The organism is Saliphagus infecundisoli, assembly GCF_020177375.1.
In the GTDB taxonomy this organism is placed as follows: Archaea; Halobacteriota; Halobacteria; order Halobacteriales; family Natrialbaceae; genus Saliphagus; species Saliphagus infecundisoli.
The window spans coordinates 57672-106735 of record NZ_JAIWHV010000009.1 but is presented as its reverse complement, the minus strand read 5'-3'; the positions used below and the strand labels follow the sequence as shown (position 1 = coordinate 106735).

46 protein-coding genes and 1 pseudogene (1 of these 47 only partly in view) are annotated in these 49064 nt (G+C 66.0%); 16 read left to right on the top strand and 31 right to left on the bottom strand.

What is annotated here, in order from left to right; all coding sequences use genetic code 11:
* Positions 1-126: 126 nt before the first annotated feature.
* Together LCF40_RS23695 and LCF40_RS12805 are read right to left on the bottom strand one after the other, a co-directional pair.
* Positions 127-741 (bottom strand): annotated as a pseudogene (locus LCF40_RS23695) (IS110 family transposase); the annotation flags it as partial.
* 219 nt (positions 742-960) lie between these two features.
* Positions 961-2460: a flippase gene (locus tag LCF40_RS12805; protein WP_224828732.1), complete on the bottom strand. Its 1500-nt coding sequence runs from the start codon at positions 2458-2460 to the stop codon at positions 961-963.
* Between the two features lie 412 nt (positions 2461-2872).
* Here LCF40_RS12805 and LCF40_RS23435 point away from each other — a divergent pair, with 412 nt between their 5' ends.
* Positions 2873-4390: an O-antigen ligase family protein gene (locus LCF40_RS23435; protein ID WP_224828731.1), complete on the top strand. Its 1518-nt coding sequence runs from the start codon at positions 2873-2875 to the stop codon at positions 4388-4390.
* A gap of 339 nt (positions 4391-4729) precedes the next feature.
* Here the strand turns inward: LCF40_RS23435 and LCF40_RS12795 are convergent, their stop codons facing one another.
* The 5 genes from LCF40_RS12795 to LCF40_RS12770 form a co-directional block, all read right to left on the bottom strand.
* Positions 4730-5713, bottom strand: a complete 984-nt coding sequence (locus tag LCF40_RS12795) for an alkaline phosphatase family protein (protein ID WP_224828730.1) — start codon at positions 5711-5713, stop codon at positions 4730-4732.
* A 733-nt stretch (positions 5714-6446) separates the two neighbouring features.
* Positions 6447-7556, bottom strand: a complete 1110-nt coding sequence (locus LCF40_RS12785; RefSeq protein WP_224828729.1) for a glycosyltransferase family 4 protein — start codon at positions 7554-7556, stop codon at positions 6447-6449.
* Complete coding sequence (locus LCF40_RS12780; RefSeq protein ID WP_224828728.1) at positions 7557-8516, bottom strand: NAD-dependent epimerase/dehydratase family protein; 960 nt, start codon at positions 8514-8516, stop codon at positions 7557-7559. It abuts the gene before it with no gap.
* Positions 8513-9994: a sugar transferase gene (locus tag LCF40_RS12775; RefSeq protein ID WP_224828727.1), complete on the bottom strand. Its 1482-nt coding sequence runs from the start codon at positions 9992-9994 to the stop codon at positions 8513-8515. Before LCF40_RS12775 ends, LCF40_RS12780 begins: the two co-directional genes overlap by 4 nt.
* Positions 9995-10152: 158 nt before the next feature.
* The gene (locus LCF40_RS12770; RefSeq protein ID WP_224828726.1) at positions 10153-10977 is read right to left on the bottom strand and encodes an undecaprenyl-diphosphate phosphatase; all 825 of its coding nucleotides are present in this window, start codon (positions 10975-10977) and stop codon (positions 10153-10155) included.
* A gap of 118 nt (positions 10978-11095) precedes the next feature.
* On the opposite strand from LCF40_RS12770, the gene LCF40_RS12765 reads away from it, so the two are divergent.
* The 4 genes from LCF40_RS12765 (at position 11096) to LCF40_RS12750 (ending at position 14649) form a co-directional block, all read left to right on the top strand.
* Complete coding sequence (locus tag LCF40_RS12765; protein ID WP_224828725.1) at positions 11096-12520, top strand: O-antigen ligase family protein; 1425 nt, start codon at positions 11096-11098, stop codon at positions 12518-12520.
* A gap of 47 nt (positions 12521-12567) precedes the next feature.
* The gene (locus LCF40_RS12760) at positions 12568-12771 is read left to right on the top strand and encodes a DUF1450 domain-containing protein (protein WP_224828724.1); all 204 of its coding nucleotides are present in this window, start codon (positions 12568-12570) and stop codon (positions 12769-12771) included.
* Entirely contained in the window at positions 12768-14300 is a 1533-nt protein-coding gene (locus LCF40_RS12755; RefSeq protein ID WP_224828723.1) for a sulfatase family protein, read from the top strand. The genes LCF40_RS12760 and LCF40_RS12755 overlap by 4 nt, the downstream gene beginning before the upstream one ends.
* Before the next feature lie 163 nt (positions 14301-14463).
* Complete coding sequence (locus LCF40_RS12750; protein WP_224828722.1) at positions 14464-14649, top strand: hypothetical protein; 186 nt, start codon at positions 14464-14466, stop codon at positions 14647-14649.
* Between the two features lie 372 nt (positions 14650-15021).
* On the opposite strand, the gene LCF40_RS12745 is transcribed toward LCF40_RS12750, so the two are convergent.
* A complete protein-coding gene (locus LCF40_RS12745; protein WP_224828721.1) occupies positions 15022-16782 on the bottom strand; it encodes a transposase in 1761 nt (586 codons plus the stop codon).
* 108 nt (positions 16783-16890) lie between these two features.
* Between LCF40_RS12745 and LCF40_RS12740 the strand changes: the two genes are divergently transcribed.
* Together LCF40_RS12740 and LCF40_RS12735 are read left to right on the top strand one after the other, a co-directional pair.
* On the top strand, positions 16891-17238 hold the full coding sequence (locus LCF40_RS12740; protein ID WP_224828720.1) for a DUF7964 domain-containing protein: 348 nt from the start codon (positions 16891-16893) through the stop codon (positions 17236-17238).
* Between the two features lie 741 nt (positions 17239-17979).
* Entirely contained in the window at positions 17980-18870 is an 891-nt protein-coding gene (locus LCF40_RS12735; RefSeq protein WP_224828719.1) for a universal stress protein, read from the top strand.
* A 215-nt stretch (positions 18871-19085) separates the two neighbouring features.
* Here LCF40_RS12735 and LCF40_RS12730 read toward each other — a convergent pair whose 3' ends face one another.
* Complete coding sequence (locus LCF40_RS12730) at positions 19086-19535, bottom strand: universal stress protein (protein ID WP_224828718.1); 450 nt, start codon at positions 19533-19535, stop codon at positions 19086-19088.
* A 422-nt stretch (positions 19536-19957) separates the two neighbouring features.
* Between LCF40_RS12730 and LCF40_RS12725 the strand changes: the two genes are divergently transcribed.
* Positions 19958-21208: an ABC transporter substrate-binding protein gene (locus LCF40_RS12725; RefSeq protein ID WP_224828717.1), complete on the top strand. Its 1251-nt coding sequence runs from the start codon at positions 19958-19960 to the stop codon at positions 21206-21208.
* Between the two features lies 1 nt (position 21209).
* Complete coding sequence (locus tag LCF40_RS12720) at positions 21210-21500, top strand: hypothetical protein (RefSeq protein ID WP_224828716.1); 291 nt, start codon at positions 21210-21212, stop codon at positions 21498-21500.
* A gap of 137 nt (positions 21501-21637) precedes the next feature.
* Here LCF40_RS12720 and LCF40_RS12715 read toward each other — a convergent pair whose 3' ends face one another.
* The 4 genes from LCF40_RS12715 to LCF40_RS12700 form a co-directional block, all read right to left on the bottom strand.
* The gene (locus tag LCF40_RS12715) at positions 21638-22603 is read right to left on the bottom strand and encodes a carbohydrate ABC transporter permease (RefSeq protein ID WP_224828715.1); all 966 of its coding nucleotides are present in this window, start codon (positions 22601-22603) and stop codon (positions 21638-21640) included.
* Positions 22604-22606: 3 nt separating this feature from the next.
* On the bottom strand, positions 22607-23560 hold the full coding sequence (locus LCF40_RS12710; protein ID WP_224828714.1) for a carbohydrate ABC transporter permease: 954 nt from the start codon (positions 23558-23560) through the stop codon (positions 22607-22609).
* A complete protein-coding gene (locus LCF40_RS12705) occupies positions 23557-24618 on the bottom strand; it encodes an ABC transporter ATP-binding protein (RefSeq protein WP_224828736.1) in 1062 nt (353 codons plus the stop codon). Before LCF40_RS12705 ends, LCF40_RS12710 begins: the two co-directional genes overlap by 4 nt.
* 86 nt (positions 24619-24704) lie before the next feature.
* Positions 24705-25505, bottom strand: coding sequence for an ABC transporter permease (locus LCF40_RS12700; protein WP_224828713.1), 801 nt, complete (start codon positions 25503-25505; stop codon positions 24705-24707).
* 189 nt (positions 25506-25694) lie between these two features.
* Here LCF40_RS12700 and LCF40_RS12695 point away from each other — a divergent pair, with 189 nt between their 5' ends.
* A complete protein-coding gene (locus LCF40_RS12695) occupies positions 25695-26804 on the top strand; it encodes a COG1361 S-layer family protein (RefSeq protein ID WP_224828712.1) in 1110 nt (369 codons plus the stop codon).
* 15 nt (positions 26805-26819) lie between these two features.
* Here LCF40_RS12695 and LCF40_RS12690 read toward each other — a convergent pair whose 3' ends face one another.
* A complete protein-coding gene (locus LCF40_RS12690) occupies positions 26820-27716 on the bottom strand; it encodes an ABC transporter ATP-binding protein (RefSeq protein WP_224828711.1) in 897 nt (298 codons plus the stop codon).
* A 127-nt stretch (positions 27717-27843) separates the two neighbouring features.
* On the opposite strand from LCF40_RS12690, the gene LCF40_RS12685 reads away from it, so the two are divergent.
* Both LCF40_RS12685 and LCF40_RS12680 read left to right on the top strand, forming a co-directional pair.
* On the top strand, positions 27844-28047 hold the full coding sequence (locus tag LCF40_RS12685; RefSeq protein WP_224828710.1) for a dodecin family protein: 204 nt from the start codon (positions 27844-27846) through the stop codon (positions 28045-28047).
* A gap of 142 nt (positions 28048-28189) precedes the next feature.
* Entirely contained in the window at positions 28190-28630 is a 441-nt protein-coding gene (locus LCF40_RS12680; RefSeq protein WP_224828709.1) for a pyridoxamine 5'-phosphate oxidase family protein, read from the top strand.
* A gap of 17 nt (positions 28631-28647) precedes the next feature.
* Here the strand turns inward: LCF40_RS12680 and LCF40_RS12675 are convergent, their stop codons facing one another.
* The 3 genes from LCF40_RS12675 to LCF40_RS12665 all read right to left on the bottom strand — a co-directional run bounded on the left by LCF40_RS12675 (position 28648) and on the right by LCF40_RS12665 (position 32680).
* Positions 28648-29100: a DUF2267 domain-containing protein gene (locus tag LCF40_RS12675; protein WP_224828735.1), complete on the bottom strand. Its 453-nt coding sequence runs from the start codon at positions 29098-29100 to the stop codon at positions 28648-28650.
* Positions 29101-29249: 149 nt separating this feature from the next.
* Entirely contained in the window at positions 29250-31964 is a 2715-nt protein-coding gene (locus LCF40_RS12670) for a heavy metal translocating P-type ATPase (protein WP_224828708.1), read from the bottom strand.
* A gap of 113 nt (positions 31965-32077) precedes the next feature.
* Positions 32078-32680, bottom strand: coding sequence for an AsnC family transcriptional regulator (locus tag LCF40_RS12665; RefSeq protein WP_224828707.1), 603 nt, complete (start codon positions 32678-32680; stop codon positions 32078-32080).
* 211 nt (positions 32681-32891) lie between these two features.
* Here LCF40_RS12665 and LCF40_RS12660 point away from each other — a divergent pair, with 211 nt between their 5' ends.
* Positions 32892-33497, top strand: a complete 606-nt coding sequence (locus LCF40_RS12660) for a metal-dependent hydrolase (RefSeq protein WP_224828706.1) — start codon at positions 32892-32894, stop codon at positions 33495-33497.
* A gap of 125 nt (positions 33498-33622) precedes the next feature.
* Here LCF40_RS12660 and LCF40_RS12655 read toward each other — a convergent pair whose 3' ends face one another.
* The 14 genes from LCF40_RS12655 to LCF40_RS12590 form a co-directional block, all read right to left on the bottom strand.
* Positions 33623-34978 (bottom strand): sulfatase family protein, encoded by a 1356-nt coding sequence (locus LCF40_RS12655; protein WP_224828705.1) that lies wholly within the window; start codon positions 34976-34978, stop codon positions 33623-33625.
* A gap of 29 nt (positions 34979-35007) precedes the next feature.
* A complete protein-coding gene (locus tag LCF40_RS12650) occupies positions 35008-36033 on the bottom strand; it encodes a DUF7544 domain-containing protein (protein WP_224828704.1) in 1026 nt (341 codons plus the stop codon).
* Positions 36034-36157: 124 nt separating this feature from the next.
* Positions 36158-36973 carry a potassium channel family protein gene (locus LCF40_RS12645; RefSeq protein WP_198667836.1) on the bottom strand — a complete coding sequence of 272 codons (816 nt, stop codon included), beginning with the start codon at positions 36971-36973 and terminating at the stop codon, positions 36158-36160.
* A 79-nt stretch (positions 36974-37052) separates the two neighbouring features.
* Positions 37053-37274, bottom strand: a complete 222-nt coding sequence (locus tag LCF40_RS12640) for a hypothetical protein (protein WP_224828703.1) — start codon at positions 37272-37274, stop codon at positions 37053-37055.
* 89 nt (positions 37275-37363) lie between these two features.
* Positions 37364-37588 (bottom strand): cation transporter, encoded by a 225-nt coding sequence (locus tag LCF40_RS12635; protein ID WP_114576245.1) that lies wholly within the window; start codon positions 37586-37588, stop codon positions 37364-37366.
* Complete coding sequence (locus LCF40_RS12630) at positions 37585-38370, bottom strand: DUF2182 domain-containing protein (protein ID WP_114576244.1); 786 nt, start codon at positions 38368-38370, stop codon at positions 37585-37587. Before LCF40_RS12630 ends, LCF40_RS12635 begins: the two co-directional genes overlap by 4 nt.
* A gap of 48 nt (positions 38371-38418) precedes the next feature.
* Positions 38419-39552, bottom strand: a complete 1134-nt coding sequence (locus tag LCF40_RS12625) for a WD40/YVTN/BNR-like repeat-containing protein (protein ID WP_224828702.1) — start codon at positions 39550-39552, stop codon at positions 38419-38421.
* Positions 39549-40787, bottom strand: a complete 1239-nt coding sequence (locus tag LCF40_RS12620) for a Glu/Leu/Phe/Val family dehydrogenase (RefSeq protein WP_224828701.1) — start codon at positions 40785-40787, stop codon at positions 39549-39551. Before LCF40_RS12620 ends, LCF40_RS12625 begins: the two co-directional genes overlap by 4 nt.
* Positions 40788-40866: 79 nt before the next feature.
* Positions 40867-41226 carry a PadR family transcriptional regulator gene (locus tag LCF40_RS12615; RefSeq protein WP_114576242.1) on the bottom strand — a complete coding sequence of 120 codons (360 nt, stop codon included), beginning with the start codon at positions 41224-41226 and terminating at the stop codon, positions 40867-40869.
* Positions 41227-41309: 83 nt separating this feature from the next.
* The gene (locus LCF40_RS12610; protein ID WP_114576241.1) at positions 41310-41630 is read right to left on the bottom strand and encodes a hypothetical protein; all 321 of its coding nucleotides are present in this window, start codon (positions 41628-41630) and stop codon (positions 41310-41312) included.
* 168 nt (positions 41631-41798) lie between these two features.
* A complete protein-coding gene (locus LCF40_RS12605) occupies positions 41799-43331 on the bottom strand; it encodes a cytochrome c oxidase subunit I (protein ID WP_224828700.1) in 1533 nt (510 codons plus the stop codon).
* Positions 43328-44647, bottom strand: a complete 1320-nt coding sequence (locus LCF40_RS12600; RefSeq protein WP_224828699.1) for a transporter — start codon at positions 44645-44647, stop codon at positions 43328-43330. Before LCF40_RS12600 ends, LCF40_RS12605 begins: the two co-directional genes overlap by 4 nt.
* Before the next feature lie 16 nt (positions 44648-44663).
* Positions 44664-46106 carry a permease gene (locus LCF40_RS12595; RefSeq protein ID WP_114576239.1) on the bottom strand — a complete coding sequence of 481 codons (1443 nt, stop codon included), beginning with the start codon at positions 46104-46106 and terminating at the stop codon, positions 44664-44666.
* A 176-nt stretch (positions 46107-46282) separates the two neighbouring features.
* Positions 46283-46726, bottom strand: coding sequence for a hypothetical protein (locus LCF40_RS12590; RefSeq protein WP_114576238.1), 444 nt, complete (start codon positions 46724-46726; stop codon positions 46283-46285).
* A 190-nt stretch (positions 46727-46916) separates the two neighbouring features.
* Between LCF40_RS12590 and LCF40_RS12585 the strand changes: the two genes are divergently transcribed.
* The 3 genes in view from LCF40_RS12585 to LCF40_RS12575 are tightly spaced (at most 6 nt apart) and all read left to right on the top strand, a layout consistent with a single transcriptional unit that may run on beyond the window.
* Positions 46917-47459: a hypothetical protein gene (locus tag LCF40_RS12585; protein ID WP_224828698.1), complete on the top strand. Its 543-nt coding sequence runs from the start codon at positions 46917-46919 to the stop codon at positions 47457-47459.
* 6 nt (positions 47460-47465) lie between these two features.
* A complete protein-coding gene (locus LCF40_RS12580; RefSeq protein WP_224828697.1) occupies positions 47466-48500 on the top strand; it encodes a TIGR00341 family protein in 1035 nt (344 codons plus the stop codon).
* Positions 48497-49064, top strand: partial view of a DUF7972 family membrane protein gene (locus tag LCF40_RS12575; RefSeq protein ID WP_224828696.1) — the 5' portion only. 731 nt of this gene lie beyond the right edge of the window; the window shows 568 of its 1299 coding nt (coding positions 1-568); its start codon is at positions 48497-48499; its stop codon lies beyond the right edge, outside the window. The genes LCF40_RS12580 and LCF40_RS12575 overlap by 4 nt, the downstream gene beginning before the upstream one ends.

Genomic DNA, 49064 nt, shown 5'->3' with positions numbered 1-49064 from the left:
CTTCTGGGCCGCATTAATCGCCTGATCTAACTCTCCGTTCGACAGATGCTCAACGAGTTCAAACCGACGTGATCCGCTCATGACGGAGATACGCTGTCTGTGTATTCATCCGTTGCGCTGATCACTCTGGGCTGCTGGCGATTCCAGAACCTCCTGTTCGATCTTTTCTTCAATCGCTTCGATCTGTTCGTCGTAGGCATCGATCACCGAGAGGTGCGCTTCGATGATCATCCGATCGGCATCACTGAGCGAGAGTTCCGCGCGGAACTCTCGCCCAGTTGGGCCGAACAGCTCGCTGTCGTAGGTGTTGTCCGTACGCGTGAGGACTGCTCTGACGCGGTTTTTCTCAGCAGTCCGTGATTCGACTAACTATTTTCGCGTCCGGACGAGATCCCGCAATGTGCGGATCTCGTCCGGTGGGACATAGCTCTCAGCGAGCATGTCTGCTCGGAGCATCTGAGCAAGTCGTTTAGCGTCGACGCGATCGGTCTTGACCGTCGCGTCGGCGATAATACGATTCTTTGATGGATTCACCAGAGTAACGTCGAGATGCTCGTCGAGCATCTCGTAGATTGGGCGATAATTTCCCGACGCCTCGATTGCGGCTTCACTCCCAGCGTATTGCTCGGCGAGTTCGTCAAGTCTGTCGTTTGGCAGGCGAATCTCGTCTTGCAGGTTGCCGTCGCCGTTGACGACGGCAACCTGCGAGTATCGTTTATGGGTGTCAATGCCGAGGTACATGAAACGCCTCCGTTGGGGCTGATCGCGCGTGAATCGGAAAGGCACCTATACGTGCTCTGTGGCACAGTGTTCTTCTTCCTTTCACGGGCTAGGACCGGTCATTCTAGCGTGCTTGTTGCACTTCATCTCACTCGGTCTCTGCCAACCCCTGTTATCCAGATTCACGCGGCAGGGGCTTCAAACCAGGATTTTCATAGAGTCATTCTATGACATGCTATATCAGTTAATTCGTGAAGCAATATCTGCGAAGAACTCGCGATCTTCGGGTTCAATCCCAATCGCAATGAGGATGAGAGCAAATGTTATCGTGCCAGTGATGCCACCAACAATCAACAGCACAAGGCCCGAGAGCGGCGAAAGAACTTCCCATCCTACCAGAACAACTCCACAAGCAAGCCCAGCAGCTATAGGTTTGAAAAAGTTCAGTGAGTAAGGGAACAACCCTTCCATGTACCAAATTGTCACGACACGGATAGCGCTTATCAAGATTAGCACGGTGCTAGTGGCAAACGCCGCACCGATAAGACCGAATCGAATGATAAGAAGGTAGTTGAGCACAGCGTTTGCTACACCGACGCCCCACCTATCGATCATCATGAAATACTGATGGTCAGTCATCATCAACGTGTAACTGGTAGGGCCAGTCGCGGCGCTCACAAACTGTCCGACGACGTACAGAGACAGTACCAATCCTCCTGCGTCGAATCCCTCACCGAAGATCGCGAGCACTTCGTCCGAATACACGAACAGCCCGACCGCCGGAAGGAGCGACATCGTGAACGACCACCGAGTCACCTGCGTGAACAACGCTTCGAGATCTGCGGATTCGTTATTGCCGTACATTCGGGCGGCAATCGGGGGGTATATCGTGTTGAATCCGGTGACTGGGATGGTGAGTAATTGCGTCAGTACCCTCGAAAGGTTATAAATGCCAACTGCGCTTCCGGAAAGGAAAAACCCGACCATCAGGACATCGACTTTGTTCTGGAACAATCGACCGCTATCACTCAGAGTGACCGGGATCGAGAAATTGTAGAACTCGCGTACTCCTGGTTGGGAACCTGTGAGTCCCGGGCGGAACTCTGTCTGAGTAACGAACAGTCCAACCGCGAAGAGGAATGTGAGAATCCACGCGACCACCGCCGCTGCGACGACGCCGACAAGCGTGGCACCAATGAGCACGACGATTCCGACGGTGATAAGCCGGAACACCTGACGGCTGATGCTTTCGGAGAGGATCTGATAACCCGGAAGTTCCAGACTCCGGAAGACACTCGCAATACACCCGGTCAACGTCATGAACGGAAGGCTGAACGCGAACAGTCGCAAAACGTCCGTAAGCAGCCGCTCTTCTAACGTCAGCCTCGTCAGCAGCGGGGCGGAGAAGAACAGTATTCCCCCAACGACAATGCTACCGACAAACGAGGTGAGGGTGGCCAGGCCGATGACGCGGTTCCGGGATGTGCGGTCGTCGTAGTCCGGAACGAATCGAACTATCGACTGGTCCGTTCCGAGGTTGGTGATGGTTCCCGCTATCGAAATCAGTGTTTTTCCGAATGAGAAGATGCCGTAAAGACTCGCCCCGAGACTACTCGTCAATAAAAACGTAGTGATGAATCCAAGGACCCGAGTAGTGCCCAGCCCAAGGACCTGCGCCCCTGCACCACGCGCGACCGACCGAAGTGCCGCGGGCACTCCCGACTCGGATTCATCAGCCATTCGACTCGGATTCGTCCCGATTCCCGTATGAGTGTTTCCATCCGAACGGAATTTTATGGTATTGTCACCCACACCCAACACAAATGTACTAATTCATCATTGATCTGGATCCGACAGACGTTCCAAATGCAGATCGGGAATTCTACGAAACGTGGAGCAGCAGTCATAGGGACGGAGACGAGTCAGTGCACCGTCGGTCGCAATACGGCGCTGCGGCCGAACGGTAACTCGTCGTCTCCGACCCTATCAGACCAGCGCCGAGTACTGTCTTACTTCCTATACTTCCTACTGCAACCACTTCCACAGTTATCAAGCACTCGACAACGAATCACCGGTTAAACACGCTAAGTCAGATAGTGCAATTTAACAATGCCTCCGGTATAGATATTACACGGAAAGGCTAATACAGCGTGTGAATCAGTTCGTGGCTGATCCGGTCGGGTGGGTGACGGCACACCTCAATAGCGGGGGGCTCTCTCGAAGCCCGTGGGAGATCCCGGCCTTATCGGCTGCATTGCTGGTCGCGTTCGTTTGGGTCGTCCCGCTGCTCGCCGTTGGTGCCGGCTTGCCTCCTGTCCCCCTCGCGTTCGCTGTCGTCGCTGCCTATCTCGTCGCTATTGTCGCACTCGACCGTCCGATTGGGGGTGTCTTTGCTGGGGTGATCGCAATGTCCACCTGTGCGCTCTCGCTTCCGCTCCTCTATGCTGAGACGGCACGTGCAAACCTCCGACTCCAACTGGCCGATCCGTTTGCCGCGGTCGTCGTCCTCCTCGTAAGTTACTGGGTCTACCGTGATCGCCTTCCGAATCCAGGTGGCCGCCTCGTCGTCGCTCTCATGTGCGTTTGGGTAGCGTGGACTGGCCTGGCGGCGGTGTTCGGTGCTGGCCCATCCTCACGGACGGCTGCCCTGTTTGCGGTCAACCAAGCCCGCTGGATTCTCTATTTCGGCGTGGGCTTGCTCCTTGCGACGCTCATCCCACTTCGAGTTGGGGTCGTCTCGGTCGCGATTGCAGCCGTGATCCACGCCCCGGTCGCAATCGTCCAGTCGGTCATCGTCGGCCCTGAGGGACTTGGCTCGTTCGACACGGCAACAAAATTCGACATCGAGGACACCCCTACTGTGGATCTCTTGGGGTGGACGTTCGAGAGTGGTTATCCGATCGCTGGCTGGACCGATAACCGGGTGGCGTTCGTCCTTATTGGATTCCTTGCGCTCGTCACAGCCTATTATTACCTCATTCGAGGCGAGTTGTGGCAGCGTGTCCTCGCGGCCATCGCAATCCCCGTTGTGACCACTCCGATGATCCTCACTTGGAGCGACACGGTGTTCATCGCGATCCCTTTCCTTACGATCGCCTCGGGCATCGCGCTCGCATGGAGACGAGTCCCGATCAACGCGCGGACAACTGCCCGATACCGGCGGGCCGCTCTTGGAACCGTCGTCGCCACCGGGATCATGACGTTCGGGGCAACTTTGATCCTGGGTGTCCGGACTATTATCGACCCTATCCCAGTGTCGGCGGACAATCTCGAGACACGGTTAGACTCCTACCAGGCAGCCATCAATCTCGGAAAAGAATATCCGATATTCGGGGTCGGCGGCGCAAACTACGAACTCATTGCTCCCTCACTCGATACGATCACACACGCCGATGCAGTCCATAACACTGCATACGAGTTTCTGTCGGCTACCGGCTTCGTCGGCTTGGCCCTGTTCATGGCCCTAATCCTATCAGTCGTCCATCACTGTGAGCGGGCATTGAGCGGTCCGGAGAGTCGCCCGTTCGTGATGTTGGTCGCACTGTGGGCAGCCATCGGGTTCGGGGCGCTCTCGATGCTCAACCTGATGTGGCCGTCATACGTCGGCAATGCGGTGTTCTGGCTTCTGATGGGGATGGTCGTCTCCGTCGGGAACGCCGGCAGCCGATAACGCGGTTTCCCTCGACTTTTGAGACACTTGCTTTCAGACTTCCCGCTGTGATGTTGTCGTTTGCTGCGGGTCAGAACTTATCGACCTCGGTCCAACCATCCGGGTGCATCGTCAGGGCGTCGATGTGCGTCCGGTGGGCCACGCTCTCGTGGCCTCCTCGATTCGCTTCACCGGAAGTTACCTCAGCAGACCGTTCGCGGGCCGATGTCGCTCTCGTTGGTGATCCTGGATGGATTGAATCAGGGAATCGTGGCGGTTGTCCGGCGGCTCGTTTCCGATCGATGCGACCCAGAGTAGTCCTCCCGAAACTATTCTCCCACGACGGATACGGTCACGCGCTTATTCAGCATACCCGAGTGCCCGCAGTGTTTCATCAACATCGCGCTCAGAGGTATGCTCCGGGTCAAACTTCGGGGTGTAATCACCAGTATCGATTGCTGACGTTTTCGCCCATGGAACGTTCCGAATCTGAGGATGGAGGCTTCCTGCCGGGTGCCCATACACGCCATATTCGCCGAATGACTCGCCGTGATCTGCCGAGATCACGACCTCGCCATCGATATTATCCAAGAGGAGAGCTATCTCATCAAGCACGTATCGGAGATCGTCAAGGTATGCTTCAAGGACCCGCTTACGGTCGCCGCCTGATTCGAGATAGTCGAAGGGCTCTCGCTCGTAGTCGTATAGTTCCCGGTTCTCTTCGATCGCATTCGCCACATAGGGACTATGTGGTTGCGAATAGTGGAGAATTAGCCGTTCAAAATCGAACTCCCGCCCGACCGCAATCGCACGGTCAGTCACAAAACGAGGTGGGGCATGTCCCTCGTCATGACCCAACTGGCTTTCGTCGTCCCCGTGTTCATACCGCCAGATGTGCTCGAGTCGACCGAGGTCAGCCGCTCTAGCGAAGTTCCAATCACCCTGCTCGAAATACGCAGGTGGGGCCGGACCAATGAACCTCTCGGGGTCGCCACCACATTCGAGGATGAAATCGGCGTAGCCATTACAGGCGAGATACGCAGTGTTCTGTAGCTCGTCCGCCCACGCTTGATCGAAGGTTGCACCGATCCACTCGGACGATGTCGCGCCAACCGACCGTAGCCGTCCTATGTTGTCGAGAAAATCGTATTCGGGAGCGACCTGCCGAAGTGCATCGACTCGACAGGTGTCGAGCAGCACAAGCACGTCCCACTCTCGCTCGAGGACGTGTGTACCGAGATACCCGCGCGAGGAAGCCCAAATACCGAGTCGATTCGTGACGAACTCGGCGGCTCGGTGTGGGTTTCTAATCCCTTTCTTGACTCGGTCGGCGTGTTTGACCATATGTTATCCTGATCTATAGTAGGGTTAAATAATTCGCTCACTCCTCTCATTAGATCGTACCATCAATTCTGCTAGAGAACCGGGAGTGACCAATGATGAGGAGGAATCGGCACAGATCTTCTCACCCCATCGCGTGAGCGATGCTTCGAGCGTTTCCGTCTTGGCGAATCGAGCGAGACGGAGACGTGTGTCCATTGCGGAGATGACGCCGCCGGTCAACCGAGGAACGACCACACGGACGCCAGCAGTACTAATGGGAGGAGTGGGCGAAAATATTTCAACGAGCTCACGGACACGACCTTCGGTCAGCATCGCTTCGGACTCGAAAAGTATGCTATATCGTCACGGAGATGTGGACTGAACCGACCACTCAGATCGCTTGGGATCTTGACTGCAATCACGAAGCCGTCCTTAATTTCACCCATACAATCCAAGGCGTAAGCGATTATATCGCCGAGTACAGCAACGGTAGCGCCATTCTCTGTACCGACGATTACACAGTTTACAACGACATCGAGGGGGTGGAGGGATGGACGACCTTTCGGCCGTCACCCGTTCCGGCACGTCCGTGATCGGGGTTGTCCACACAGATCCGTGTGAGAGAACCGCCACAGCTTCCTTCGCCAGTGATTGGCGAAGTTTGGAGGCGTCTCAAAACATCACTTTCAAAAACACCTCGGCTTGCTTGCACTGGAACTCAAATCACTGGCGACTGGGTCGAAAACCTGCTGCGTTACGATGTGTCGGGATGAGCGGCCTTAGTTAAGCGTTCCAGTACCCGCGTCGTCTCCTCGACCGTCTGCTGCCAACCGAATTCGTCGTGCAATGATGGGTTTGGCGACTCGTTCAACGTATTGAGTAGCTGATCCCCGAACACCGCCACCTCACCCTCGGAGGCATATGCCACCGAATCACCGAACGCTGACCGGATCTGGGGAAGATCCGAGCTCACGACCTGCACCCCGGCCGAGAGTGCCTCCATGATCGTTCGAGGGACGCCCTCCATTTGACTCGGCAACACCAGCGCGTCCACACCACGATACACTGCCGGCATATCCTCGTAGGGAACCTGTCCCAGAAAGGTGACGGCATCGGCGATACCCAGATCGGCGGCTCGAGCCTCGATTTCCTCCCGCTTGGGCCCCTCTCCGCAGACGTACAACCGCGCGTCGGGATACTCCTCGCGAACCACCGCGAACGTCTCGAGGGCGACTAACGGCCGTTTTCCCTCGACTAACCGACCGACGAACAGGACGGACGGGTCGTCACCCGCAACCGATCCGTGCTCGCGCCCCTCGGAGGTGAACCGTTCGGTGTCGATCCCGTTCGGAACGACCGAGATCCGACTCGACACGCCGAGGTCCCGCACGCGCTCGCGATCCGTTTCGGTATAACAGAAGACGACATCGGCCCGATTGAACGTCCACCGGCCGACCGTCCGGAGATAGACGTCGAATATCGGTTTCGACACGTTCTGACTGTAGAGCCCGTGGTTCGTGATGGCCAGAGGCGGCCCGCCGACTCGCCGGCGAAGCGCCGCCAGGTTCGTCGAGAAGTAGAGGTGCGAGTGGGCATGCATCACGTCGAACTCCGCGACCGACGCGAGATACTTGGCGACGCCGAGACTGATATCGTTGCCCAGCGCCGAAACGGTCGGATCGTATCGCAACACGGTGTACCCCTCGCGCTCTTCTCTGGCCGGTAACTCCGGATCGTTTCGAACCGTTATCACGGTGACGTCGTGGCCCATCTCCGCCTGGTCGCGGCTCATCGCGTGGGCGTGATACGCCCCCCCGCCATTGACGTCGGGATACAGTTTCTGTGCGACCCGCAGGATTCGCATCTACCGGTCCTCCGGGAGGGGCGTCTCCGACCGCGAGTCGACCACCCGTTCGAGGCCGTTCGCAAGCGGGACGGTCGGCTCGTATCCGAGCTGTGACTCGAGCGCGGAGATGTCGGCACGACTCCGGTCGATATCCCCGGAACGGGCGTCGGTGTGGACGATCTCCGACTCCGAGTCGGCAGCGTCGCGAACGATCTCCGCCAGCTCGAGGATCGAAACGCTCTCGCCGGTTCCGACGTTGAAGACGCCGGACGCCTCCGAACCCGCCGCCAAGACGTTCGCTCGAACGATGTCGTCGATGTGAACGAAGTCGCGGGTCTGGGCGCCGTCCCCCTCGACCGTGATGGGCGCTCCGTTCATCGCCTGTTCGACGAACGTACTGATGACGGCGCTGTAGTCGCCGCCGAGCTGTCCCGGACCGTAGACGTTGAAATAGCGAAGGGAGACGGTAGACAGGTCGTACAGCTCGCCATAGAGCCGGACGTACTGCTCGGCCGCGAGCTTCGAGAGTCCGTACGGCGAGAGCGGATCGGTGGACGAGTCCTCGGCGATCGGCACCGAAGCGGGATGTCCGTAGACGGCCGCGCTCGAGGCGAACACGACGCGCGCCGATTCCCGGCGTGCGTGCTCGAGGACCTTGACCGTCCCGTTGAGGTTGATGTCGTGGGTCGGTTCGGGGCGGCGCATGGACTCGTCGACGTCGACCAACGCCGCTTGATGGAAGACGATGTCGACGCCGTCGGTCGCCCGTTCGAGATCGTCGTCGTTTCTGATATCGCCCTCGAAGAAGGTGGCTTCGTCAGGAACGTTCGATCGGGACCCGCCCGAGAGATCGTCGAGAACGCGAACGTCGTTGTCCGGGACGAGAGCGTCGACGATGTTGCTCCCGATGAACCCGGCACCGCCAGTTACGAGGATTCGGTTCCCGGAAACGGGAACATAATCGTCTTCGATACTCATTCATCGGAACCGTATCGAACGAGGTCGGATAATACTTTCCAGATTTGCCGGAGAACGATCTGCATATCGAACCAGAACGACTGACGGCGGACGTAGTCGAGGTCGTATCGAAGTTTCTTTGCGGGTTCGTGGCCGGTCACGTCGTTGATCTGAGCGAGGCCGGTCAGACCGGGCTTTACGAACCAGCGCTTGCTCCAGTCGATCCCTTCACGCTGGATCCGCGTGTCGAATTCGGGGCGCTCCGGCCGGGGGCCGACGACGCTCATGTCGCCGGCGAGGATCGACCACAGCTGGGGAATTTCGTCCAGATGGGTTTGCCGAAGGATCCGTCCGACCCGCGTGACGCGAGGGTCTACGTCGCCGGCGTCCTCCTCGCTGATCTTCGCGCCGGTTTCGTCCTCGACGTTCTCGATCATGCTCCGGAACTTGTAGACGGGGAACGACTCGCCGAACACGGCGGTCCGTTCCTGACGGTACAGTACCGACCCACCGTCCTCAAGCTTGATCGCGGCCGATATCACAGCGATCATCGGAACGAGCATGGTGAGAGTCGAGACAGCGAACAGGACGTCGAACGCCCGCTTCCAGACGTGATCCAACGGATCCCACGGCTCGATGTCGACGTTGACGAGGTCGCCGGCACCGCCCTCCGAGATCAGAACGCTGTCGGCGTACGATCGGTGCACCTTCGCGTTGACGCCGTGTTCGTGGAGCACCTCGAGCGCGCCGAAGAACTCCGCACGATCGGCCTCGCTGAAGGCGAGAACGACCGTGTCGATGTTACAGTCGACGATGACGTCCTCGAGCCGGGAGAGCCCACCCAGCCGGTTGATCGTCTCGATCCGTTCCCTGCCGTGGCTTCCAACCCGCTCGATCCCCTGCCAGTCGCCGACCGTGCCGCCACCGTCGGCGACGGCGACGGCTTCCGCCGGGTCGTCTTTCGGGACGCTACTGACGACGGTCGGGCAGAGATAGCCAATGACGGAGGCGTCGACGTCGGGCGCGATCCGCCGGATCTGTTCTATATCGTCGCCGACGATCAGGGTCCGACCGTCTTCCCTGCCGGTTCCGTGGCGGATCCAGACGAACCAGAGGGGAAGTACGACGAAGAGGAGGGCAACGGCCATCGTGAGCGTCGCCCGCGGAATCCGGTAGGTCCAGTTGTAGTAACCGAGCGTCGCAAGAGCGAACCCGCCGACGAGGAGGCGCTTGTGGGTGAGAAAGACCGTATCGAGGATACGCTGGGGACGAGGCTTGTACAGGGGCAGGAGGCTGCCGCCGATCACTCCGATTGAAAGAACGATCGCGAGGGCGAGTGCCCCTCCGCTGACGACCTCGGGTTCCAGTCTGTTGAAGACGGGGACGTAGGTCGTGAATACCGACTGCGAGACCGGGTGGTTGGCGACGAGGACCGCGGCCGCGACTAGGGCTACCACCCCGCCTGCCCCGACGACGCGGTATCGCCACCCGGTTAGCATAGCTTAACAGGACACCTCGGCTACCATAAACGCTTTGAAAATACGGATCCCGACGTGGAATAATGGACAGAGCGGTTGACGTATTCACTCCGAAATCCTCCGACGTCGGGAGTGAAACCGGAAGACGGGAACGGGAGGATCGCGGTATCAGGTGTCCCCTACACCAGCGTCGCGAGCCCGCCGCCGACGATCGCCAGCCCGCCGAGGCCATAACAGATCGCCCAGAACGGGACCCGTTCGACGATCCGGAGCAAGGCGTCGATCGCGGCGTAGCCGACGACGACGCTCGCGACCAGCGCACCGGCGGCCGCGGTCGGCCCGACCGCCGGAAGCCCCCCGGCGTCAACCGCGGTGAGGACGCCCGCACCGATCCCGGCGGGAATCGACAGCAGGAAGGACAGCCGGAACGCCGAGGGGCCGTCGTACCCCCGGAAGAGCAGGCCGCTGGTCGTCGTCCCCGACCGGGACACTCCGGGCAGGATCGAGAACCCCTGGAGCGCCCCGACGAAGACGGCGTCGAGCAGCGTCGGCAGCTCCCGGTCACCGAGCCCGACCGCCGAGGAGGTCTGCTGGAGGATGCCGGTGATCACGAGCAAGACGCCGATGACGGCGACGAACGCCCCGCCGGTCAGCTCGCTGGCGACGTCCATCAGCAGGACGTAGATCGGGATCCCGACGAGCCCGGTCATCGCCGTCGCGACGACGACGAACGTCGTCTCGGCGTTGTTTCCCTCGAAGGCCTCGCGGGGCCGCCAGCCGGGGGCGTCGGCGATCGCCCGCCCGATGTCCTCGCGGTAGTAGACCGCCGCCGACAGCGTCGTTCCCAGCTGCAAGAACAGGGAGAGCTGCACCGCGACCTCGGGCGACTCGCCGGCCAGCGAGAGGAAGATCGAGAGGTTCCCCTGGCTCGAGACGGGCAACCACTCAAGGAGCCCCTGGAGGGCGCCGGCGAGGACCGTGATCAGGAGTTCGCGCCACGACATTCGTTCGGGAAACGACGACGGAACCGCATAAGTGGGACGATACACCGTTCGGACCGGACTCCAACGGGTCGTCCGCATCGGGACAGATATTTAGTGGTCACCCGTAATTGGTAGAGTCGTGAGTACCGTCGAGCGGGAACCGGCGACGCTTTTCGTTCACGACTGGAGTGCCGACAACGTCGTCAACGGCGTCGTCTACGGGCTGTTTGGCATCCACCTGGTGTTGGTCTTTCTCGCACACACGACGGGATCGGTGCTGGCCTGGCAACTGGCCGCCTCCGCGATCCTGCTCGGCGCGGTGCTGGGCTGTCGGCTCGCCGCGGGGACCTACGAGGAGATCGAACAGCTCCAAACGGCCTTTCTCGGGGTACTCGGCTTCACGTTCGTCGTCCTCGGGGTGCTCTACCAGAGCTCCTCGCCGGGCCTCGGGCTCGGGCCGAACCGTCCGTTCGCGGTCACGATCGTCTTTGTCCTCTCCCTTTCGTTCCTGCTGGTCGTCACCGACGCCAGGCGATACACCCTCATCCAGTGGGGAGCGGTCGCCTGTTTCGCCGTTCTCACCGGGGTCTATCTCGCCAACTCCCTCGCGTTCGTTCCCTCGAGCACGCAGTCGCGGTGGCCGCTGTGGGCCGCGATCGTGATGGGGAGCAACCTGTTGGTGATCCCCCGGCTCGTCCCCGAGGAGGTCTTCCTCTGGTTTCTCCCCCGGCTGGCGGCGGTGACGGTCCTGCTCGGGCTGTTCACGTACGTCATCGGCGACTACGCGCTGTGGATCTTCGAGGTCCGCCAGTACTCCTCCGGGCCGACGCCCCAAATCCCGGGCTTCGATCCCGGCGTGACGACGCTACAGTCGGCCTTCCCGAACCCGAACTCCTTCGGGATGGTGACGTTCGCCGGCGTCGTCGCCGCGTTCGTCGAGTTCCATCGCTCGGTCGTCGCGCGCCGGCCGCTCGGCGCGAGCGTCGCCGCCGTCCTGATGGGGCTCTGTGGGCTCGGTCTCTTCCTCTCGAACGCACGCGCGGCGATGCTCGCGGCGGCCGTCGCCGTCGGGATCTACGCCGTCTACGCCGTCGGCGGCCGGCTCACCGTCCCCGTGACGGTCGTCGCCAGCGTCCTCGGAGTCGCCGGCCTGCTCGCGGGGATGTACGTCGGCGTCATCGACATCTCGGCGACCAACCGCTTCGAGCTCTGGTCGGCAAGCCTCGGGGCGATCCGTGACGGTCCCCTGCTCTTTGGCTACGGGAACGGCTCTACGGCCGAGGTGATCGATGCCTACCACACGGAGGATTCCTTCTCCCCGCACAACTCCTACCTCCGAGTGTTCATCCAGGCGGGGTTCGTCGGCGGCCTCGCCTACGCCGGCCTCGTCGTCGGCACCATCGTCGCCGGCATGGTCGACTACCGCGAGGTCGACGTCGCGATGCTCGCGTTCGCGGTCGGCTGGGCCACCCACCAGATGTTCGAGTCCTACACCATGTTTCAGTGGGGGATCGGCTCCGTTCTCGCGGCACTCGTCGTCGGCTATCTCCTCCTCAGGGAGTGATCGGGAAGGGGCCCGGCTTTATGGCCGGTCGTCCCGTCACGCCGGGCGTGATCGAATACTGCCTGAGCAACGTCGGCGAGGAGTCCCGGCAGCGGCTCCGTGCCCGCGAGGACGCCGTCGAGGCGCCCTGTCTCGAGCACTGCGGGATCTGTCGCCGGGAACCGTTCCGCGTCGTCGACGGCGACCTGCTCCGTGGCGACGGCCTCGAGGGACAGGCCGGGACCGCTGGAACGGACGAGAGGTCGAAATGAACGTCCTCCAGATCTCTATCGACAGCCTCCGGCGGGACTTCCTCTCGGCGTACAGCGCGGTTCCGACGGTCGTCGACTACGAGGTCGAGACCGACAACCTGGATCGGTTCGCCGAACGCGCGGCCGTCTTCGACACCCACTACGCCGGGAGCCTCCCCTGTATGCCCGCGCGTCGGGAGTGGACCGCCGGGGTCCAGGAGTTCCTCTGGCGTCCGTGGGGCCCCATCGAACCGTTCGACGAGACGCTCCCATGCCTCGCGCGGGACGCGGGCGCGGTCACACAGTTCATCACCGACCACTTCCACTACTTCCAGCACGGCAGCCACGGCTACTACGAGGACTACAACGGCTTCGAGTTCGTCCGCGGCCACGAGTACGACGCCTGGAAAACGGTCCCGAGAGAGCCCGACGAGCGCCTGCTCAACCAGACTACCGATCCGACGACCGATCCCGCCGACGGCGTCGGCTTTCTCAACCGCGCCCAGTACGCCCGGAATGTCGACGCCCTCGACGAGCGGGCGGAAGCGGACTTTTTCGCCCCGCGAGTGTTCTCGGCGACCGCCGACTGGCTCCGGGACGCGGGCGACTGGGACCAGTGGTTCTGTTACGTCGATAGCTTCGACGTCCACGAGCCGTTTCACCTCCCCGAACCGTACGCCTCGATGTACACCGACGAGGACCCGCGGGACCCAGAGCTCCCGAACTGGCCCTACTACGGCCGGATCGACGCCGGCCAGAGCGAGCTTTCGGATCGGGAACTCGAGTTCGTCCGCTCGCAGTTCGCCGGGAAGGTGACGATGGTCGATCGCTGGTTCGGGGAGGTCCTCGAGGCCATCGAGGGGACCGGCGGCTGGGAGGACACCGCCGTGATCGTCACCGCGGACCACGGCTTCCTGCTCGGCGAGCACGGCTGGATCGCGAAAAACGAGATGCCCGTCTACGACGCGCTGGCGAACACGCCCCTGATGATCCACCACCCCGACGCGGAGCGCTCGGGCGACCGGATCGACCAGCTCACGAGCGCGGTCGACCTCTATGCGACCGTCCTGGACTTTCTCGACGTTCCCGTCCCCGAAGGGACTCACAGCCGGAGTCTCGAGCCGGTACTGGCGGACGCGGAGAACGATCACCGCGAGTGGGCACTGTACGGCTACTGGGGGAGTTCGGTCAACGTCACCGACGGCCGCTACACCTACATGCGCCCGTGTGACCCCGAGGAGCCGACCGACTGCTACTCGACGACGATGATGAACCCCAACTCCTGGTTTACCCCTACCGAACCGAAGACCGACGCCGAGAGCGGTACCTTCCTCCCCTACACGGAGTCGCCGGTCTGGAAGTTCCCCGGCCGGTCGTACGCCCAGCACGACGACGACCGGCTCTACGACACCGAGGCCGACCCTCGCCAGGAGACGAACCTCGCCGGCGAGAGCGGGGAGGAAGACCGAATGCGCGAACTGCTCGTCGACGCCCTGGCGGACCTCGACGCACCCGAGGGCCAGTTCGACCGCCTCGGGCTCGAGCCCTGACCCGACCGGAACCGAACCTCGGGGGTGTAACCCGGCACACACATGCGACGGAGTATAGCCGCCGGGTCACCGAAGGCGTGTATGGGGCAACGCTCGACGACCGCGGGGCGGAATGGTTGAGACGCCGGCCAGCGACGGGCCGCGCGTTCTGATGCGGTGGTCAGTGGGAGAGGGAGACGGTGACGGCCATACCGCTCGTCGGATCAGAGCGCTGCCACACGACGGGACGGAGGGTGCCTGGAAGACGGTCCTCGAGACCCGTCTCCACACGGACCTCTGGATCGAGAACGCCACGATCGGCTACGCGGACTCCCTAGAGGAGATCGGGCCGGTCGAACCGCCCTGTTGACCGTTCGAGCGGCCGGGTAAGAACGGGGGAGACAGAGGCACCACAAGAGCCGCGAGCGACGGATTCCGTGGAGACGCCGACCCGACGATTTCACTTCGTACGTTCTCCGGCCCAAGCAATCGGTTCGACGTTCTCGAGGGAGACTTCCCGGTTCTCGACGTAGTTCGGGCGAAACACGTCTCTGGGATGTAAAGCGTCTACAAACGAATCGTGGTAGAATCAGATGAAATCTGAGGCGAATTCTGTCGGATCTATGCGGCAGTCTGTGAGTCGGAGAGCAAGATGTGCTGAGTGCCGCACAACACCTGGTTTTAGAGGAAGAACGCGAGTCCTGCGGCTTGCCGCAGGCGAGCGACGATGGACGCTCTCATCTCAGCCACCTTGTCGGAGTGATTGACCGACCGCCCGGACGAACGTCCTGGCGGTCACGACCGGCGGCGACCTAATCTTACGGTCTGTCCCGAGCTTCACCAAATAATCGGTGAGTCGCCAGAGATTATACAACAATGCTGCGAACGTGAAGCTGAACAACCGAACACGGTAGTCCTTCGAGGACGTCTTGGGCAGAAACGCCTTCACTGACTTGTACTGGTTCTCAATGTCCCAGCGCCGGCTGTAGCTGTTGGCAACGTGCTTGATCTCGTCGAGAGCGACGTGATCACGATTGGTCACGAACACCGCATAGGCCCCTTCAGCCACCTCGTCAGTCGCTGGAACGTACAGGAACTCCGCTGTGTGGTGGAGTTCGCCATCGATGGCGAACGGAACATCATGCTTGACAGCGGCGTCAACTCCTTCTTTGCTCTTGATTTTCCCGATCGACTCGTAGTCTTCTTCATACTTCGGCACTGGCGTCATGTACACAAGCCCACGGTCGTGGATCGTCGCGTACACTTCGTTGCTGTAGAATCCCCGGTCCAGGAGCACTTCGTCGAGATTGACGTACTGCTGGGCTCTGTCCAGCAGTACGTCAACTATGTCCGCCTTCGAATCAGCCGGAGCATCTTCCGGTTCCCACCCAGAGCGTTCCTTGACCGGCTCGATACCCAGGATGATCGGGACGTCGTTCCCGACGATCGTGATCGTCGCGAACGTATATCCGTACTTGATTTCGCCGTCATCTTTGTACCCGCTCACCATGGGAGGATACTCTGCTTTCGGGATTTTCTCGTCCTTGTCGATCCACGGCCAGACGTGGTAGGGAACGTGTGTGAAATCGACGGCCGCCACGACGTGGCGGTCGTCGAACGGATCCTCGTGACGAATCGTCTGGAGGATGTTTTCGGTCGCTGCATCGAACGACGTCATTACAGCCTCCCGGTACAGTTCGGTGAACGCGACGATATCCTCGATCTGCAACTCCTGAACGGTGCCCGTCACTTCCTCGTCGGTCGGCGTTGCGAACTGCTTGATGACTCGGAGAAACGTTGAGTCATCACAAATCTCGTTCTCCTCGAGGAACCAGCCAGCTTCTCCTTCCGAGTGAGCACTGCCTTGTGTGAGACACGCGTTGGCGAACAGATCGAGGATCTGTTCGTCCTCGTAAACCCTGTTTTCAGCCCTCTCAGAGTCGAACTCGGCGAAGCCGTGTCGGCGAGCGAGTTCGACGACTTTGCTGCCGTGCTCGCGCACATGTGCGCGAGACACTGTTGAATCGGCTTCATCGTTGTCAGCTTCTTCTTCGTCTTCGTCCAGGTCGATTGGAACCAGCGCGTCGGAGATAACGCCATGATCGCGGGCTTCAAGCGCTATTCCCTTCGCAGCGGCTTCTAACGTGGTCTTCGTCTGAGTGCTAAATTGGTTCCAGGCGTATGAGAGGTTCTGCTGAGTCGGCACCTCGTTCAATCCTAACTGCTTCAACAGTGCTGGACGATTCTCAAGGCGATCTGCGACCTCGCTTTGGGCGAGGTCGTAGATCGTCCGGTAGATGTAGACCCGAGCCATCGACTCAGTTCCGAACGTGACCTTGTGCTGTTGGCGGGTGTCGGTCAGTCCATCGATGGGAATCGAGACGTCTCCGAGAACACGCCAGAGGTGATCAGCTGTTTCACAGACTTTCCCGGCGTGGAGGACGATCGCCCCCGCCAAGGCGGGGGCATCGTCGTCAACGGCGGGCGTGATATCAGATTTCATTGGGAGTCATTCCGGTGTAATGAAGGTGATGAAGGGACGCCCCATTAGCGTCCCACCTTGGAACTCACACCGAACGATTATTTTTGCGCGCTCCGTGTTACTCTAAGTATGGTTGAAGAAGGTTCTCTCGCTGAATCACTCCCAGACCGCCCCCTCAAAAATTCTGAGAGAGACGCACTCGAACGGCATGAGCGTATCCAGTCAATAATGCCTCAGGACATAAAATTCGGCTCAGAACACGAGGAGATAATGGATACTGCGATGTTCATTGGCTACGACTGGGTGACAGCCGTGACCTACGAAGCAGGTCACGGCTGGAGAGTGATCTACAAGAGTGAGATGGACGATAATATCCTCGCCGATGGCTATCTGCGAAGCGAGGATCTCTATGATGAGCATCCAATTAGGCAAGGAATGGATGCTATGAACGCTGTCGCATCTGAAGACGAAGAATAAGCAACTCCTCACAACCAGTTCTCTCAGCTTCTCCTAGGACGATAGTGAGAATCATATCAATAGACCGGTGGTTTGTAGAAATCCACATCCCGAACCTGTGGGCGAAACGTCCCGCGTTCGATATAGCGTTCACAGGTTTATTCCGTTCCCCCCGGTGTCGATTACGGGAAACGGTTCCGGGAAGACCCATCACAGGGACCTGCCAGCCGGCTCCGGATACCGGATGAAAAAGCCAAACCCGTAACGCTACAGCCATCTACCCCAAGAGGACATGTCTGGGAGATTTATTTTCATAGATCCTACTGTTTGAAGTCATTAGATGGTGCGTCGAGTGTCCGGTTTCGGATCGGATCAATGCCCAGAGAGCAGCGGCCGAAAATCGTGTCCGCTCGCGGGGTCCATCCCCGTCGACATCAGGGTTCGAGGGGACTCTTCGGCTGTCGAAGCCACACTTATCGGGCGTGTGACGACCTTATCGGGACTATCGGAGCATCGAGATCGGAACCCCCAATCCCTCTGTCATCGATTCCGCCCAGGACCGGACGCTCACTGATCGTGGCCCCACGAGCGAAGCAATATCGGATTTCGGGCGTCATACATATCTTCATTCACATCATCAATTTTAGTATATGATTAGTCAGGTTATTCTGCAAAACCCTGACCGCGTTGCCGTCGGTCCGAGCCGATTTCGGTCATTCGACCGAGGGAAGGATGAAGGCGATCCGACTCGAACACCGAGCCATGTACGATCGGGTCCTGATCGCCGTCGACGGAAGCGAGGAAGCCAAACGCGCGGCGACACACGGCCTCGAGGTCGCGGGCGGCTTCGACGCGACGGTCGACGTCATCCACGTCGTCGACCGGCGGTCGCGTCGGTTCGTGAGAACGAACGCGGAGGGGGAAGATCTCGAGGAACGGAGCGACGCGATCCTCGCCGAGATCGAGGCACTGGCGACGGAGCGCGGCCAGTCGACGACCGCGACGACGGCCACCGGGGTCCCCCAACGGGCGATCGCCGACCACGCCGCAGAAACGAACGCGGACCTGATCGTCGTCGGCAGACAGGGGGCGACGGGCCTCGGAAAGCGACTCCTCGGCGGCGTAACCGAGGGAATCCTCCACCGAAGCGAGATTCCGGTGCTCGTCGTCCCACGGGAGGACTCGGGAGCAGAGATCGGGTACTCGAGCGTGGTCGTGCCGACCGACGGAAGCGAGAACGCGGCCGCCGCCACGCCCCACGGGGTCGAGATCGCACGGCGGTTCGGGTCGGCGATCCACGTCCTGAACGTCGTCGCGCTCCAGTCGACGGGCGGCCCGTTCAACGCCGGTGGCTTAGACGAGGCGTTCATCGAACGTCTCGAGGCCGAAGGCGAGGCAGCCGTCGAGGAGATCGCGACCGGGATCGCCGAGCGGGCGCCGGCGACGGAGGTGACGACCGCGGTCACCCGGTCGTCGTCCTTCCAGGGTGCGTCGGCCGGGATCGGCGAGTACGTCGCCGACAACGCGATCGACCTGATCGTCATGGGATCGCGGGGGCGGTCGAACCTCGAACGCCAGTTGCTCGGCAGCGTGACCTCGTCCGTCCTGCGAACGGTCGACGTTCCCGTACTGATCGTCGATCGCCCCTCGTGAGTGAAAGCGCCGGACCCGGCGGTCGTCGAGAGTCGGGAAACCCCGCCGAAACCCCCCCGAGTGGGCTTCGGGCCCGATCTTCTCCTCGAGCCGCCGGCGGCCGCGATACCAGGCTCCCGAGCAGTGTCTGGGGGCTATCGACCGATGCGTCCGCTCTCCGATCGCGGGCGTCCAAGTGCCGGAGGACGCGACCGCCGGGCCGAACGGCCGACCGACTACGTCTCGTCCTTCGAATCCGGTTCGCGGATGATCGTCACGGAGCCCGGGGAGCGCCGGGCGACCCGTTCCGCGACGCTCCCGAGGAGGAACCGCGCCAGCCCGCGCCGTCCGTGGCTCCCGACGACGACGTGGTCGACGTCGTGGTCCTCCGCGTAGCGGACGATGGCCGAGGACGTCCGCCCGTCCGTCGAGGCCGTCGTTACCGCCACGTCGTACTCCGCGGCGATCGACTCGGCCCGCTCGAGGAGGCGCTCGGCCGACTCCTGGATCTGGTCGTACAGCTCCTCGGAGTAGTAGCCGCCGTCGACTCCGCCGCCGGTCCACTCCCGGGGGTCAGTCACGTGGAGGACGTGGATCTCCGCGTCGGGATACGTCGACAGCGCGTGTCGCAACGCGGCCTCGGCCTGTGGTGATTCGTCGAGGGCGACCAGTATGCGAGACGCCATGCGCGTTCGTCGACGACCAGTCGTATAGTATCGCCGGGTCGAACCCCCCACAGCGAGACCGATCGGAACGAGACGGATATCGACGAGACCCCGGCGTCGCCCGACGGCCCGTCCCACGGCTCCCCACGGGTCGGAGACGCCGACTCCGGCCATCGTTTCGGTGCGTCAATCGTTCGTTTCTCCTCGGACCCACCGGTTCAGTAGCGGCAGTCCGCCGTTCCGTAACGATATTCGTGACTGCCCTATGGGCGTAATGAGCAACTAATAGCTCGATGCCGGCGCCCCCGAGACGGTCGAGAACGGAAACCGACGGCCGGATGCGGGGGAGGTGGTCGTCCGCCGGGCCATGGAAGTCTCGAGGACGGATAGTACACGGCCGGTGGGAAAAACCATTAAGGTCCCGTTCGGTGTCGGACGCCTGCATGCGAGAGACAGACAGCGGACTCGACCGGCGGAGCGTGCTCCGGGGACTCGGCGCGGCCGGGGTAGCAGGAATCGGGGTAACGGGGACCGCGAGCGCCCAGGAGGCGCTGACGGTCACCGGCGTCTGGACCGGCGGCGAGGAGGAGGACTTCCTCGCGGTCGTCGACTACGTCAGCGAGGAGACCGGCCTCGACATCGTCTACCAGCCACGGACGACGGAGGCGATCCTGACCGGGACGCTCATTGACTACGAGGGCGGTGTCGCGCCCGCGGACATCGTCGTGATGCCCTCGCCCGCGCGGGTCCAGTCCGACGCGGCGGCGGGCCACCTCGCCGAACTCGGGGATACGTGGAACCCCGAGAACTTCGCGCCCGACGGAGAGCAGGTGACCGCCGACGGGGCTGTGTACGCCGCCCCGTTCAAGATGGACCTGAAACCGGGCTTCTGGTACCGACCCTCCTTTTTCGAGGAACACGGGCTGGAGGAACCCGACGACTACGACGCGTTCCTGGACCTCCTCGAGGAGATCAACGGGATCGAGGGCGTCGAGGCACCGCTGGCCTCCGGCAACGGCGACGGCTGGCCGTTGAGCGACGTGACCGAGGGGTTCATCCTCCGCCAGGAGGACGGCGCCACGCTCCAGCAGGAGCTCATCGCGGGCGAGACGTCGATGACCGACGACCGCGTCGTGACCGCCTTCGAGGAGATCCAGTCGTTGCTCCAGGAAGGCTACTTCAGTGCGGTTCGAGACTTCGGGGTCCAGTACGAGTACTTCTGGGCGAACGAGACGCCGCTGTACTTCATGGGGTCGTGGACACCGGGGTTCGAGGCGATCCAGGACCCCGAGGATCTGGATGTGTTCATGGTCCCCGGCGCCGAGTCGATGGTCGCCGCCGAGAACTGGTTTACCGTCCCGTCGTACTCCTCGAACGTCGAGGCGGCGACGACGGCCGTCGAAACCTTCGTCTCGGCGGAGGGCCAGCAGGTCTGGGCCGAACGCGGCGGCTTCATCGCCTCGAACACCGAGGTGCCGGAGGACGCCTACGAACTCGAGATCATGCGCGAGCTCGCGACGCTGTCCGGCGAGATCGAGCTCGTGCCCGACCTCGACGATACGCTGGGTGATCCGTTCCAGTCGTCGTTCTGGGCCCAGCTCACAGGCCTCTGGGCCGATCCCGACCAGGAGATCGGCGGGATCCTCGAGACGCTCGACCAGTCGTTGACCGAGACCGTCGACGGCGGCGGGTAGCGTGGCCCGGCCCCCGGACGACTCGGGCGTCGTCGGTTCGCTCGTCGTCGTCGGCCAGGAACTCCGGCGGCGCAACGCGAGCACCGTCGCCGTTGATCTCCTCTATCTCTTTACGATCGCCTTTCTCGCGACGCTCGCGCTCCGGGGGTTCTGGCCGGCGGCGATCGCGGCCCTCCCGCTTGCCTCGTTTCTCTACTTCGCGTGGCACGCCTCGCGGCCCTTCTTCGTCGCGAACGTCGGGGCGATCGTTTTCGCGGTCGTCGCGACCGAGTGGAACCTGCTGCCGCTGTGATCGGCTTCCAGTGAGGGTGTGACCGGCATGTTCTCTACAGCGGGTGAACCGTCGGTATGGACAGTCGGTCCGTCGGGCGTGTCTCAGTGGTGGCTGGAAACACCAACGCATCCGCCTCCCGGAGCGTGAACTCGAGGTCAGTCTGTGACAGCGGCGACCATCCCGCGTTTGTAGTAGCGCTCGAGGAGCATGAACAGAATTACGGGCACCGCGAGCGTCATCACGGAGCCGGCCGCGACGAGTCCCCACTGGACCTGGAGACGCCCTCTCATCAACGGCAGGACCTGTGGAGCGAGGTAGAGGTCGGGCGAGCGCATGAAGACGAGCGGGAAGAAAAAGGCGTTCCAAACCCACGTAAACTGGATGACGGCGACGGAGACGAGCGCGGGCGCCGACAGCGGGAGGATGATCGTCCGGAAGATCTGGTAGCGCGAGGCGCCGTCGATCCGAGCGGCCTCCTCTAGTTCCTCGGGGATTCCCAACAGGTAGTTTCGCAAGAAGAGGACGACCCAGCCCAATCCCCAACCGACGTGGACCAGGACGAGGCCCATGTAGCTGTCGAAGAGGCCGATATTGCGGAGCGTGTTGTAGTTGCCCATCGCGACCAGCTCCGGAGGAGCGGCCATCACCAGCAAGATCAGGAAGAACAGCGCCGTCTTCAACGGGAACTCGAAGCGCGCGAACGGGTAGGCAGCCATCGCGCCGAGCAACAGGACGACCAGCACCGAGGGAACCGTGACGACGAACGTGTTGAGCAGCGCCCGCCCCATCGGCGCCGTGCTGTACGACCACGCCTGCCGGTAGTTCTCGAGAGTAAAGGTCATCCTCTCTACGTTCCACCAGCCCTGGAGGATCTCGCTCAGGGGCCGAACGGACGCCATGAACAGCCCGAGAAAGGGGACGATCCAGAGGAGCGCGACCCCGATCGCCAGGACGTACTTGAGCAGCCTGGGCAGCGTCGGCACGGCTTCAGTGAGCCGGGTCCGCCACTCCGTCTCCCGGCTCGGGGCGGTTTCGGGGATCGCGTCGGCCGGGAGGTAGCGGCCGGCGTCGGTCCGTTGTTCGGGCGCGGTCTCGGTCGAAGTACGAGTGTCTCTCGTCATGGCTCAGTTCATCCGCGCGATGTAGAGCGCGAGCGGGGCGACGATCAGCAGTTGGACGAGCGCGACCACCATCGCCTTCCCGTAGTCGATCGGCGCCTCGAAGGCGGCCCGGTAGACCTCGATTCCCAGGACGGAGTAGACGTGGCCCGGCCCGCCGGCAGAGCCCCCGGCGGCGTAGACGATGTCGAAGACGCGCATCACCCAGATGATCCCCATGATGACGACGACGGCGGTCACGGGTCTGACGAGCGGCCAGATGATGTCCCGAAACCGACGATAGGGACCGGCGCCGTCGACCTTGGCGGACTCGATCAGGGAGGGGTCGATTGCCGACAGCGCCGAGCTGTACAGCAGCATGCTGAACCCGGTCTGGACCCAGATCCCGCCGGCGATGAGTGCAAAGATGGCGAGCTGGGGGGCCTGAGTCCAGTTGCGGACGAGTCCCTCGGCGCCGACCGCCCGGAGCACGGCGTTGAACACGCCGGCCTGCGGGTCGTAGACGAACAGGAGGACGAGCCCGATGACGATCGTCGGGACCGTAAAACCCAGAAACACCATCGATCGGAGGATCCGCCGGCCCGTCAGGTCGGCGAAAAGAAGCGCCAACCCGAGGCCCAACAACGTGCTCACCGGTACGTGGATCACCACCCACAGCAGGTTCTGGGCGAGCGCGCCCATCGGAAACTGCATCTCGGTAATGTTCGTCCAGTTGATAAACAGCGGGTCTCGGAACGTCCGTATCCAGTTGTCGAGTCCTGTGAACTGCCCGATCGTGAACCCCTCCCAGGAGAAGACGCTCCCGACCGCCGAATACGCGATCGGGCCGACCGAGAAGATCGCGAACAGCGTCAGTCCCGGCACCAGAAACATCGCCAACACGACGGCCTTCTCGCGGTCGATACCCCGTGCTTCCTCGGGGGCGGGCCGGTAGTCGCCGATATGATCTCGGAGGCTCATGTGGGGGCGATCAGCTCGCCGTTCTCGTCGTAGAGGTAGGCGTCGTCGTCCTCGAAGGTGAGGAAGACCCGATCCTCGCGTTCGAGGTCAGTGTCGGCCACCTTCGCGCTCACGACCCGACCTCCTACCGTGACATTGACGAGGACGTACTCGCCCATCGGTTCGACGGTGTCGACGACGCCCTCGATCGCGTTTCCGGCCGGCGGCGGCTCGGCCGACACCGAGAGATCCTCCGGGCGGACGCCGAGCGAGACGGTTCCGTCCCCGTTTCCGGGCGCTCCCGGGAATCGGACGGTGCCGGCCTCGGCCAGATCGACCGAGCCGTTCCGCCGGGTGCCGTCCATCAGGTTCATCGGCGGCGAGCCGATGAAGCGCGCGACCCAGCCCGTCCGCGGACGGTCGTAGAGCTCTCCGGGCGGCGCGATCTGGCGGATCGTCCCCCGGTTCATGACGACGACGGTGTCGGCCATCGCCATCGCCTCCTCCTGGTTGTGGGTCACGTAGACCGTCGTGATCGCGAGCTCGTTCTGGAGGCGCTTGAGTTCGCTTCGCATCTCCTGGCGGAGTTTGGCGTCGAGATTCGACAGCGGTTCGTCGAGCAAGAATACGGAGGGCTGGCGAACGATCGCGCGTGCGAGAGCCACCCGCTGGCGCTGTCCGCCCGAAAGCTCCGCCGGGGACTTCCCGACCTGGTCCTCGATGTGGAGCAGGCGGGTGACCTCCTCGAGTCGGTCGTCGCGATCGTCGGGCGGGATACCCCGCACCTTGAGCGGGTACTCGATGTTGCCCGCGACGGTCATGTGCGGGTACAGCGCGTAGTTCTGGAAGACCATCGCGACGTTCCGGTCGCTCGGCGAGCGGTCGTCGACGCGCTCGCCGTCGAAGTAGATCGCCCCCTCCGAGGGCCGTTCGAGGCCCGCGATCAGCCGGAGCGCGGTCGTCTTGCCACAGCCCGAGGGACCGAGCAACACCACGAACTCCCCGTCTGCGACCTCGAGATCGAGCCGGTAGTTCGCGACGGTGTTCCCGGCGTCGAAGTACTTGCTCACGCCCTCCATCGAGATCGCGGTCATCCCCGGTACCGTATGACGGACTGGCCCATTAATCCCGGTTGCACAGCCATCGTCACTGATAGATTTCGCGTTCAGTCTGCGAGATCGCGCCGCTCGAAGTACTCGCCGGCGAGTACGACGAGGACGACGGTGGCGGCGATGAGTACCGAGAGGTCGCCCCACGCGATCTCGCCGTTGGCGAGGATCGCGCCGGGATCGAAATACCGCGAGGGGGCGGCGTCACCGAGCCAGTCGTACTCCGTGTCGAAGGTAAAGGTGTCGAGCAGGAAAGCACCGAAGACCGTTCCCGCGCCGATCGTCTGTGCCCGGCGGACCGACCCGGTCGTGACCGACGCACACAGCCCCACGGCTGCACACGCGAGGAGGTAGACCACCCCGAAGGCGTGGACGGCGAACAGGTCGGTCGCGTCGACCGACTCCCCGACAAGCGAGACGCCGACGTACACCCCGAGGAACGTGACGGCGTTGACGACGACGACGACCGGAACCAGCGAGAGGAACTTCCCGACGACGAAGCGGGCCCGCGTGACCGGAAGCGACAGCGTCATTTCGGCGGTTCCGCGTTCGACCTCTCCTGCGACGACCGAGGCGGCGGCGTAGGCGGCGTAGATGGCGAGCAACAGCACCCACCCGAACTGGTAGAGCTGTGAGACGAGGTAGCCCTCGATCGTCGTGATCGTCGTCACGTTCCCGACGAACGCCCGCGTCGCCTCCGGCGGGAGCGACTCGAGGTAGGCGTCGAAGTCGACCCCGGCCTCCTGAATCGACGGGAACAGCCCGACCGTGAGCGCGATCAGGGCGAGCAACGCCGCCGAGAGGAGCGCGGTTCCGCGGACCCGCCGGCCGGTCTCGAAGGAGGTGATCTCGAGCATTCGATCCCCGTGGTCCCGACGCGGACCCGTTGCTTATAGGGCGTGGGTGTCGGAGGCCCCGGCGCCCGGTAACCGAGGTCTACAGGGCGAAACGGTCGGCGTCGTTTATCCTCTATCCCTTCCTCCTCGGCGAGGATGTGGCCCAGCGGAGCGCCTCGGGGGGACCGACCGCCCCCCTCGAGGAGGGGAGTGATCGCCGTCCTGGTGCTCGTCCTCGCCGTCGGAACGATCGCCGGCGCCGCCGGTTCCGAACTCGCCCCCGCGGGACCCGCTGACGCCCGCCAGGACGACCCCGAGGAACCGCCCGATCCGTCCGAGAACGAAAGCGAGGGCACCGCCGAAGCGGACAACGGGACGACCGCGGACGGCACCGAGGACGATGATCAGGTGGATCCGGGCGAGCAAACGGATCCGTCGGGTCCGACCGAACCGGTCGTTCCGCTCGAGCCCGAAGAAAGGGCCCCTATTCCGGGGGAGAGGAGAGAGGACGGATCACCGATTCCGGCGTTCGGCCCCGATGAGAACCTGACCGTCTCGCTGGCCGACAACCACACCATCCCCGCCGACGGGGTCGCGACGGCAACCCTCGAGGTGCGAAACACCGACGACGACGAGGTAACCGACATCGTCGTCGAACTTCGGTCGATGGATCCGTCGGTGTTCTTCGGCTCGCCCGCCGAGCCCCTGGCAACGCGAACGCGCTACGTAGGGAACCTTTCGGCCGGCGAGACGACCGCCGTGGGGGTCGACATCGGCGCCGCGGACGTCGAGCCGGGGTCGTATCCCGTCCTCGCGACCCTCCAGTACGAAATGGGTGACGGCGACGCGACCGCCGTCGCAGGCGGCCCCCGTCCCTTGAGCGTCGAAGTCCGCGAGGGACTCGAGTTCGAACTCGCGACGACCAACGACAGCGTCCCCGTCGACGCCAGTGCGACCTACGAGGTCACCGTCCGGAACGACGGCGAGGAGACGGCGACGGACGTCGTCGCGACGATCGAGACCGCGCCGCCGGTGTCGAGCGGGCCCGCGGCAGCCGCCGTCGGCACCCTCGAGCCGGGCGAGTCCGGGTCGGCGCGCTTCCCGATCGAGACCGACGAGGATGCGGTCGAGACGACCGGGAGCGCCTCGGTCTCGCTTACGTACACCACGGAATCTGGCGACCGGATCACCGCCGAGCCGACCCCCGTCGCAGTGCGGATCGTCGAGGAAGAGGACGGCGGGGCCGAGTCCCTCGCACCGTTCGTCGCCGTCGGAGCCGTCCTCGCGCTCGCGGCGGTCTGGTGGTGGCGCAGGCGGTGACCGGTCGTTCGCTCGTCACGCGGGTTCCCCGCCCTCGTAGAAGTGCATGAACACGTCCTCGAGGGAGGCCTCGCGGACCTCCAGGTCGAGGACGGTATACTCGTCGAGCCGATCGATCAGGGCGTCGAACTCCCGGGAGAACACGAGGTGGTAGCCCTCCGGCGTGCGCTCGACGCTCGTCGTCCCGGGCGTCTCGAGGGCCGACGGCGGCGGGGATTCGGCCAGCGAGACAGTGACGACCGTCCCGCTCTCGGCGAGGACGTCCGAGATGGCGTCGAGCGCGATCAACTCGCCGTCCCTGATGATCCCGACGCGATCGCAGACCCGGCGGACCTCGCTCAAGACGTGCGAGGAGAAGAAGCTCGTCTTCCCGCGCCCCCGGCGGGCCTCGAGGAACTCGTAGAACTCGTTCTGGACGAGCGGGTCCAGGCCCGCGGTCGGCTCGTCCATGATCGCGAGGTCGGGGTCGTGCATGAACGCCGCTACGATGGCGAGTTTCTGTCTGTTCCCGCTGGAGTAGGCGTCGACGGGGCGATCGATCGGGACCGGGAACCGCTCGAGGAGTTCCTCGCGGCGGTCGTCGCCGCGCAGGCGACCGAAGTACGCGAGGACCTCCCGACCCGTGGCCCGCTCGTAGAACGTGACGTCGCTGGGCAGGTAACCGACCCGTCGCTTTGCCTCCCGGAGCTCCCCCCTGTCGGTCACGTCCCGGCCGAGTAGATATGCGTCCCCGCCGGTCGGCCGGAGGAACCCGAGGAGGATTCGGATCAGCGTCGACTTTCCGGCGCCGTTCGGGCCGAGAAAGCCGAAGATCTCGCCGCGCTCGATCGCGAGCGTGAGGTCCTCGACACCGCGGACGTCCCCGTAGTACTTCGTCAGCGCCGCGGTCTCGATCGGGGGCGGGCCGGCCATATGCGGGCCGTCCACGGGAGCTATCTTAACGATGGTCGGGATCCCCTGCGTGAATCCGTTCGGTCGTGGGGACTGCCACCGCGCCCTGAACAAGGGTTATGGGCGGGAGGGTGGTACGAGCCCTGCCATGCCAGCAGTCAAAGTCATCCGCGTGATGGGAACGTCAGAAGAGTCGTGGGAAGAAGCGGCCCAGGAGGCGTTCGCCGAGGCGAGCCAGACGATCGACGACATCTCCGGGCTCAACGTCGAGCGATGGACCGCCAATGTCGAGGACGGCGAGATCGTCGAGTACAAGGCGACGACCGAGATCGCGTTCCCGGTCGACCACTGAGGGAGCGCCCTGCAGTGGGGGCCCTACCGGGACCGCCGAGTGGACTCGCACCGGGACCACACCGGTCCCGAAATCCACGCCGAGAGGACAGTCGGACTCGTCGTAACGGGGTTCTTTCCCCACGGCGATCGTCTCGGCCCGTATGTCCAACTGGAACCGGATGAACAAGGAGGAGATATCGGAGTTCCTCGGCCGGGGCGGAACGGGAGTCATCTCGTTTGCCACCGAGTCGGACGAACCGCCGGTCACGATCCCCGTTTCTTATGGCTACAACGCGGATATCGAGGCGTTGTACTTCCAGCTCTCGATCCCACAGGAGAGCCGGAAAGCGGAGTTGGTTCCCCGCCAGGTCTCGTTCGTCGTCCACGACGAAACCGACGGTGGCTGGCAAAGCGTCGTCGCGACCGGCCAGCTAGAGGAGATCTCCGACTCCCCCTACGAGTCCACCGCGATCCAGGGGATGTGGGCGATCGAGATCCCGATCGTCGAGATCTTCGACCGCCCCCGGACGGAGGTAACCTTCCGATACTTCCTCCTCGAGCCCGAGACGCTGACGGGACGAACGGAGGTTCCCTCGCAGTAGCGGCTGTCGGAAGCGGGTCAGGAACCGCCTTCGACCTGCGAGTCACCGGGTTCGGTCCAGCCGCCGCCGTCGACCATCTCGAACAGTTTTCCCCAGTTCTCGTCCTCGCGGCCCTCGGGAAGCTGGTCGCGCAACTGCTGGAAGTCCGAGGGCGGGACCAGCCCCTCGATCAGATCGATGATCACTCGCGCATGGAACGCGGCCTCGGCTCCATCGACGCCCTCGCCCTCGATCTCGCCGACCCGTGAGACGAACTCCCGCCAGTCGAAGCGCTGGCCGTGTTCGGCGACTGCGCCGGTCATGTACCACTTGATCTCGATGGGGAGGTTGGCGGCGAAGTCCTCGGCGTTTCCCTCTGGGATCCGTTCGCCGAGAGTCATGAGCGTTGCCCGTATTGCCCGAACCGCACGGCCCGTGTCCTGTAACTCGAGGCGGTGCTGTACCTGGCCAGTGAACTCGTCGAAGTTCATCGCACGGACGAGTTCGACGCCCGGCACCATCAACCCCTGCAGCGTCCATCGGCTCGCCGGACACTCAGTCACCGGTGGTCGTCCGTCAGGACCCATCACGTCCAACGGGGTACGGCCGCGAAAGACCAGCAGGGGAACCGACCGCCCAGTCAACGCAAGAACCCGAGAAGCTCGTAGTCGTGATCGGGCACGTACCGGCGGAACAGCAGGCTGTTCGAGAGCACGGAGACGCTCGAGAACGCCATCGCCGCGGCGGCGAGGACGGGCTGGAGCAGCCCGAGGGAGGCAAGCGGGATGAGCGTCGTGTTGTAGCCGAGCGCCCAGACGAGGTTCTGCTTGATCTTCCGGAGGGTCGCCTCGGAGATCCGGATCGCCCGCAGGACGTCGACCGGGTCGTCGCGCATCAGCGTCACGTCGGCCGCCTCGATGGCGACGTCCGTCCCGCTACCGATCGCGGTCCCGACGTGGGCCACGGCGAGAGCGGGCGCGTCGTTGACGCCGTCGCCGACCATCATCGCCTGGCGGCCCTCGGCCTGGATCGCCTCGACCGCGTCGGACTTGTCTTCGGGAAGGACCTCTGCGCGAACGTTCGCGGGGTCGATGCCGACCCGGTCGGCGACCGCGTGGGCGGTCCGTTCGTTGTCGCCGGTGATCATCATCACGTCGAGGCCCCGCTCGGCGAGGGCGGCGACCGCCTCGCCCGCGCTCTCCTTGAGGGTGTCGGCGTCGGCGACGACCCCGACGAGCTCGCCCTCGCCGTCGCCCTCGCCGTCGCCCTCGGGAACCCGGCCGACGAGCATCGCGGTCTTCCCCTCGGACTCGAGACGCTCCATCGTCTCGGCGGCGGGTGCAGGGTCGATGCCGCCGTCCCGGAGCAGTTTCCGGTTGCCGACGAGCACCTCGACGGCTCTCGGCTCGCTGCGCTCACCGCTCGCCCCTCCGGAGCCGCTACGCGGATCCCAGCCGCCGACGGTGGCCCGAACGCCCTGGCCGGGGACGTTCTCGAAGTCCTCGGGCTCGCCGATCTCGAGCCCGCGTTCGCGGGCTCCCTCGACGATCGCCCGTGCGAGGGGATGTTCGCTGTTGCGCTCGGCCGTCGCCGCGAGGCGAAGCACGTCGTCCTTGGAGAGCTGATCCCGGGAGGCGTCGGAGGCCACCACGCCACCATCGGAAGCCGTCTCGCCGCCGTCGGCGTGTGGAGCCCCCGATCCGCCGAGGGCGACCACGTCGGTCAGTTCCATCTCGCCCTCGGTGAGCGTCCCGGTCTTGTCGAAGACGACCGTGTCGACGTCCTTGGCGCGCTCCAAGACGTCGCCGCCCTTGAACAGGACGCCGTTTTGCGCGCCGATCGCGGTCCCGACCATCGTCGCCGCGGGCGTCGCGAGCCCGAGCGCGCAGGGGCAGGCGATCAGCACCGCCGAGGCGAAGACGACGATCGCGAACTCGAACACCGAGATGCTCCCGCCGGCCACCGAGGGCCCGCCGGCAACCTGGCCCCAAAGCGGGAGCCGGTCGACGAAGCCGGCCAGCGCCTCGGGGAACAGAAACCAGACGACCCCCCAGAAGATGGCGTTGGCGATCACCGCGGGGACGAAGTACGCCGAAATCCGGTCGGCGAGGTTCTGGATCTCGGGCTGGCGCGACTGGGCCTCCTTGACCGTCCGGACGATCCCTTGGAGGGCCGTGTCGGCGCCGACATTCGTCGCCTCGACGACAAGGACGCCGTTCTCGTTGATCGTCGAGCCGATCACCTCGTCGCCCTCCTCCTTCTCGACGGGGACGGACTCGCCGGTCACCATCGACTCGTCGACCGCCGACCGGCCGTCGACGACGACGCCGTCGGTCGGGACCTTCTCACCGGGTCGGACCTTCATCCGGTCACCGACCGCAACTTCCTCGACGGGCACCTCCCGCTCGGTGCCGTCCTCGGAGACGACGGTGGCCGTTTCCGCTTCCATCTCGAGGAGTTTTCGGAGCGCGTCGCCGGCCCGGCCCTTCGAGCGGGCCTCGAGGTAGTTCCCGAGGGTGATGAACACGAGGATCAGCGCCGCGGTGTCGAAGTACGTCTCGCCGGCGACCGCCCCGAGCAGGACGGCGACGCTGTATAGGTACGCCGTCGAGGAGCCGAGCGCGATGAGCACGTCCATGTTCGCCCGACGGTTCCTGACGAGAGCTTTGTAGGAGTTGACGTAGAACGGTCGGCCGAGGACGGCCTGGACGGGCGTCGCGAGCAGGAAGCCGACCCACTCGAACTCGATCCCGAAGACGGTCTCGGGGAAGACGGTCCCGCCGAGCAGGAATCGGTCGACAAGAAAGAGGATAAAGGGCGCCGACAGCGCCGCCCCAAATAACGTCAGCCGGCGCTGTTTGTCGATCTCCGCCTGGCGGGCCGCGTCCCGGCGCTCCCGGTCGGACTCCTTGCCGCCCTCGGCGCCGTCACCGTCGTCGCGGACGGGCGTGTAGCCCGCGTCCTCGATCGCCTCGTAGAGTGCCGACCGCGAGACGTCGGCGGGGTTGTACGCGACCTGGGCCTCGTCGGTCGCATAGTTCACCTCGGCGTCGATGACCCCGGGGACCGACTCGAGGGCCTCCTCGTTGGTGTCGGCGCAGTTCGCACACGTCATGTCGGTGATTCCGATCGACGCGGTGGCGCTCGCGGCGCCGTAGCCGGCGTCGTCGATCGCGTCGTAGATCTCCCCGAGCGACGCCGCCTCGGGGTCGTACTCGACGCTACCCTCATCGGTGGCGTAATTGACGTCCGCCGCCGAAACCCCATCAAGAGCTTCGACGGCCTCGGTCACCGTCTGCGAGCAGTTCGCACAGCTCATCCCCCGGATCTCGAGGCGGGTCGTTCGATGACTCATTGGGAGTCCCTACGGGACGGACGTTTACCTGGCTTTCCGGTCGCGATCGAAAGCAACCCGGAGCCCGTTCTTTAGAAATCCAAGTGATCCGCCACCGCTTCGATCCCAACCGGTTACGCTCCCTCCTCGAGGCGGTTGTATCGCTCCTCGAACCGGCCCCGACAGGACGGACAGCAGAAGTGGTAGGCCTGACCGTCGATGGTGGCCGACTCGCCCTCGCTGTCGACGGTGTTGCCACATTCGGCGCAGGTCAGCGCGAACTCGGCGCCCTCCAGCGAGGGGCGCCACTCGGCGTCGTCGATCAGCGTCACGGTGTAGTCGATCCCGGCGGCGCCGCCGGTGCCGTCGCCGATCAGTCCGTCGAGCCACTGGCGGACGTTCCCAACCTGGGCGCGGGCGTAGAACCAGAGCCCGCCGTCGGCGGTGACGAACACGTGTTCGACTGCGTCGGCGTCGCCGACGCGCGCTCGAAGGTCCTCGAGGGCCTCACTCACCCCCGAAACCCGGACGAACACGGGAACGCCGGCCCGGAGCTGTGAGTGGTCGACGTCGACGGTGAACCCGTTGATGACGCCCGCCTCCTTGAGCCGGTCGACGCGATCCGAGACGGCCGGCCCCGAGAGGCCGACCCGCTCGGCGATCTCGCTGAACGGCCGCCTGGCGTCCTCGGCGAGCAGTCCCAGGATCTCCATGTCGGTTCCGTCGAGCTCTCGCATGGGACTTGATACGTCTCCGACCGGGATATATCCCCGGAATCGCTTTGGAATCCGAACTCCGATGCCCGATTGGCTACGGATACGAAGGTCGTCGAACGGCCGCGGCGACGGTCCAACGTGGCTCGCCGCGATTACGAGCACAGTGGTCGACCCGACTTCGGGGACGGGGCCGGGAAAGCGATTTATCCCTCGGGTCGCTACGGCAGGTACGATGATGGCGACGACACACGCCCTCTGGGGCATGGCGCTTGCTCTCCCGGTCCTCGCGACCGCCCCGGAGTTCGCCCCGGTGGCGTTCGTCGCCGGGTTCCTCGGCGGCCTGGCGCCCGACCTCGACCTCTATACGGGCCACCGGAAGACGCTTCACTACCCGATCTACGGACCGATCGTCGTGGTTCCGGCAGTCGCCGTCGCGCTCCTCGCGCCGTCGGCGGCGACGGTCGGCCTCGCCGTCGGGCTTGCCGCCGCCGCACTCCACGCCGCGACCGACGCCGCCGGCGGCGGCCTCGAGTTGCGGCCGTGGGAAGCGGGCTCGGAGCGGGCCGTCTACAGCCACTATCACGGCCGTTGGCTCCGGCCGCGGCGCTGGGTCCGGTACGACGGTGCGCTCGAGGACCTCGGGCTCGCGGGGCTCGCTGGCGGGGTCCTCGTCGCCGCGGGCGCCGATCCGGCCGCCGCGCTCGCGGTCGCGCTCGTGGCCGTCTCCGCCGTCTACACCCTGTTTCGGAAGCCGCTGGCGGCGCTCGCCGAACACCTCGCCGGGCTAGCGCCTTCGCCCGTCGTCCCCTACCTGCCCGAGCGCTACCGAGAGGCTTGAACATCCTCGTTCCGGCTGCAACTTCGTCTCCCTGCGACTGCTCGTGACGGCGGCCCGTTCAGTAGTCGCTCTCGGGTGGCACATTGCTGAGACCGGGCGTGTGACCGCGGGCCTCGTGCGGCCCCTCACGACGGGTCGTGTGGCCACGAGCGGATCTCGTCGTAATCGCCCGGGACGACGGGGCCGTCGAGAAGCGGATCGTCGGTCCCATTCATCCACTCCAGGAGTTGTGCGGAGAGCTCCCGCCTGGCGTCCCGGTAGCGGGGTTCGTGGGCAACGTTGTCGTCCTCCCGGGGCGCGTCCCGGAGGTCGTACAGCTCCTCGTACTGTCTGAACGGGAGTCCGTACGCTTCGCGGACCTCGCGGCCGGACTCGCTCGCGAACACGTCCGCCGGCAGATAGACCGTCGGGAGGTGCCAGAAGTTCCTGATGTACTTGTAGCGGTTGGTCCTGATCGCACGGACCGGGTTGTACGTGTCGTGCCAGGTCATCTCCGCGAAGATCCGGTCGCGCTCGTCGTACCCCCCGACGCCGTCGGCGATCAGGCCCGCGACGCTCCGGCCGCCGAGCCCCGCGGGGCACTCCTCGCCAACGAGCTCGAGGACCGTGGGCAGCACGTCGACGTTGCTCACCAGGTCGTCGTAGCGCCGGCCGGCATCGACGACGCCCGGGTAGCGAATCGCGAGTGCGGCCTCGATCCCGGCATCGTAGCAGGTGCCTTTCGCACGCGGGAAGGCGATCCCGTGTTCGGTGGTGAAGACCACGAGGGTCTCCTCGACGAGACCGGCGCGGGCGAGCGCGTCGAGGACGCTCCCGACCGCCTCGTCCAGCGCGTACACCATCCCGTGCATCTCCCCGAGGTCGTGTCTGATCCCCCGGCGACCGGGGAGATAGGGGAGCGGTCGGACCGACTCCGGGTCGTCGGCCCGGTAGTAGCCGGCGTCGAACCCGTATCGGCCGTTTCGCTCCTCGACCCGGTGGCACTCGAAGAAGCCGACCGACGCGAAAAAGGGGGCCTCGTACGCCGATTTCGCGAGGAACGACTCGACCACCGACGCGACGTTGCGCCCTCGGTTGGCCTGGTGGACCGTGGGCGAAACCCCGGGGTAGAGGTTCCCCTCGGAGTGGACGTAGTCGTATCCGAGCCGGTCCGTGTCCTGGGAGATGTGCTGGAGGCCGAATAGGTGCGTCTCGTAGCCGGCGTCGCTTAGGTACTGCGGGAGGATCCGCTCGTCGTCGTGGAGTTCCCAGTCCCCGTGGGCGAGCCCCATCAACCCGTTTACGTGTGGGGCTCGCCCGGTCATGAGGCTTCCCCGACTCGGCGAGCACTGGGGCGCGCTCGCGAAATGTCGCTCGAACAGTGCGCCCTCGCTCGCGAGCGCGTCGATCCGAGGAGTCTCGATATCGACGCCGTAACACCCGAGATGCCGGCCGAGGTCGTGGGCGTGCATCAACAACACGTTCGGTCTCGAGTCGGGCATGTCGGCGTGTACCACGGCCGAGCGGATAACTACCGGCCGTCAGTGGGGGATCGGTCCCCGGCAGGGTCGCCGACCTCGGATCGAACCGCCTCGACCATGTCGAACCGGGGGGTGACGCTCCCGAGGACGAAAAGCGAGTAGTACCGGAGGTAGGTCTGGATCGGGACCTGGACGCACGTGACGCCCGACACGAGGACCGCGAGAGCGTAGAGGGCGGCGAGGACGACGAGCGAGGCGATGGCGAGCCACGTGCCACCAACCAGTACGCCGAACACCAGGTAGACGACCGCCCCGACGAGCCCGAACGGGACGAGGAGCGCGAGTCCGACCGCGACGAACCCGAGGCCGGCGAGAACGCCCGCACCGATCCCGAGGAGGAGGCGCGCGACGGCGTACACCCCGTACTGCTTCCAGTCGTCGACGAGCGCCGGCCAGAACGCACGCCAGCCCGCAAGGACCCCGAGGTCCTCGACGACCATCACCGGCACGATGAAGTCCGCCGTAAACCGCAACACGAGCCACAGACCGACGCCGGCCAGGAGAAAGGCCGGGACAAGGAGAACCGCGAGAACCACGAACACTGGAGACAGCACGAACGCGGCGAGAACGGGGGCCACGAACAGCGCCAGGAGGACGAAGACGATCCCAAGCCGGAAGAGAAACAGCGAGGCGCCACGGGAGACGTTCTCCCCGACGTAGCCGCGGATGCGGACGTCGCGCTCGGTAGCCACCCGGACGAAGACGAACTCCATGATCGCACCGACCAGCAACAGGGCGAGCCCGATCGCGACGGCGAGGCCGACGACGAGGAGAGCCAGGACGATCTCGGCGTCGGAGAGGGTCGCCAGCCCGTCGATCGGCGCCGAGTCGACGGCTGGGGACTCCTCGGACGGTCCCCCACCAGTCATGGAGAGGTTGGGGTTCGCGCCGCTGGCGCCCGACACGAAGAAGGCGATCACCCCGAGTGCGAGCCACCGACGGAGCGAAAACGGTAACAACAGCCCCTTGGTCGCCTCGAGCGACGGCCGGAGTTCGGCGAGAGCACGCCACGTCATCGGGACGAGTACGACGGTCACCGAGGTAAAACCACAGGTCGAATCGTCGGCTCGAACTCCCGGAGACGACCGCCAGGGCTCCGTTCGACCACGCGTGGGATCGAGAGCGGACGCCGGAGGGCTGCTACCGTTCGTGGCCGGGCAGGTCCGTCCCGAGGGATTCCCCGCAGTGGGGACACCGTCGCGGGTCGGCGTCGTCCTCGATGAACCCCGACGCGAGGATGCTGGCCGGCAGGGCGAACAGGCCGACGCCGAGGACGGCGACGAGCCCGCCCAGCACCTTCCCGGCGGGTGTAACGGGGTAGGTGTTGCCGTACGCGACGGTGGTGAGCGTCACGACGCCCCACCAGAGCGTCGCCGGGATGCTCGAGAACGTCTCCGGCTGGGCGTCCCGTTCGACGAAGTACATCAGGCTCGAGGCGACGACCAACAGGACCGACGAGCCGGTGATCGCAAGCAGCAGGTCGTCGCGTTTCCTGTGGGCGACCCGGCCGAAGCGTTGCATCGCCTCCGAGTACCGGACGAGTTTCAACAGCCGGAGAAACCGGAACAGCCGGAGCGCCCGGAGCACCCGGAGATCGAACGCGAAGACGACGGTTCCGACGTAGAAGGGAACGATCGCGAACAGATCGATCAGGAGGTGCGGACGGGTCCCAAACCGGAGCCGTCCGGTGATCGGCGACGAGTACTCCGGAACCGCCGTCGCCGACCAGATCCGAAGGCCGTACTCGAGGGTGAAGACCCCGATCGAGACGATCTCGAACGCGTAGAACACCGACCGATAGCGCTCGAAGACGCTATCGACCGTCGCGAGGACGACGGCGACCACGTTGAGGACGATCAACCCGACGATCAGCCAGTCGATCGCCCGCGCGAGACGGCCGCCCTTGCCGACGGTGAGGAGGACGTGAACGCGTCGTTTGGTTCGGCGAGACGTCACGGTCGGACACCGGCCTCGATGGGAAGACTGGGGTGATTCGTCGGCTCGGTGGCCCTACCGGCGCCCGGACGACTGGCGATCAATCGTCCCCGTCCGTGTCACCGTCTTCGTCCGCATCGTCCTCGTCGCCGTCATCGTCGGCGTCGTCATCGTTGGCGTCGTCATCGCCTCCGTTCGCGCCCGGAGCGATCAGGTCGGCGACCCGTTCGATGACGCTCGAAATCGGGTCCAAGAGAGCATCGGCTCGTTCGTTCGATTCGTGCTGTCGGTCGATGGGAGCGGGTCGTGCGTTCGTTGACATAGGTATCGGCGGTGGTGTCGGATCTTCAGGACACAGGGGTTTTCGGGGGACGGTTCCGGGCAGAGTGTCGTCGACGGACGAACCGTGCGTCAGCCGGGTCGCCGCCGCCAGCCGGTCACGGGATAGCCGAGCGCGCGAACGGTTCCGGCGATCGATCCGTCCGCGCCGGCGGCAGCATGGACCCGGATCCGCCCGGCGTCCGCGTCGGCGCTCGCGGCGGAGACGACGGCGAGGCCGCCGAGTTCGCGCTCTATAAGGGCCTCGCAGCGCGGGCAGCCGAGCCCGTCGGCGGCGAGTTCGTACTCGGCCGTCATGGGACCAGCGGGCCGCCGACCGCGAGGGTCAGGACCCCGGCGGCGAGGAGGACGACTCCGGTCGCGCCGGCGATCTCCTCGCCGTTCGGCGAGAGCCGTTCGATCGAGACGACCAAAGTGATCGCGAGCATGACGACGGCGTTCATCGAGCCCAGGCCGACCATCAGCGCGAACAGCGCCCAGGTGCAGCCGACGCAGCCGGCGGCGTGGGCGACGCCGTGTTTGACGCCCTGGACGGGCGACGAACAGAGGGTGCCGTCGGGCGCCCGACAGCGCGACAAGAACCGTCGTTTCCGCGCGGACAGCTGGAAGGCACCGGCCAGGAGGAAGAGGCCCGCGACGAACGGCCGGCCGGCAGTGGTCGCGACCCCGTGGATCGAGACGAGGGCGTCGGTCGCCAGGGGAACGACCCCGACGAGGGTCCAGACGAGTGCGTAGGCCCCGAGAAAGCCCGCGACGGCAATCGCAGTCCGCCGGGGGGAGCCACAGGCGGCCCGCCGGTAACGCCGGACGACCGGCACCGCCGAGGGGAGCATCATCGCCATCATCATCGCTCCCCACATGAGAAGGTAGGTGCCGACGCCGTAGAGCCCGTTTTCGGTCGCCATCAGTTCGGGGACTCCGGGGGCGGTCATCGGGGCGTCGACGACGGCCATCGCCATCGGGAGCCAGCCGTCGAGCACGGCAAGCCAGAGGACGGCCGTGAGCGCGTAGACGCCGGTGGCGGCGATCGGGAGGTCGTCGAGTGCGATGCGATCGGTGAACGTCGATGTCTCTATCATGGGTGTCGAAGCACGCTGCGTCGCAGGCGATTTCCGCGCGATCCGGTCTCAGTCCGAGCGTTCGAGGATCGTGCCGCCGGCGCCGACGGCGATGTCGGGGCCATCGGGGGCGAGCGCGACGTCGGCGAGGCTCTCCTCGGTGCCGGTCTCGATCGCTCTCCACTCGATGCCGCTCGTTCGCTCGTAGCAGCGGCCGCCGGTGGCGGCGGCGACGACCCGGCCGTCGGAGGCGTCGATCGCCCGGAGGTCCCCCTCGCCGGCGTACTGGGGCGTCCAGTTGCGACAGACGGGATCGTACTCGTAAGCGATTCCGTCGGCGCCGGCGACGAGGAGCCGACCGTCGTCGCCCGCGCGAACGTCGAAGAAGTTCACCTCGGCGTTGTCGATCCCGATCCGGTCCCACTCGCCGTCACTCCGGTAGACCCCGCCACTGGTGTCGGCGGCGTAGAACGCGCCCTCGTCGGCGTCGAGCGCCGGCAGGGTCGAGCCGCCGCCGGGCTCGACGACCTCGCCCCAGGTCGGACAGCCGTTCTCGCAGGCCGCCTCAAGGACCTCGCCGGAGCCGTTGGCGATCCGGAGGCGTTCCTCGCCCGCCTCCCCGGTGACGGCGATCGATTCCCAGGTGCTCGTCTTCTCCTCGGGGGCGGAGTAGTCGCCCAGCGAGGGCTCGGCGACGTCGTAGACGCCCAGCGCGCCGCTGTCGCCCGCGAACCAGATCCGGTCGCCGTCGTCGGTCGCGGCGACGGTTCGGAGGGTGTTCGCCGCGACGCCCGGACCCCGCTCGATGACCGTCTCCCAGCCCTCGCCCCGCCGGAGAACGATGCCACCCTCGCCACAGGCGTAGGGGGCGTCGGCGGCGTGGGCGACGGCGTGAAGGGCCCGGTCGGTGGGCGAGTCGGCGACCTCCCAGCCGCCGTCGGCGATCGGTTCGGCGTCCGAGCGCATCGAGTTCGAGTCGTCGTCACCGCCGCCGCAGTCCTCGCAGTCGCCACAGTCCGTACAGCCCTCGCGGTCGCCACGGTCGGAAGACGAACAGTCGGAACACCCTCCGCCGGAGCACCCACAGTCCGAACAGCCACAACCGAACGCGACGGGGAGCCGATCGAGCGTCCGGCCCACTCCCTCGGGGAGGGTCCGCCGGACCGATCGAAGGAGCTCCCGTGCGCGGTCGGCGGCGGTCATCGAGCCACCTCGTGGGCGGCGACGGTCCGGGAGACCGCGAGCGCGTAGGCGGCCTCCCGTCGTCCACAGCCGTCTGCCTCCCGGCGCCGGCGGACCTCGTCGAACGCCCCGACGACCGCGTGGCCGACCTCGCGATCGACGCGGGCGGGGTCGGGATCGCGGCCGTTTCGGCCCCACTCGAGGCGGGCCGCGATCAGCCCGCCGACGGTCGCGAGGACGTCCGGGACGACCTCGATCCCGCGTTCCTCGAGGGTCTGCTCGGCGGCGGGGGTGAGTCCGCGGTAGGTTCCCTCGATCACGACGTCGGCGGCGACGCGCTCGGCGGCCCGCGCTGAGAGCGTCTCCCCGCCGGCGACGACGAGCAGGTCGGCCTCGGAGCCGAGGACGCCCTCGGGCGAGGCGTCAGTGCCGTCGTACGCCGCGGGCGTCGGTCCCCGAAGGCCCGCACTCGGGGGGTCGGGCTCGAGCCCGGAGGGAGCGACGGCCGCCCCGTGGCGGTCGCGGACGGCCACGACGGTCGTTCCGTAGGCGTCGAAGCGGGCCGGGATCGTCGGGCCGTCACAGCCGTACACCGCGACGTCGGCGCCCGGAAGCGAGCGGCCCATCCCGTCGAGGGCTTCCTGTGCGGCGAGAGTCAGCCCCCGCCCGGCGATCGGTTCCCGGAGCCCGCCGACGACGGCCGGCTTCCCGACGACGGTCCGCCGGGGGGTGCCGGCGTGTTCGCGCAGGGCGTCGGCGAGGCCGGCCATCGCCCGGGCGTCGGCGCCGACTCCGGGCGCGAGAACGTCGGTGTCGGGGCCGACGGAGTCGGCGACTCGCTCGGCATAGGCGGCTCCGAGTCGGTTGCGTTCGCCCCGCGAAAGCGCCGTGGGATCGACGGCGACGCCGCCGGCCGCGCCGCCGAATGGGACGCCCGCGACGGCGGCCGTCCAGGTGCCGGCGGCCGCGAGCCCGGCACAGGTCCCGGCATCGAGCTCTGGCCGGTAACAGTGGGGGCCGAGGAACGGGCCGCGGGCGTCGTCGTGGCGAACGCGGTAGCCCGGGAACAGGTCGACGTCTCCGTCGTCGCGCTCTACGGGTACGGTGAACCGCTGGACGTGTGTCGGCCCGAGCAGCCTCGCTCGGAGGCTCTCGGGGACCGGGAGCGTCCGTAGTGCCCGGGCCGCGAAATCGTTCCGTGGGTCGGTCGGATTGCCTATTCGCGTCTCGTCGATCGGTTCGTGGGTCGGAGTCATGTATCGGAGTCGGAAGGGGATGTTCGGGGAGCCGTCGGGACGAGCGGCGTGGCGGACGATCGCCACGGAGATCGAATAGCTACTCGCCGCCGGCCACCAGACAGCGACGCTCCCACTGGTGGTGGGCTTCCAGACGGTCGGCGCCGGCCGGGCTCACCAGGTAAGCGTTGGTGCGCCCGTCGATCGGGTGTTTCTCGACGTAGCCGTCCTCGACGAGATCGCCCAGGTTCTGGTAGAACCGTCCCTGATTGATCTCGTCATCGTAGTGCTCGTCGAGCGCCCCCTTGATGACGATTCCGTGGGGGTTCTGGTCGGCGAGCATCCGGATGACGAACAGCTGATCCCGCTTGAACCCCGTCAGGGGCGCGAGCGGTCGTGGTGACGATACGCTCTCGAGGGCCGGATCGGTGGAACCGCCGGCCGAATACTGTCTGCTCATGGTAGGTCGGCGGTCGAACCGCCGAGACCGCATGCGGGGGTCGAACCCGCTCCCGGCCGGTTCCGGATGCGGTGGGGGTCGGGCTACGGGCCGAACTCGGCGCGGTGTTCGCGATAGAGGACGGCCATGAACGCGGTGAACGGACAGAGCCCGGCGAACACGAGCCCGAGCGCGACGTACATCGTCAGCGGCAACGAAAGCGCCAGCGCAAAGTACGCGAGCAGTGCGATCGCGCCGCCGAGCAACAACACGATGCTCGAGAGCACGAGCGCGAAGCTCACCTTCCGGAGGCGCCAGGGCAGGTTCTCGGACCGTCTCAGCATCTGGATTAACACGACGACCGACGGTATCGTCAGCGCGACGAGCTGTAACAACATCATGGCGACGTCAGTGGTGGCTGTCATGGGTGATGGACGTGGGCGGTCGAGGTCGCACGCGATTCCAGCGGCGACGCCGTGCGGAGAGGGGTGCCAGCGGGGGTCGAAGCCGACGGCGACGGAGTCGAGCCGCCCGGTTCGGGCGTCGCGTGCGGGGGTCGAACCCGCGTCCCGGCCGGCTCCGGACGCGACACGTCAGGGGGACTCGGTCGTGGTTCGGCGGGGTCCGCCGTCGGCGGCCCACGGATCGACCGGCGCGGGCGGACCCGAGCGCGCCGAGCGGAGGAGGTTCCAGACGAAGAGGAGCTGGCCGACGGCGACGAGGGCGGCGCCGACGGTCGCGAGCTGGTGTAAGGGCGCGTAGGCGGCGGGGTAGGTCGCGGCCCTGCGAGGGAGTCCAGCCAGACCGAGCGCGAGCAACGCGGCGAACGCGACCGCGATCCCGACGGCGGTGAGCCGGAGGTGAAGCGCCGCGAGCCGCGGGTCGTACCACCGACCAGTCAGGAGGGGAAACCAGTAGTAGGCGCCGGCGAGGACGGCGAGCCCGACGAAGCCCGCGAGCATGAAGTGGAAGTGGGCGACGACGTAGTGGGTCCCATTGTAGATCGCGCCGAGGGGGACGGCGGCGAGGGCGACGCCGGTGACCCCGCCGACGGTGAAGAAGCCGATCGCGGCGATCGAGGTCTCCATCGGCGCGGTCAGTCGAACCGTTCCCCGCCACAGGGTCGCGAGCCAGCCGAAGGCCTTGATCGAACTCGGGAGCGCGACCGCGAGCGTGACGTACATGAACGCGATCCGGGCGCGGGGATCCATCCCGGTCGCGAACATGTGGTGGCCCCAGACCGTAAAGGAGAGGACGCCGATCGCGAGGGTCGCGTAGATCGCCGTCCGTCGTCCGACGAGTTGCCGACCCGAAAACCGGGCGACGACGTGGCTCACGATCCCCATCGGCGGGAGCACGAGCACGTAGACGAGCGGATGGGCGAAAAACCAGAAGAGGTGCTGCCAGAGCAGCGGCGATCCGGTCGAACCCGCAAAGAAGCCGGTCGCGAGGAGGCGATCGGAGAGCAAGAAGACGGCGGCGGCCGCGAGGACGGGAAACGAGAGGACGGCCATCGCGGCGGCCGTGAGGACCGACCAGGTAAAGAGATCGAGATCGAGCCACCGGACCGTGCGCCGGCGTCGGACGGTCGCGAGGAGACAGCCGGCGGTGAGGACGGTGCTCGCGACGACTGCGAGGAGGCCGACGAGGGCGAGATCGACCGCCGGGTTCGACATCCGCGTCGAGAGCGGCGGGTAGAACGTCCAGCCGGTCGCCACGGGCGCGACCTCGAGCCCGAGGAGGCGCCCGATCGCGCCGGCGCGGATCCCGAGGGCCGCCGCCGGAAGGAGCCGGAGGGCGAGTCGGCCGGCGCGGGCGAAAGCGAGCCGGTCGGCGCCGACCGCTGCCGGCACGACCGCGTAGGCGAAGCCCCAGATCGCCGGCAGCGCGAACAGGAACAGCATCGTCACCCCGTGGGTCGTAAAGAGGGCGTCGTAGGTCCGGGCCGGGAGGAGTTCCGGCGCGATCAGCGCCGTCCGCAAGAGGAGGGCGTCGAGCCCGCCCCACGCGCCCATCGCGAGCGCGAACTGGAGGTGCCGCCGGCCGATCCGGCGGTAGTCGGGCTCCGTGCCCCCCTCGCGGCGGGCGATCGTCCCCACCGGATCGGTCCCCTCCATCTCGATCATCCGACCGACCTCGAGAGTTCCCTGACGCCGAGCAATCCGAGCGACGTCGCCAGGCCGAACGCGACGACCGGGCTGAGAGCGTAGAGGGCGCCGCCGGCCAGAGGTGCGAGGACCAGCGCCGCCCGGATCGCCCCGCGCACCGTCGGCGGCGTTCGGGGGACGGTCCGGCGATCGTCGTCGGCCCCGGGGGGAGCCGTCGCTCGCCCGCCGAGGGTCGGCCGGAACGGCCGGAGGGCCGTTCGGGCGCCGAACAGCGCGAAGAGGACTCCGAGGACGGCGACGTCCGGGCCGGCGGCGACGACGGAGAGCGGCACCACGGCGAGGACGGCCAGGCCGCCGGTAAGCATCCGTCGGGGGTCGGCCCGCTCGACGATGGCGGGCGTGGCGGCCACGCCAGCGAGGGCGCCGAGGGACTCGACCCCGACGAGCAGAGCGAAGGCCGAAAGCGGCGGGAGGGAGCGCCCGGGGGCGATCGAGACGCCCGCATCGACCACAAGGACAAGCGAGAGCGCCACCAGCGAGGTCGCTGCCCTGACCAACCCGTCGCCGACCGCTGCCGTGCGGACGCCGGCGGGCAGCGACTCCCACTCGCGGCGTAGCTCCGCTACGTCCGAAACTCCCGTCACGGGCGTGGGATCCGCTCGCGAGGGAGAGTCCCCGCGGTCGGGGTCGTCCGGCCGACGGCGGTCGGCGCCGCCGGCCGCCGCCGTCAGGCCACAGACCGCGCCGGTGACGGCCAGGACCGGGAAGCCGGCGTCGGCGCCGGTACCCGCGAAGGTCGCGGCCGCGAGGCCCGCCGCGCCGGCCGTGCCGACCGCGCCGGCGAGGTGACGGGTCCGCGGGTCGCGAAGCAGGCCGGCGTCGCCGGCTCCCCTCGAGCCGTCCGTGTCGGCGAGGGGTCCGGTCGCCGCGAACCCCGAGCCGTCCGGGCCGACCACGCCGTCGGCGTTCCAGGCAGCGAGGAGCGTGGCCCCGACGAGGAGCCACCCGAGCGCCGACAGCGGCGTGCCGAGGAGCCCGTCGATGGCGGGCGCGCCGGCCCACACCACGAGGCCGAGGGCCGCGAGCGCCGCGACGGCGGCCCTCGGGAGGGAGTCGCCCGGGCCGAGGCCGCCGATTCCGACGGCGACGGCCAGGCCGACGGTCGCCACGACGCCGGCGGCGATCGGTCCCCATCCGAGGGCGGCGAGGAACGCGGGGAGCGTCCGCTCGGCGAGACGAACCAGGCCGTGACAGGCAACGCTCGCGACCGCGAAGACGAGCGTCGTGGGGCCGAGCCCGGCATCGCTCGGAGAGGGATGAGTGGCGGTATCCATGGTCGGGAGGTGTCGGTCAGCGCAGCCCGCGGTTCTCGAGGGCGTAGGCAACGCGCTCGAGGACGGCGTGCGTTCTGTAGAGGACGCCCGCGACGTGGGGCGCGAGGCGGTCGGCGAGCCGTCGGCGCCGTTGGGCGTCCATCGTGAGGACGATCTGCACCGCCAGCAGGGGTGTGGCGACGACGTTGAGGAGGGCCGTGTACGTCCCGGGGACCGAGCCGCCCGCGGCGTCGGGCGACGGGATCAGCCCGAGGAGGCCGAAGACGGCGTGGGCGGCGAGCCCGCCGACGACGGCCGCGAGGAAGAACGCGGCGGTGACGACGGCAGCCATCCGCGAGCCGTAGTACCGGCGGTAGGTCCGGACCAGCGGCGGGATCAGCAAGTCCGCGAAGACGAACGCGAGGACGGCGCCGAAGGAGACGCCGTTGGTCCAGAGGACGACTGCGAACGGGACGTTGCCGACCGAACAGAGGAAGGTCAGCGAGCCGATGACGGTTCCCATGAGGACGTGGACGAACACGCGCGTCGCGCTCCCGTCGGCTCCGACGCCGAAGGCCGTCGCCCACCACGGGTCCGGGACGACCGCCGCGAGGAGCCCCGCGATCAGGAATCCGAGGGCGATGTCCCGCCGGAGCATCTCCCACTCGGCGATCGTGTTCGCGGTCGCCGCCCGCCAGCGGCCGGGCGAGAGGAGTTCGGGACCGGCGGTCACCGCCTCCGTCGGCGGGTCGTAGGCGCCGAGACAGCCCCCACAACAGAAATAGCGACGCTCGCCGTCGAACTCGCGGCTCTCGGAGTCCTCCTCGCGGAGGTCCACCTCCATCCCGCAGGTCGCACACGTCGGGTCGTCGAACGAGCGGGCGTGGCGACGCGCGACCGCGACCCACTCCGCGGGGACGTACCGGCGGTAGAAAACCCCGACGGCCACCACTGCGACGAGCCCGCCGACGACCTCGGCGGCGAGGAACTGCCAGCCCAACAGGATCACCAGGACGAGTCCGAGCTCGACGACCAGATCGGTCGCCGCGAACTGGAAGACGCCCAGCGTCGCGGCCGCCGACCCGCCCTTCGCGAACAGCGACCGGGTCGTCGCCACCGCCGAGAACGAACAGCTCGAGGAGGAGGCACCAAAGAGCGTTCCGTAGCCGATCTCGCGCCAGCCGTCGTCGCCGAGGTAGTCCACGAGGACGTCCTCCGGGACGAACTCGCGGATCGCACCCGTGACGGTGAAGCCGAACACCAGCGCCCACCAGCTGTCCCAGGCCATCCCGACGGCGATCCGGACGCCGTAGGCGACGTCCGCGAGCACCGCGCCCAGGAGGCCGACGAGCCGGACGGCGAGTTCGAACCCGCCGCTCGAGCCGGGCGCGAACGCCCGGCCGACCGCGAGGACGGGGTCGATCGCTCCGCCGCCCGCCGTTGCGGGCGGAGAGACGAGTACGGGGATGGGTTCGATCATGGCTGTAGCGGGCGGAGGGAAGTCGGTTGGAGGACTGTAGCGTCGCTATCGGGTCGGACGTCATCCACGCGGGAGCGTGTCGTCCGACCTTCCAGCAGTAATGACCAATGGTTCCAGGAGTATAAACCGTCCTGAATCCTAGCAATTCGAATGAGTCGCCGACCGGGCCGATCGCGTCAGCGGGCGAAGAGCCCGATCGCCTCGTGGCGGTTGAAGAGGTACACCACGCAGACGGCGATCGTCGAGACGAGAAAGGCGAGGATCGCCAGCGCGAGCCCGAGCGCGACGCCGGCGACGAGCGCGCCGAACACACCCAGAAACAGGGGCGTCGCGACGGCCGCACCGACGTAGGTCCGGGGGTCGGGGTTCCAGCGTTCACACGCCGCATGGACGAACTCGGCGTCCCTGAGGATCGCGGGCAGCGAGACGATTCCGAACGCCGTCAGAACGATCACCAGGGCGACGCTGCCGAGGCTCGAGGCCAACATGGAGCCGCCGTCGTTGAGCCGCCCGATCAGGAGGATGCCCAGGAGACTCGCGACGGGGTAGCCGGTCAGGACGTACCAGTGCCAGGACTCCCACTCCCGCGAGTCGAAGTCGACGTAGTCGTTGGGACTCATGCGACACGCTCGGCTTGGTGGGCCCCGCCCATAAGATGTCGAGAATGGTATCATATCTATACAAAACCCTCGAGATGAGGTTCGGATGCCGAGCTACGATCCCTTAGATCTCCTCACTATCTCGGTACCTTATGGGCCATCGTCCGGTAGGCGGAGGTAGCCGATCGACGGAACCCGATCGGCACCCATCATGATCGGAGACCACGCGTTCTGTCCGACCAGCGGTGCGTCTCTCTCCGAAGAGAGCCACTACGACGAACGGGGAGTGCCCCAGCGGGCGCCCGCGACCGACGACCCCGTCCCGCTCACGACGGGGGGAACCCGGTCCTCGCGGCGTGCGTTGCTCCGGTACTTCCGTCGGTGCCACCGGCGCCACGCCGACCCCGACGGGAAGCTGTACGGGCGCGCGTCGCTCGCGCTCGCGCGGCTCAAACGAACCGCGAACGCTCGGGAGGGCCGCGACGAGATCGTCTGGTACGCCCTCGGCGAACGTCTCGCCCGACACGGGTTCGAGGTCGCGTGGATGCACGCCCACGCCGAACCCCGCTGTCCCGACTGCGGCGGCCGCCTCGCGTTCGAGCGCGGTCCGAGCGGGCTCGTCGCACGGTGTGGGCTCTCGTGTGCCCACGGAGGCGACCGTCTGGACGAGATCCGCGGACTCGTCGCCTCGCTCCACGAGCGTGCGTTCCCCGACGAACCGACCCCTCCGACCGACGACCTCCACGTGCTGTAACTCACCGTGAGCCGCTCGGATACGCGACTGATCACGGTGCTTGCGGAATCGAGCCGAAACGTCGAGGCGGTCGTCGAGGTCCTGAATCGGTACGACCTCGACTACAGCGTCACCGATCGCGACGACGGGAGCTCCCGAACCGTGATCGTCCCGGTGCCGACCCGGATCGTCGAGCGGATCGAGGAGGAACTCGCCACGGCCCCCGGGAACGTCACCGTCGTCGTCTCCGAATCGATGGCCGTCCACCCGGCCGACGACGCCTCGCTTCCCGCCACCGACGACGTCGAGCGCCTCGGCTTCGAGCGCATCTCCCGGAGCGAACTCAGATCGAAGGCCGAATCACAGCTCCCACCCGTGCCCATCTTCGGGGCGATGAGCGCGATCAGCGCCGTCGTCGCGACCGCCGGCGTCCTGCTCGACTCGCTCGCCGTCCTCGTCGGTGCAATGGTGATCGCGCCGCTGTTGGGTCCCGCGATGGGAGTCAGCGTCGCGACGGTGCTCGACGACCGGAGCCTCTTCGCCCGCGGCGTTCGCCTCCAACTGATCGGGCTCACCGTCGGCTTCGCGAGCGCGCTCGCGTTCGCCGGCCTCGCCCGGACCTCGACGGTCGTCTCGAGCGCGGTCAGCCTGGAGGCCAGCCTCCGGCTCGGGAGCCACACGCTCCCGCCGTCGTTGCTGGTGACCGTCGCCGTCTGTGGCGGCGTCGCCGGCGGACTCGCGATGGCGACCAGCGGGATGACCGACCTCATCGGCGTGATGATCGCGGCGGCGATCATGCCCCCGATCGGCGTCGCCGGCGTCGGGCTCGCGTGGTACGTTCCACCGGTCGTGACCGGCTCGCTCGTCGTCGTCGTGCTCAACATCTTGGCGATCAACCTGGGCGCGCTCGGGACGCTGTGGGCGCTCGGCTATCACCCCCACGACCGGGCACGGATCGTCACCGCTCGGTCGACGATCCTCCGGCGGGTCGTCCTCATCACGCTCGCGCTCGTCCTCGCGATCCGACTACTCGAGTACGCCTCCGGAACCCTCCACCCATGACGGACAGCTCCGACGACACTGACGACCTCGACGACACCGGCGACGGCGACGAACCGACCGACAGCCCCTCCGAAACGGCGCTTCCCGCGGCGGGTCCGCCGCCGGAGCGAACGGAGTCGGGTGATCCCGGCGAGGAAGCCGGCGGGGCGGACGACGACGCGGATGACCCCACCGACTCCACGTCCACCGATTCCACCGCCACGGATTCCTCGCTCGGCCTCTCGTTCGTAATCTACGTCCTCCGCCTGACGTACGCCTTCCTCGTGATCGGTGCCGGCGTCCTCGCCGCGGGCGCCCGGATCGCGTTCCACCATCTGGGAGACGCCGACCGACGGGGCCGCAGCCGGCGATGGCTCTTTCTGGAGGGCGACCGCGGCGTGATCGTCGCCGGGTTCGTCGGCGGCGTCTTCGCCGTCGCGATCCTCCTCGGAGTGAGCGACGTCATCGGCGTCCGCGAGAGCCGGTTCGTCACGACGATGTTCTCGACGATGATCGCCGGCCTCTTCTCGTTCATCCCGATCGTCGTCTCGGTCAACCAACTCATCGTCTCCCGGCTGTTCGGGA

Bases quoted from the DNA above. Each gene is read 5' to 3' on its own strand.
- LCF40_RS12690 (WP_224828711.1), bottom strand. From the start codon at position 27,716: ATGGCCGGCCCGCCCCCGATCGAGACCGCGGCGCTGACGAAGTACTAC.
- LCF40_RS12805 (WP_224828732.1), bottom strand. From the start codon at position 2,460: ATGGCTGATGAATCCGAGTCGGGAGTGCCCGCGGCACTTCGGTCGGTC.
- LCF40_RS12590 (WP_114576238.1), bottom strand. From the start codon at position 46,726: ATGAGTCCCAACGACTACGTCGACTTCGACTCGCGGGAGTGGGAGTCC.
- LCF40_RS12610 (WP_114576241.1), bottom strand. From the start codon at position 41,630: ATGACAGCCACCACTGACGTCGCCATGATGTTGTTACAGCTCGTCGCG.
- LCF40_RS12780 (WP_224828728.1), bottom strand. From the start codon at position 8,516: ATGAGTATCGAAGACGATTATGTTCCCGTTTCCGGGAACCGAATCCTC.
- LCF40_RS12615 (WP_114576242.1), bottom strand. From the start codon at position 41,226: ATGAGCAGACAGTATTCGGCCGGCGGTTCCACCGATCCGGCCCTCGAG.
- LCF40_RS12785 (WP_224828729.1), bottom strand. From the start codon at position 7,556: ATGCGAATCCTGCGGGTCGCACAGAAACTGTATCCCGACGTCAATGGC.
- LCF40_RS12665 (WP_224828707.1), bottom strand. From the start codon at position 32,680: ATGCGAGAGCTCGACGGAACCGACATGGAGATCCTGGGACTGCTCGCC.
- LCF40_RS12745 (WP_224828721.1), bottom strand. From the start codon at position 16,782: ATGAAATCTGATATCACGCCCGCCGTTGACGACGATGCCCCCGCCTTG.
- LCF40_RS12755 (WP_224828723.1), top strand. From the start codon at position 12,768: ATGAACGTCCTCCAGATCTCTATCGACAGCCTCCGGCGGGACTTCCTC.
- LCF40_RS12625 (WP_224828702.1), bottom strand. From the start codon at position 39,552: ATGACCGCCGCCGACCGCGCACGGGAGCTCCTTCGATCGGTCCGGCGG.
- LCF40_RS12775 (WP_224828727.1), bottom strand. From the start codon at position 9,994: ATGCTAACCGGGTGGCGATACCGCGTCGTCGGGGCAGGCGGGGTGGTA.
- LCF40_RS12705 (WP_224828736.1), bottom strand. From the start codon at position 24,618: ATGGAGGGCGTGAGCAAGTACTTCGACGCCGGGAACACCGTCGCGAAC.
- LCF40_RS12595 (WP_114576239.1), bottom strand. From the start codon at position 46,106: ATGATCGAACCCATCCCCGTACTCGTCTCTCCGCCCGCAACGGCGGGC.
- LCF40_RS12650 (WP_224828704.1), bottom strand. From the start codon at position 36,033: ATGACGTGGCGTGCTCTCGCCGAACTCCGGCCGTCGCTCGAGGCGACC.
- LCF40_RS12640 (WP_224828703.1), bottom strand. From the start codon at position 37,274: ATGTCAACGAACGCACGACCCGCTCCCATCGACCGACAGCACGAATCG.
- LCF40_RS12600 (WP_224828699.1), bottom strand. From the start codon at position 44,647: ATGGATACCGCCACTCATCCCTCTCCGAGCGATGCCGGGCTCGGCCCC.
- LCF40_RS12710 (WP_224828714.1), bottom strand. From the start codon at position 23,560: ATGAGCCTCCGAGATCATATCGGCGACTACCGGCCCGCCCCCGAGGAA.
- LCF40_RS12630 (WP_114576244.1), bottom strand. From the start codon at position 38,370: ATGATAGAGACATCGACGTTCACCGATCGCATCGCACTCGACGACCTC.
- LCF40_RS12670 (WP_224828708.1), bottom strand. From the start codon at position 31,964: ATGAGTCATCGAACGACCCGCCTCGAGATCCGGGGGATGAGCTGTGCG.
- LCF40_RS12770 (WP_224828726.1), bottom strand. From the start codon at position 10,977: ATGTCGTGGCGCGAACTCCTGATCACGGTCCTCGCCGGCGCCCTCCAG.
- LCF40_RS12725 (WP_224828717.1), top strand. From the start codon at position 19,958: ATGCGAGAGACAGACAGCGGACTCGACCGGCGGAGCGTGCTCCGGGGA.
- LCF40_RS12730 (WP_224828718.1), bottom strand. From the start codon at position 19,535: ATGGCGTCTCGCATACTGGTCGCCCTCGACGAATCACCACAGGCCGAG.
- LCF40_RS12660 (WP_224828706.1), top strand. From the start codon at position 32,892: ATGATGGCGACGACACACGCCCTCTGGGGCATGGCGCTTGCTCTCCCG.
- LCF40_RS12795 (WP_224828730.1), bottom strand. From the start codon at position 5,713: ATGGTCAAACACGCCGACCGAGTCAAGAAAGGGATTAGAAACCCACAC.
- LCF40_RS12715 (WP_224828715.1), bottom strand. From the start codon at position 22,603: ATGACGAGAGACACTCGTACTTCGACCGAGACCGCGCCCGAACAACGG.
- LCF40_RS12620 (WP_224828701.1), bottom strand. From the start codon at position 40,787: ATGACTCCGACCCACGAACCGATCGACGAGACGCGAATAGGCAATCCG.
- LCF40_RS12655 (WP_224828705.1), bottom strand. From the start codon at position 34,978: ATGCCCGACTCGAGACCGAACGTGTTGTTGATGCACGCCCACGACCTC.
- LCF40_RS12675 (WP_224828735.1), bottom strand. From the start codon at position 29,100: ATGAACTTCGACGAGTTCACTGGCCAGGTACAGCACCGCCTCGAGTTA.
- LCF40_RS12635 (WP_114576245.1), bottom strand. From the start codon at position 37,588: ATGACGGCCGAGTACGAACTCGCCGCCGACGGGCTCGGCTGCCCGCGC.
- LCF40_RS12680 (WP_224828709.1), top strand. From the start codon at position 28,190: ATGTCCAACTGGAACCGGATGAACAAGGAGGAGATATCGGAGTTCCTC.
- LCF40_RS12685 (WP_224828710.1), top strand. From the start codon at position 27,844: ATGCCAGCAGTCAAAGTCATCCGCGTGATGGGAACGTCAGAAGAGTCG.
- LCF40_RS12740 (WP_224828720.1), top strand. From the start codon at position 16,891: ATGGTTGAAGAAGGTTCTCTCGCTGAATCACTCCCAGACCGCCCCCTC.
- LCF40_RS12585 (WP_224828698.1), top strand. From the start codon at position 46,917: ATGATCGGAGACCACGCGTTCTGTCCGACCAGCGGTGCGTCTCTCTCC.
- LCF40_RS12605 (WP_224828700.1), bottom strand. From the start codon at position 43,331: ATGATCGAGATGGAGGGGACCGATCCGGTGGGGACGATCGCCCGCCGC.
- LCF40_RS12735 (WP_224828719.1), top strand. From the start codon at position 17,980: ATGTACGATCGGGTCCTGATCGCCGTCGACGGAAGCGAGGAAGCCAAA.
- LCF40_RS12700 (WP_224828713.1), bottom strand. From the start codon at position 25,505: ATGCTCGAGATCACCTCCTTCGAGACCGGCCGGCGGGTCCGCGGAACC.